Origin of the sequence: Halomonas llamarensis (assembly GCF_023555005.1) — a bacterium.
Lineage (GTDB): Bacteria > Pseudomonadota > Gammaproteobacteria > Pseudomonadales > Halomonadaceae > Vreelandella > Vreelandella llamarensis.
Genome location: NZ_JAMJPJ010000023.1, coordinates 1 through 54,726, shown reverse-complemented (window position 1 = coordinate 54,726; position 54,726 = coordinate 1). Strand labels below are relative to the sequence as shown.

The following is a 54,726-nucleotide window of genomic DNA, read 5'->3' as shown; positions in this document are numbered from 1 at the left end:
GTGTTCATCCGTGAGCATTTGTCGGGGCATCGCAAGCTCGCAGTTTGTTGGCGTGAGAACCTCTATTCTGCGAGCTTGCCCCTATCCTGCCAAATCATCTTCGATCAAACGTCAACACGCCCTAGTATTAGCGGTTAGACCTTAGCCGTAGCCAATGCTTGGTCAATATCGGCAAGTAAGTCATCAACGTGCTCAATGCCAATCGACAAGCGCACCATATCGGGCGTTACCCCGGCCGTTTTAAGCTCATCCTCGTTTAACTGCCGATGCGTCGTTGACGCCGGAATGGAAGAACAGCTTTTGGCATCGCCAATATTCACCAAGCGCAAAATCAACCCCAATGCATCATAGAAACGCTCGCCGGCGGCTTGACCTCCTTCAATGCCAAAACTCAAGATGCCAGAAGCATGCCCCTGCATGTAACGCTTGGCCAAGGCATGATCCGGGTGGCTCTCAAGCCCTGCATAGTGAACCCACTTCACCTGAGGGTGCGCTTCCAGGTGTTTTGCCACTGTTAAGGTATTGGCACAAATACGCTCGATACGCAGCGATAATGTCTCAAGCCCCTGAAGCAAATTCCAGGCGGCTTGCGCCGAAAGTGCCGCCCCCATATTACGCAACGGGACAACACGGGCACGCGCGATAAACGCAGCGTCACCCACATCGCGGGTGTAGCTGACGCCGTGGTAGGAGACATCTGGCTCGGTCAAAAGAGGAAAGCGGTTGGCGTTTTCTGCCCATGGGAAGGTACCTGAATCGATAATAACCCCGCCAACGGTGGTACCGTGACCACCAATATACTTGGTCGCCGACTGCACAACGATATCGGCCCCGTGCTCAATTGGTCGGCACAGGAAAGGTGTCGCCGTGGTGTTATCAACGATGACCGGTACGCCATGGCGGTGAGCGATCTCAGCGAGTTTGGCAATATCCACCACGCCGCCTGATGGGTTACCGATGCTTTCGCAGAAAACGGCTTTCGTGCGCCCATCAATCAAGCCTTCAATACCGTCAAAATCATCCTTATCCGCAAAGCGCACGTTAATGCCTTGACGCGGCAAGGTGTGAGCGAAAAGGTTGTATGTGCCGCCATAGAGCTCGCTAATGGAGACGATATTATCACCCGCCTCGGCAATGGTCTGAATTGCGTAGGTAATCGCCGCCATGCCCGACGCGACAGCTAACCCGGCGATGCCGCCTTCCAGCGCGGCCAAGCGCTGCTCCAGCACTGCACACGTTGGGTTCATAATGCGCGAATAGATATTGCCTTCGACCTTAAGATCAAAAAGATCCGCGGCGTGCTGGGCATTATCAAACGAAAACGAAGTCGTTTGATGAATGGGTACCGCCACGGCGTGCTGATTATCAGGCTCGTAGCCATGATGGAGGGCGAGGGTTTCACGTTTCATAGGTGACTCCTTTATAGGGTTCGAATATCCGCCTGCTTGCATCGATGCTAAACAAGCCTCAACGTTAAGACCAATATCGTTTAATCTGGTCATCATCGCGTTGTCGCGACTTTTTTGCCCCAACTTGCTAAAAGGCTCATGCTCAAACGTTACGTTCCCATTTTGGCCTGGCTACCCCATTATCATCGACGCTTATTGGCAGCCGATGCGTTGGCGGGCCTGATTGTTACCGCCATGGTGATTCCGCAATCGCTTGCCTACGCGCTGCTTGCAGGTCTACCGGCCGTTGTCGGCCTTTACGCGAGTATACTCCCGCAACTATTTTATACGTTGTTTGGCACCAGTCGTACCTTAGCCATTGGCCCTGTGGCCATTATTGCCCTAATGACCGGCGCAGCTCTTTCTAACGTTGCCACTCCAGGTAGCGCGATGTATTTGGAGGCAGCACTTGTACTCGCGCTGCTTTCTGGCGCCATATTGGTCATCATGGGCTTGCTAAAAATGGGCTTTTTTAGCAACTTCTTAAGCCACCCGGTGATTTCAGGTTTTCTCACTGCGTCGGGCATCTTGATTGCCGCCAGTCAACTCAGCGCACTGTTAGGCGTGGAAAGCAGTGGATTTACGCTCGTTGAGCGATTGATGACACTGCTAACCAACCTAGCCGCGTTTAACCTTCCAACGGCGATTATTGGGGCGAGCACGCTAGCGTTTTTGGTGCTGATGCGCCGCTACGGCAAAAGCAGCTTGCAGCGCATCGGCTTTTCGCTTGGGCTGGCGGATCTTATCGCCAAGGCAGGCCCTGTCTTTGCCGTGATAGCCACCACACTGGCAACTTGGTATTGGCAACTTGACAGTGCCGATGTTGCCACCATCGGCAACATCCCGACCGGCTTGCCACCGTTAAGCTTCCCCTGGTCAAATTCTTCGTTATGGTCGGCCCTTTTTATCCCAGCCCTGCTAATTAGTTTGGTCGGGTTTGTGGAATCGGTTTCTATGGGGCAGATGCTGGCGGCTAAACGCCGCCAACGTATTTCTCCTAATCAAGAACTCATCGGCTTAGGCGCTGCCAACTTAGCGGCAGGCGTCACCAGCGGTATGCCGGTCACCGGCGGGCTATCGCGTACGGTCATTAACTTTGATGCCGGTGCGCAGACTCCCGCAGCGGGGGCATTCGCCGCCTTGGGTATTGCGCTGGTCACATTTGCGTTTACCGGCTGGCTTTACTACTTACCCATCGCCACCTTGGCGGCCACCATCACGGTGTCGATCTTAACCCTGGTGGACTTTCCCACGCTACGCCAAACCTGGCGCTATTCACGCAGTGATTTTGCCGCGATGGCGATTACCATCACGCTAACGCTTGTTGAGGGCATTGAAGCAGGGATCATTGGTGGCATCACGCTTTCGATTGCGCTTTTTCTTTACCGCACCAGCCGCCCGCACAGCGCCCTAGTGGGTTGCGTGCCAGGTACCGAGCATTTTCGTAATATCACCCGCCACGATGTTGAAACCGTCGACCACGTCGCGCTGTTGCGCATTGACGAAAGCCTTTATTTTGCCAATGCCCGCTATTTAGAAGACACACTCTATAACTTGGTCGCGAGTCGCCCGGCACTGGAGCACGTCGTGATTGTCTGTTCGGCGGTCAATTTGATCGACGCATCGGCGTTAGAGAGCTTGGAAGCCATCAACGCGCGGCTAAAAGATTCCAACGTCACGCTGCATTTGGCAGAGGTCAAAGGGCCGGTGATGGATAAACTAAAACTAAGCGACTTTCTTGAGGCGTTAACCGGCCGCGTTTTTTTAAGTACATACGCGGCCTGGCGAGAACTAAGTCGCCCAACTGAAATCCCTGAGGAGTGAGATCAGTGGATGATAATGCTTCGTCCCCCGCCCACATCGAAGCTAACGGCGAGCAGCTGGTACTGACCGGCGACTGGACACTTTTACACTTTACCCGTATCCAGCGCCTGCTAGCGAAAATTGACTCCGACCGCTTTGCTACGCTATGCCTTGATAACGTGACACGCCTCGATACCGCCGCGGCGCAGTTACTCATTGAGTGGTATGGACCCACTCGCATACAGGCGCTTACATCGATGTTACCCGTTAAGCGTAAGAGCCTGATAATAAGCGTGACGGAAGCAATCACTACCCAGCAGCGAGACTCACCACTTGAGCCAACTTCGAGTGCGTTAACCCAGGGGCTTGCATTGATTGGCCAGCATATCGAGTCGCTTTTTTTGCAGCAAAAGTATCTGCTTGGCTTTTTGGGTTTGGTGCTTTCAGCGCTGGCACGCACGGCCTGGCGGCCTAACCGATGGCGCGTCACCGCAACGGTTTCTCATATTCAGCAAACCGGACTCAATGCCGTGCCCATCGTGATGTTATTGACGTTCATGGTGGGTGCTGTGGTGGCCTTTTTGGGCGCCACTGTGCTAGAAAGCTTTGGCGCGACGATTTACACCGTAAATTTGGTCGTGTTCTCGTTTCTGCGCGAGTTTGGTGTACTGCTAGCAGCCATTATGCTGGCTGGGCGTACCGCCAGCGCCTTTACCGCGCAGCTAGGCTCCATGAAGTCCAACGAAGAACTCGATGCGCTGCGCACCCAAGGCCTCGACCCGATTGAGCTTTTAGTACTGCCGCGTGTGCTTGCGCTGTGGGTCAGCCTGCCCCTGCTCGCCTTTATTGGTACACTCAGTGGCATGTTAGGTGGTGCCTTAGTCGGCGTTATTGCACTGGATATTCCGCTAGCCCAATTCATTCGCATTGTTGAGCGTGATATTGCCGTCACGCACTTTTTCGCAGGTATCGTAAAGGCCCCGCTATTTGCTCTTGTGATTGCGCTGATTGGCTGCGCGGAAGGATTTAAGGTCAGTGGTAGCGCTCAATCGGTGGGCGAGCACACCACCTCAAGTGTGGTGCAATCGATTTTTATGGTCATTTTGCTGGATGCGCTCGCCGCGCTCTACTTTATGGAGATGGGCTGGTAATGGATGACACCGTTATTGATATTGAGCGTTTGGAAAACCGCTTTGGTACGAATGTAGTGCACCAAGATCTTAACTTAACCTTAAAGCACGGTGAGATTTTAGGTGTAGTGGGCGGTTCGGGTACCGGGAAATCGGTACTCTTGCGCAGCATCGTCGGGCTCAAGCCGATTGACGCCGGGGAGATACGCGTCTTTGGTCAACGGTTAAATACCTTAAGCGCGGCGCAACGTGCCGCCGTTGAACGTCGCTTTGGGGTATTATTTCAGCAAGGCGCACTTTATAGCTCGCTGAACCTGGAGGAAAATATTGCGCTGCCATTGGTGGAGCATACACCGCTATCGCGCCAAGACGCTGAACATATCGCCCGTATGAAGCTAGCGCTTGTGGGGTTAAATCCCAGTGCAGCGCAGCAAATGCCCGCTGCGCTTTCGGGAGGTATGGTAAAGCGTGCAGCGCTTGCCCGGGCACTGGCCCTCGACCCAGACGTGCTTTTTTTGGATGAACCCACCGCTGGACTTGATCCCATCAGCGCCGCCAAGTTTGACCAACTACTTTTAACACTACGCGACGCATTAGGCTTTTGTGTTTTTCTCGTCACTCACGATCTTGATACGCTCTATACCGTTTGCGACCGGGTTGCGGTGATATCGCAAAAACGCGTGCTCGTCGCTGATACCCTTGCCAACGTGGCCGCCACTGATGATGCGTGGATACAAGACTATTTTCACGGTCCGCGTGGACGCGCGGCAACCCATGCGGCCCAGGAGGCAACTTAATGGAAACACGCGCCCACCATGTGGTCATTGGCCTGTTCACACTGCTGACGCTAACGGGCGCTGTGCTGTTTTCGCTATGGATGACGAAAGCCAGCATGGAGCGTGAATACCAGCACTTTGAAGTGGTATTCAATCGCGCGGTTAGTGGCTTGAGTGTCGGTAGCCGAGTGGAGTATAGCGGTATCGACGTGGGTAACGTCGTCAATATGCGTCTAAACCCCAACGACCCCCGTCAGGTATTGGCGTTAATACGCGTTGAGAGCAGCGTCCCGATTAAACAAGATACCCGAGCGCGTTTAGGGCTTGCCAATATCACTGGCAGCATGACCTTACAGCTTTACGGCGGCACCCCCGAAAGCCCTATGCTTGCCTCATCAGACGGCTCGCTGCCACAAATTTTGGCCGAACCCTCACCGCTTGATTCGCTGCTCTCCGACGGTGAAGCGATCGTGGGTAATGTCAGCCAGTTGCTAAGCAACCTCAATACGCTCTTTGAACAAGAAAGCACAGAGCGTATAAGTCAAATTATTGCCAACGTAGAGTCCATCAGCGGAGGGTTAGCCAGTCAGCAGCAACAGTTTGAACTTAGCGTAAGGGAATTCACCGCCCTCACCCAAGAAGCGCGAGAAACACTGGGACAGCTTCGTTTGCTTAGCCAAGAGGCCAACCGGCTTCTTACGCAGGAAGGAAATGAACTTGTGGTTTCCTCTACGCGTGCCGCTGAGTCGATAAACCAAGCGTCTCAGCGCTTAAGTGCTTTAATTGATACCAATGCCCCCGCGCTTAAAACAACGCTAGAAAACTCAGCAGCCAGCTCTCAGTCGCTTGCCCCTGCAATGGAAGAGCTGCGCACGACGCTCAACAACCTCAACCGCGCGGCTCGACGCCTAGAAGAGAATCCGCGAGACTTTCTCTTCGGCGGCGATAGCATTCAGGAGTTTCGGCCATGAGATACCCCAAAATCCTTAAATTTCCTTCGCTTCTCTTGCTGATCGCCTTACTCATCAGCGGCTGTTCGGTACTGCCCGAAACGACGCCAAATCAACTGTACCGACTTCCTGCGCCAGGGATCAAAGCGATTGACGCCCCGCTCCAGCCGGTGGTGCTAAGCGTGCTCCCCCCAGCGGCCGGTAGGCTTTTGGGCAGCGACAGCATTGTCGTTTGGCCGCATGGGAACCAAGTCAGCGTTTACGGCGGTGCACGCTGGTACGAAGACGCGCCTGCCATGTTACAAAGCGCATGGATTGAGGCCATCCAACAAAGCGCGATTGTCAGCCACGTGAGCGCTGACCGCCAAGGCGTTGATTACCAACTCACCAGTGAATTACGGGACTTTCACATCGTCTATACCGACGGCACGCCTCTGGCGGTGATGCGCGTAGACCTTGTGCTACAAGACAGCGCTAGCGGCGAGCGCCTTGCCACTACCCAACTTCAGGCCTCGCAGGCCGCCAATAATGAAAGCGTCGATGCCGTTGTCAACGCCCTTGGCATAGCGGCCGAAAATGTCAATCAAGCTCTAGTTCAATGGCTATACCTCATGCTGGAGCGCTAAGAACTTGCGTGGATCGCGCGGATAAAAACGCTCAGGCTGACGCGCAAGGTGGGTGAACGCGCGAGTATCTTTGTAGGGCATCTTCATATAGCCCGAAACACCGAGACCCTCAATATCGGGCACAGCGGCTAATATTACCGCCAGTTGGCGCTGAAACTCGGCTTCCTGATGGGCATCAAGCAACCGATAGTAGCTATGAATTTTGAGATGCTCCGGTAACGCCTCGAAAATAATCATGCCGGTGTGGTGGATGGCGTTGAGCCGCTCAAGCGCCATGATAATCGGCGATGGCAAGGCAAGATGCTCTTCCGGATCAGGACCGTCTTCGAAGTAACTGTGCTGACGCGAGCTATCCTCCACCTCAGGCATATCGCTCACCTCATAGGGAATCGTCATTGAAGGCTCGGGATAAAACGACTCACTTGCCGAGTTGCGTTCTAGGTGAAGCGTTTTACGCGCATCGAACAGGCAGCTTTTGAAAACACCTTGACGGTGAATGGCGCGCGCAAGATGCACCATATTGTTCACCGCCTGGGTAAAAGCGGGTTTTAGCGCCGGGTCGTGCAGGTTAAGCGACGAATCGATATACACCCCCTCACGCCCCCAGTGTACCGCCAACCCCCCTACCACGGGGTATTTCCCCAACCGACTGACCGAGGCCAAAAACGCTTTTTCGGTTTCACCCATGCCTTGCATGAACTGCTTGTAGTAGCGGTCAAGCTGCACGTCATTGACGTCGTTAAGGGTTTCCACGACGTTGGCTTCACGCAAGAAGGATTTACGCGAGCTATATACCACGGTATCGATCTCACGCTCGCTCGGCCGCGCCCACACAGGAATCAGCGGCAAAGGCTCCGGTGAAGGCAAGTCCAGCATGACAAGGTTGGCCAACCGCGGCATCGCGTCTAGAAAGTGATCCCCGGCGCGACGGCGCACCGCCGGATCGCTATCCAGCATACCATCTAACGTGCGAGCAAATTCCATCGGCAACCCTAGCGACGTGGCGGGGATCGCCCGATAGCCAAAGCGGCAAGATTGTGCCGACGCCAGCGCATACAGCGTACCCGCCGCGCCCTGCTCGTCAAAACGCGGCGAGGACAACGCGCCGTTAAGCTGCTCCTCGCCAATAAAGTAGACATCGCCCAACCGCGCGTTAGTTTGCTGTAGGTCTGACGACATCAACTCCATCACATTGGCGGCGACAAACTGAAGCTTGGCATCAAGCTGGGCAAACACTGACGATCCCCAGTCGATCAATGCAATCGCTTCGCGCGCAGGGTCAAACACCAAATTGGAGGGTTTAATATCGCCATGCACCACGGGGCGCGCTTGGGGACCGGATTCCCGCCGCAGCGCCTTGAGAATATCCGCCAACTGGGCGGCAATCCGCACGATCAAACGCGGGGATAGCCTACCTTCGCGCAGCGAGACTTCTTCTAGGTTCCAACCGGGCGCGCGCTCCATGGCTAAAATCGACTGGCCGTGCACGCGTTGATACGCTTCCAGTGCGGGTATTCGAGGGTGTACGACTTGCTCCAGCATAAACGCCTCCTCCTCAAGGCGTTCCTGCAGGTGAGTAGGCAGCGTGATTCGCGAGAACTTAAACACCAAATCGCGCGGAATCTTTCCCCGCGACGGCGTGGTACGCCCGGCAAACACGAAGCCGTAAGCGCCCTTGCCAATCAGCTCGATATCCCGGTAACCCAGCTGGGATAGCTGGGTTTGGCATAGCGCTACCCACTCTTTTAACTTGCGCGCATCCTGGTGACTGAGTAGGTAGATCGATTGATCTTCCGGGATGTAAAACTGCTGCAAAGGCGCTGCGGTCATGGCTAGCTCCTATTTTTAAAAGCGCCTATTCTTCAAAGCTTTTATCCATTAAATCCCTTATCCATCAAAGCCCATATCGGTCAACGCTAGCGCAATTGCAGCAGCATCGTCTCAGGCGCTTCCAGATACGCTTTCCACTGGTTACAAAAACGCGCAATGGTGCCACCGTCAATAAAGCGGTGATCGCCCGCCCAGGTGACGGTAAGTATTGCCCGGCGCGTCACATTCCCTGCCGAATCAAAGCGCGGCAACCACTGTGTTTTACCGATGGCCACAATCGCCCCTTCCGGTGCGTTGATAATTGGCGATGCGTACGTACCGCCCATCGCACCAATGTTGGAGATGGTGATCGTGCCACCCTTCAGGTCTGCCTGCTCGACACGCCCTTCTCGCGCGGCCTGGGTCAAGCGTCCGACTTCACCGGCAATTTCCATCAGTGAGAGCGCCCCAGCATTTTTCACATTGGGCACCAAAAGTCCTACCTTACTATCCACCGCCATGCCGATATTACACTCGGGGTAATAAGCCAGCTCGGTGGCCTCGGGGTTTAGCTGGGCATTGAGAATCGGGTGCGCCTCTACGGCCAACGCCATTGCTTTCATGAAAAATGGCATCAGCGTCAATCGCGCACCGAGTGTCTCCGCTTGGGGCTTCAAACGCTCACGCAGCGCAAGCAGCTCGGTTACATCAATTTCTTCACCGTACTGAAAGTGCGGGATGGTCGAGGCGGCGGCCACCATCTGTTTAGCCATGGCGGCGCGCATGCCGCGTAGCGGCTCTACCCGTGGCGCTTTTTGCGAGGCGGGGACACCCGTATGCGTTTTCGGTGCATCCAGATACCCCAAGACGTCCTCTTTCAAGACGCGGCCATCCTTGCCTGAACCCGTAATCGCGGCTAAGTCCAGACCGTGTTCACGTACCAACCGGCGCACGGCGGGGCTTGCTGGTGTTTTGCCGTAGGCACCGCCTGCTAGGGCCACTGACGTTTCAGTGCTTTCCTGCTCGGGTACCGTTTTTGGCGCTGGCGTTGCCGTTGGCTGTTGCGTATTTTCCTGCGACGCGGAAACGCTTGCTTTCTCACTCGGTGCGTCAGTGCTATCTGATGACGCCGTCTCACCTTCCGCCTGGTAGGCGTAAAGCGGCGCATGCACTTTGGCGATTTGCCCTTGGTCCACGTAAAGCTTGGTCACCACCCCGGGCTCGGGCGCGGTGATCTCAACCAGCGCCTTGTCGGTCATGACCTCTACAACCGGCTGATCTTCTTCGATGGTGTCGCCTTCGGCTACGCGCCATTCGACCACTTCACACTCAACAATCCCTTCGCCGATATCCGGCAGCATAAAATCGCTCATCACTGTCTCCTCTTATGCACGTCAATCGGCATTAAAAATTAACGCTATGTTGAATCGCTTCGAAAATTTTCAGGTGATCGGGGAAGTACTCCTTTTCCAGCGTCAGCGGGAAAGGCGTATCCAGCCCCGTCACCCGTGCGGTGGGCGACTCTAAATAGAGGAAACAACGCTCTTGAATTGTCGTGGCGATTTCACCGGCAAAGCCACCGGTTAACGGTGCTTCGTGGGTAATGACCAAACGCCCGGTCTTGAGGACCGACTCCGCCACGGTATCCGCATCCCAAGGCAACAGGCTGCGCAGATCGATCACTTCACAGGCAATACCCGCTTCTTCGGCAAGCGCCACGGCTTTTCCGATCACTTCCATCTGTGCGCCCCAGCCCACCACGGTGACATCGGTCCCTTCCTTAGTGATTTCCGCTTCGCCAATTGGCAGTTGGTAATCTTCCTCGGGCACCTCACCGGTGGAAGCGCGGTAAAGACGCTTAGGTTCGAAAAAGATCACCGGGTCGGGATCGCGAATAGCAGCAAGAAGCAAGCCTTTCGCTTGATAGGGGTTGCGCGGCATCACCACTTTCAAGCCGGGCGTATGGGCAAAATATGCCTCAGGCGATTGCGAGTGGTAAAGACCACCGTTGATGCCACCGCCATAGGGGGTGCGAATGGTTAAACCACCAACGTTGAAAAGATCGCCCGAGCGGTAGCGAAATTTCGCGGTCTCGTTCACGATTTGATCAAACGCGGGAAAGATATAATCGGCAAACTGAATCTCGGCGACCGGCACTCCGCCTTGGGCGGCCAAACCATTGGCAAACCCAACAATACCCTGTTCAACCAGCGGGGTATTAAAGCAGCGTGCTTTGCCATACTTTTCTTGCAAGTGGCTCGTCGCACGAAAGACACCGCCGAAGACGCCAACATCTTCGCCAAAGCAGACCACTTTTTCATCTTCCGCCATGGCGATATCCAAGGCGTTATTGATGGCTTGCAGCATGTTCATCGTCGGCATGTTATTTCCCCTCCGGCTGGTTAGCGTCATCGCGCACATCAAGATCAAGCGACTTCGCCCCTAGCGGGTACGCCTCGGGGTAACGACGGATATGCTGCTTAAGGGCATCAAACTGATGCTGCAACGCTGGCGTCACATCGGCGTATACATCGCTAATCAGGGTATCGAGTGACGGAGACGGGCGTTTTTCAGCGCGTTTCATCGTGTCTAACACCTCGCGACGCAAACGCTCCTGCGTTTCTGCCTCTTCGTCATCGCTCCACCAGTCCTTATGGCTTAACCATTTTTGCATGCGCAGGATAGGGTCTTTTAACCGCCACGTTTCCTCTTCACTTTTAGCGCGATAACCAGAAGGGTCATCCGAGGAGGAGTGAGCGGCCAAGCGGTACGTCATTGCTTCGATCAACACCGGTTGGTTTTTCTCCACGGCGATCTGACGTGCCTTGCGAGTCGCTTCGTATATGGCCAACACATCGTTACCGTCCACGCGAATGACGTGCATGTGATAACCAAACGCGCGCGGTGCGATGCCATCAGCAGCAAACTGTTCGTTCGCCGGAGTGGAAATGGCGTAACCGTTATTACGGCAGAAGAAGATCACCGGCACTTTATGTACCGAGGCCATGTTTAGCGCCGCATGAAAATCGCCTTCAGAAGCGGCGCCCTCACCAAAAAACGTCATCGTGCATTGACCTTCTCCGGCCAGTTTCTGCCCATAAGCGTAACCGGTTGCTTGTGGAATCTGGGTCGCGAGCGGAGAGGAAATGGTCATGTAGTGCAGTTTGCGCGAGCCATAGTGCACAGGCATCTGACGCCCTTTGCCGTAATCGAGCTCATTACCAAAGAGTTGGTTCATAAACTCATCGAAGCTAAAGCCTCGATACATCAGCGCACCTTGCTCACGGTATTGCGCCATGATCATGTCGGCATCATCAAGGGCTGCGGTTGCGCCCACGACGGCTGCCTCTTCACCGGTACACTGCATATAGAACGATAGCCGCCCTTGGCGCTGAGCAGCCATCATCCGCTCATCCAGAATGCGGGTCGCCAGCATGGCGTGATAAATGCGGCGGGCATGATCCCGAGTCAACTCGGGGGCTTGCGCTTCATCGTGAAGCTCGCCCTCCGGGTCCAAGACCCTGAAGGTGGGTATCGAAAATTCATCACCGGTCATAAAGTCCGGCGCGTAACTCGTTTGTGTCATGGTTATTGTCCTTGTCTTGCCCCTTTTGAGGGCAGTGTTGTCGGTTTTTTCCTGTTATACCAGGGGATTTCCCTAATATCGGTCAACGCAACATGTCAGACGTGACGGGTCACGTACCACAACACGACACTAACGCAGTCATTTCTTTTAGGGCATTCGACTTAAGCAGTATGCGAGCGCAACCGGCGCTGCAGCACTTCAAAAAAACTGTCAGCGCTTAGCGCCAATAAGGCAATGACCAGTGCTCCCTGTGCCACATACGCCATATTGGTATTAACGATACCGGCGATAATCGGATCGCCTAAGTTACTCGCGCCCACTGTTGAGCCCAGCGCGGCAGTCGCAATATTGATCGTAATTGAGGTGCGTATACCGGCAAGAATCACGGGGGTCGCCAACGGAAGCTCGACCTGGCGAAGAATTTGGCCATCGGTCATACCCATCCCTCGCGCTGACGAAATCGTCGCGGGGTCGACATCTTTAAGGCCGGCAATCGTATTGCGCACAATCGGCAGCAATCCATAAAGCACCAAGGCGACAATAATCGGCAACGTGCCAAAACCCAGTGCTGGCACCGCCAGCGCCAGCACCGCGACCGGCGGAAACGTCTGCCCAAGGGAAGCCACTTGCGTGGCTAGGGGTAAAAAATCACGCCCCCACTGCCGCGTTACTGTGACGCCTGCCAAAAGGCCCACACTAACCGTCACGAGAGCGGCAATGCCAACCACAAATAAATGCCGCCCTAAGAGCGTGATAAAATCCGCACGCTGATAAATCACTTGGCGGGCATCAGGCGCTAGCCAACGAAAGACTGCCTCAGCCGCCGGCATTGCCACAACCGCCAACGCCAACAGCGCTACCCATATCACGGGGAGCAGTAGCTGCGCGGGATGGTAGGCTGAAAGAGAAAGCTGAGGCTTACGACTCACGCGAACTTCCTTGCTCTGATGAGTGGGCTTCCTTGACCAGTTTGCGTAGAGATAACTCGCCAACCGGCATATCGTGCTGATCCACGACGGTAAGTCGCTCGCTATGGTCGCGTAACATCATCGAGAGCGCCTGGCGTAACGTATAGCGGGCGGGAATACGCGACTGCGCCGGAAGCGTCGGCCCAAGGGGCGCCATGTGGTCTTTCACGCGGGTAAGTGACGCCTGCTTCAGCCCCCTCTCCAAACCGCCTAATAGTGAATCGACAAAGGCATCGGCCGGCTTTTGCAAAAGAGACAGCGGCGTGCCCTGCTGAATGATTTTGCCAGCGCGCATCACCACCAAATGATCTGCTAAACGCAGCGCTTCATCCATATCGTGGGTGACAAACACGATAGTTTTGTGCAACCGCGCCTGCAGCTGCATTAGCATCTCTTGAAGTTTTTCGCGGGTAATGGGATCAAGCGCGCCAAAGGGCTCATCCATCAACAAAATATCCGGGTCAGCCGCGAGTGCCCGCGCTACCCCGACCCGTTGGGCCTGCCCACCGGAAAGCTGATGCGGGTACTTATTAGCAAACTCCCCCACCGGTAACCCCAGAAGCTGCATCAACTCTTCAACACGTTGGCGCACTTGGTTTGCCGGCCACTTGAGAAGCCGCGGCACTAAGCCAATATTGCGCGCTACGGTCCAGTGCGGAAAAAGCCCCGTATTTTGAATCACATAGCCAATACGGCGGCGTAAAAGCACCGGGTCGTAGTCAGAAATAGCTTGCTCATCGAGCAAAATTTCGCCTTCACTATGCGTTAGCAAGCGGTTAATCATGCGCAGCGTAGTGGATTTACCACAGCCAGATGTTCCCACTAAGGCACAGAATTTCCCCTTGGGAACACTTAGCGAAACATCGTCAACAGCTATGGTATCGTCAAAATATTTGCAAACGTTACGTAGCTCAATCACACGCCGCTCCCCGGCGAAACTGCGCTGCCAAGGCGCCTATTCCGGCATCTGCAGCGAGCGCCATGACCAAAATAGGCAATGCCCCTAATAACACCATATCCATTGCGGCTTGCCCTAATCCTTGAAAAATAAAGGCGCCCAGACCACCAGCGCCAATTAGCGCGGCCACCGCTGTTAAACCAATGGCTTGAACCATCGTGATGCGCACTCCTTCGAGTAAAATCGGTAGCGCCAGCGGTACGCGCACCTGCCAAAAACGCTGCGAGGCACGCATACCCATGCCGGTGGCTGCATCGAGCACATCGGGGCTTACCGCTTCTAGCGCAACATAGGTATTACGCACGATCGGCAATAGGCTGTAGATAATCAACGCAATCAGAGCGGGCGTCCAACCGATCCCTTTAATGCCTAACTGTGCGGCAAAGGGAACGTTAGCGGAAAGCCATGCCAACGGGGCCAATAACAAACCAAAAAGCGCTAGGCTGGGCACCGTCTGAAAAAAGTTTAACAGCGCAAAACCGCCTCGTTGCAGTCGGTGAAAGCGGCGCATTAAAAGCGCTATCCCCATGCCCAGTACGACACTAACGCTCACGGCAATCGTAACCAGCGCTAGGTGTTGACGTAATGCTTGGTAGAACTGCGCCTCACGGACCTGAAACTCTTGCACGAGCGCTAAGCTATCCAGCCAAAGGGCAGCGCATCCCCACCATACTGCGCCAATCCCTATCAGCAGAAGCGCCATCCAACCCCTCGCTAAAGATAAACGCAAGCGCAGCTCGATCAGCCCCAAAAGGGCTAAGAACATCACCACCCAATAAGCCAGCCCAATACCGAGGCGCGCCTGGGGCTGAGAGGCATCAACCAACCAATAGCTAGCCGCCATTAACCCAAACGGCATCAGTAGCAGTAACAACACCATAGCCGCAAACTGGGCAATATAGCTTAGGCTTGTACGCTCGGGCTGGCTTGCGAGCAGCATAATAGCCAGAATGATTATCGACGCGAGTAGCCCACCTCCCCAACTCAGCGCCTGCCAAACGGGGTAGCCGGTGCCCGATACAATTCGGTTGGCTGCAACACTAACCGTTGGAAGTCCCCATACCGCTGCCAGCATTGCAAGACCCAACGTCAGGATTACCCAGTTGGGGCGCCACTGTGAGAAGCGTCCCTGCGTAGGTAGCGCGTCCTTCAACGGCATGGATTATTGACCCGAGGTATTGCGACGTAAATTGTCCAAATAGTCTTGAGCCACTTGCTCAGCTGCAAGGCCATTGACGGCGACTTCGGCATTCAACCGCTGCAGTGTTTCAAGGTCTAACGAAGTGAAAACCGCTTCCAGCGCGGATTCTATCTGCGAGTACTGCTCAAGTACGTCTTCACGCACCACGGGGGCAGGCTGATAAACCGGCTGCACCCCTTTAGAGTCTTCCAGCACAACAAGCCCTAGCGCACTCAATCCGCCATCGGTGCCATACGTCATTGCCGCATTGGTACCGCTGGTTTGCTGTGCCGCCGCGCGCATGGTCGCCGCGGTATTACCCCCAGAGAGCACAAGCAGCTGATCCTCGCTTAGTTCAAACCCATAAGCCTCTTGAAAGGCTGGCAGAGCCTGCTCGGACTCAACGAACTCAGCGCTCGCCGCGAACTTAAACTCACCGCCTGCGGCCAGGTAGTCGGCTAAGTCTTCCAGCGTTTCTAACCCGTGTTCACGGGCTATGTCCTGACGCACACTCATCGCCCAGGTATTATTAGCGCTGGCGGGCGTGAGCCAAATCAGCCCGTTCTCGGCATCGCGCTCACGTACCGTTTGGTACGCTTTTTCCGCATCATTCCAGACCGCACTATCGGCCATATCGAAAAAGAACGCGCCATTACCGGTGTACTCTGGGTAAAGATCAATTTCCCCTGTTTTTAGCGCTTGTCTTACCACGCTGGTGGCGCCTAACTGCAAACGGTTCTCGGTGGGAATGCCCTCATGCTCAAGCGTTTGAAGAATCAGTTCGCCTAGCACGCCCCCTTCGGTATCGATTTTGGACGACACAACCACAGGGTCGTTTGCCTGGGCCTGAGCCGTTGCCATAACGGTTACCAAGATAACGCTTGTCGCAATAATTGATGTCGTGAGGCGCATAGTCACGTTCCTTTTCAAGCAGAGGCAACGGGCCTCTGTCGCGGATTGAGCAAGTTTAGCGGTTCACGATGGAGTATAAGACCTCAACGCGTTGAAGTCAGACACCCGCAAGCAACTGACGTTACTTAGGGCGTTTCTACCACCCATGTCGTGCCTTCGCGTGAGTCTTTAAGCACAATACCTTGCGTGGTGAGTTCATCGCGAATGGCATCCGCCTTGGCAAAATCTTTGTTAGCTTTTGCCAAGGCACGTTCACTGATTTTCGCCTCGATCTCGGCTTCACTCAGCGAGAGTGCCTGCCCCCCTTTCAAAAAGGCCTCCGGTGACTGCTGCAACAGGCCGAGCATCTCGGCCAGCGCTTTAAGCTCGTGCGCGAATGTCGCCGCTTGCTCGGGTTCACTGTTTCTGACGCGGTTAAGCTCGCGTACCAAATCAAACAGTACCGACAACGCCTCAGGGGTATTGAAGTCATCATCCATCGCGGCAAAGAAACGCTCACGATAAATGCTTTCAGTTGAACCTAGTTCGGCATCCGCATTTGGCGTCGATTCTCCAAGCGCTAGCCCTTCGAGTGACGTATAAAAACGCACCAGCGACTTACGCGCTTCAGCTAATGAGTCCACCGAATAGTTGATTGGGCTGCGATAGTGGCTGGCCACCAGCAGATAGCGCACGACTTCCGCATCGTGCTCGCTTAATACATCACGAATGGTGAAGAAGTTGCCCAGTGACTTGGACATTTTCTCTTGATTCACCCGGACGGCGCCGGCGTGCATCCATGTATTGACGAACGGTTTCTCATTAGCCGCCTCGGACTGAGCAATTTCGTTTTCGTGATGCGGAAAGGTCAAATCCGGCCCACCACCGTGGATATCGAAGGTATCGCCTAAGCAGCATTTTGACATCGCCGAGCATTCGATATGCCAACCGGGGCGACCGTCCCCCCAAGGGGAAGCCCAATGCGCCTCACCGGGTTTGGCGGCTTTCCACAGCACAAAGTCGAGCGGGTCTTCTTTATGTGCATCAATATCGACGCGTGCACCAGAGCGCATATCATCGAGATTGCGGTTATTGAGCTTGCCATAGCCCTCAAACTTGCGCACCCGATAGTAGACATCGCCATTGTCCGCAGCGTAAGCGTATCCTTTCGCGATCAGCGTTTCGATCATGGCGATAATATCGTCGATATGGCGTGTTGCACGCGGCTCTTCATCCGGCGGCAGCACGCTCAAGCGCGCCTCATCTTCGTGCATGGCCGCGATCATGCGCTCGGTCAGCGCCGTGATACTTTCGCCATTTTCCTCAGCACGCTTTAATATCTTGTCGTCGATATCGGTTACGTTGCGCACGTAGGTTACATCATACCCCCGCGCGCGCAGGTAACGGGTGATAACGTCAAACGCGACCATGACCCGGGCGTGCCCCAGATGGCAGTAGTCATAAACGGTCATCCCGCAGACATACATGCGCACCTTCCCTGGCTCAAGCGTTTGGAAAGGTTCTTTGCGACGCGTTAACGTATTGTAAATCTGCATAGCCCCTCCCTTATCCTTTTTGCTTAATTTTCGCCCAGGTATCTTTCAGGCCCACGGTACGGTTGAATACCAAATGTTCTGGCGTTGAAGCGTGACGATCCGCGCAGAAGTAGCCAACGCGCTCAAACTGAAAACGCGACTCTGGTGTGGCATAGGCTAGGCTTGGCTCGCCAATCGCTTGGCAAACGCTGAGCGATTCTGGATTCAGATGCTCTAAAAAGTCGGCGTCTTTATCTTTATCGGGCTGCTCTTCCAAGAAGAGGTTGTCGTATAAACGCACTTCCAATGGCACACCATGGACTGCGCTTACCCAGTGGATGACCCCCTTCACCTTACGACCTTCCGGGTTTTTGCCCAGCGTATCGAAATCCACCGAGCAATGAAGCGCTGTTATTTCGCCACTTTCATCCTTGATGACGTCATCACAGCGGATCACATAAGAATTACGTAGGCGCACTTCTTTGCCCGGCGCTAAGCGGAAAAACTTTTTCGGCGGTTCTTCCATAAAATCGTCGTGATCAATGTAAAGCTCACGGGTAAACGGCACGCGGCGCTCTGGCATGTCATCCCGCGCCGGATGACCAAGCACGTCGTACACTTCCTCATGCCCTTCGGGAACGTTGGTCAGCACGACTTTCAGCGGCTTCAACACGCACATTGAACGCGGTGCGCTGTCTTCAAGATCAGAGCGAATCGCGTGAGTTAGCATGGCGATATCCACCAGGCCGCCGTCAGCGCGAGTCACGCCAATCATGTCGCAGAACTTACGGATCGACGCCGGTGTATAGCCTCGGCGACGCATACCGGCAACAGTGGGCATGCGCGGATCATCCCAACCGTCAACAATCCCGTTATCTACCAGTAGCTTCAATTTACGCTTAGACGTCAGCGTATAGTTAAGGTTGAGTCGGGCAAACTCGATCTGACGTGGCTTACACGGCACGGGCAGGTTATCGAGGAACCATTCGTAAAGCGGTCGATGGTCCTCAAACTCCAAAGTGCAGATTGAGTGCGTCACTCCTTCAATCGCATCCGACTGACCGTGAGTAAAATCGTAGGAGGGATAGATTTTCCATTTATCACCGGTCTGGTGGTGCGTCGCGTGGCGGATACGGTAAAGAATCGGGTCGCGCAGATTAATATTGGGTGACGCCATATCGATCTTCGCTCGTAGCACTTTCTCGCTCTCACCGAATTCACCATCACGCATACGCGCTAACAGGTCGAGATTTTCCTCCGCGTTGCGCTCGCGGTAAGGGCTCGGCGTTCCCGGCTCAGTGAGGGTGCCACGGTACTCGCGAATTTCGTCAGGCGAGAGATCATCAACGTAAGCTTTACCTTCATGGATCAAGTGCCGCGCCCACGCGTAAAGCTGATCAAAGTAGTCTGAGGCAAAGCGCACAGCCCCCGCCCACTCAAAGCCTAGCCAGCTGACATCTTCTTTGATGGCGTCAATATACGCTTGCTCTTCCTTGGCCGGGTTAGTGTCATCAAAGCGCAAATGGCAGTCACCACCCATCTGCTCCGCCAAACCAAAGTTCAAACAGATCGATTTCGCGTGGCCAATGTGCAAAAAGCCGTTTGGTTCAGGCGGAAAGCGCGTCACAATTTTAGTGACCTGGCCGCCCTCAATCTCTTCGCGTACTTGGTTACGAATAAAATTCGGTGCTGGGGTGGTCTCGTTGGTCATGGTGGAGTTGGTAACCTCATGGTGGATGGCGTGCTAGGCTTCGCGATGCCAAGCAAAACCGCTATTATAACGTGACGCCTGAGCATAGCACCAAGGCGAAGGCCTTTATTGAACAGGAATTTACCCATGATCGTATTACAGACTAACCTCGGTGACATCACCATTGCACTTAACCACGAAAAAGCGCCGGTGACGGCGGCTAACTTTGAGCAGTATGTGCGCGATGGATTTTATGACGGCACGCTGTTTCACCGCGTCATTGACGGTTTTATGGTTCAAGGCGGCGGTTTCGACCAAGACTTTAATCAAAAGCCTACTCGCGACCCCATTGAAAATGAAGCCGATAATGGCCTAAAAAACACCCAGGGCACGCTGGCAATGGCGCGCACCCAAGATCCCCATTCCGCAACAGCGCAATTCTTTATTAACATTAACAACAATACCTTCTTAGATCATAGCGGCAAATCGGTGCAGGGCTGGGGCTATGCGGTATTCGGGGAAGTAGTCGATGGGGCGGATGTGGTAGAGAAAATTAAAAACGTCAGCACCACGCGCCGTGGCATGCACGCCGATGTCCCTGCTGAAGACATTATTATTGAGCGCGCCTACGTCAAGGATGCTGACTAAATAAACGGAGAGCCTTATGCGCACTCTGCTGGTAGCCGATTTACACCTTAGCGAGCATACCCCTGAGATAACTCAAGGGTTTCTCGACTACTTAGCCACTACGGCGGTGGATGCGAAAGCCGTTTATATTTTAGGCGATTTGTTTGATGCCTGGATTGGCGATGATCTCCTTGATTACCCACACCCGCTCGCTGATATCGCCAAGCAGGTTGCAGCGGCGTTATCCAAGCTTGGCAAAAACGGTACGCGTATTTTCTTGATGCACGGTAACCGTGACTTTTTTATCGGCCAGCGCTTCGCTGATGTTTGTAGCGCAACCCTCTTATCGGACATTCAAGAAGCCGAACTTCACGGAATTCCGCTCGTACTGCTACACGGCGACAGCCTCTGCACGCTGGATAAGGATTACATGGCGTTTCGTCAGCAATCTCGCGATCCACAGTGGCAAGCACAAATGCTTGATCTGCCACTTGAGCAACGTCTGGCGTTGGCCACAAGCTTGCGCCAACAATCAGGGGACGCCAACGCGACAAAAGCGCAAGCCATTATGGATGTAACACCCTCCGAGGTAGTAAAACTGTTGGAGAAGCGCGGTGTCGCCACGATGATTCATGGCCACACTCATCGACCCAAGGTACATGACCTGACCGCGGATGACGTGCCCGCCAAGCGTTTTGTGCTAGGGGATTGGGATAGCCAACATGGCTGGGATATTGTGATCGATGATGACGCAGAAAGCACAACGGCGCCTCGCCTGCGTCAATTTCCTTTAAACTCATCACCTGTAAGCTAATGCCCCGCAAAAAAATGCCGCCCTTTCTAGGGGCGGCATTTTTCTGCAACACATCACATCTGATTCGCTTTAACGACGCTCGATTTCAGCATTGCTACGTAGGTCATCAATAAGGCCTTGAATAACGGATTGCGCGCGTAACTGCTCAGCCATCTGAGCCACAAAGCGCTCGGCTTGTTCGTCGACATCACCATCTCTCACGTTATCTAGAGCGATGATGGCAACCCCTTCGGGCAATTCGACATAGCGATACGTGCTCTCCCCGCTTTCAGGATGCGGCATGCGAAAAGCCGCCTGTACGACCATACGCGGCACCGTAGAATCGGCCTCACGACTGATGCGATTCGCTTCGACCCACTCAATCGCTTCGCTCTCAGGATCCGCGAGCAGCTCTTTGGCCTCTTCCACCAGCGCCTGCTGCTGTTTACGCGCTCTGACCGCCACTTTAGCTTCTTCACGGACCTGTTCTAAAGGCAGCACGGTCGCGTCGCGATGCTCTGCCACACGCAAGACCATGCGGCGATCATTGTCCAGCTCGATCACTTCGCTGTTATAGCGCTCTTCAAGCACATCTTGGCTAAAAGCTGCTTCCATCACACCGGGTTCTGACAACACACCTCTACCTTCTCCTCTTGCAAGCCAGTCGCTCTCTTGTAGCGTCAGACCAATGTCGTCGGCGACGCTTTGTAGGTCTTCTGCGGCAAAACTCTCGTCGATGAGCTGCTGAACGCGTTGGTTAAATTCGTCGTCAACCTCACGCATCGCAACGTCTTGGCGCAACCTATCGCGCTGCTCTTCAAACGCTGGACGATCAATGTCTTGGACTTGGATAATATGAAAGGCATCATCCATCTCGACCGCCGAGGAGATTTCACCCTCACCTAGGGAAAAAGCCACCTCGTCGAATGCTTCACCAAAGAAACCGCGACTGATCTCGCCTAAATCTCCGCCATCCTCAGCGCTTGCGGTATCATCGGAATAGCGCGCTGCCGTATCAGCAAAACTCTCAACGCTATCGAGTGCGTCTAATGCCTCCTCTGCACGTACCTGCGCTTGCTCACGCGTTCGTTCATCGCCATAGGAAATCATGATGTGGGCGACACGACGATCCGCATTCTGATTCTGCTCGCGCCACGCTTCACGCAGCTCAGCTTCATTCACTTCGACGTCAGCGGCCATCTCTTCACGATCAATGACAACGTATTCAAGGCGCACCTGTTCTAGCCGTTCGAAACGCTCGGCATTTTCGTTGTAGTAACGCTCAAGCTCTTCTTGACTCACGTCTATGCGGCTAGCGCCTTCCGCTGACAAAACATCGTAGCGGAAGCTGCGCTGCTGACGCTGTAGCTCGGCTAAACGCTGCTGTTCGGTTTCCAACGTAAAGTCACTAAATGCAAGCCCCTGTTGAAGCTGACGACGTTTCACATCCGTGCGTAACTCCTGACGAAATGAGAGAGGAGTATATCCAGCTCTGGCCAAGCGGTTACGAAACTGTTCAGCGGAAAAAACGCCCTCTTGATCTTGGAATTCAGGCAAATTGACAATGAGCTGATCTAGCTGGTCATCGGAGACGTAGAAACTGCCTTCTTCTGCGTATTGAGTCAAAAGGCGCTGGGTAATAAGCTGATCAAGCATTTCGCTGCGCAAAGCGCGCTCTTGCTCAGGAGGCACTTGCCCAGAGCGCATCGCACGCTGCACTTCAAGCTCTACTTCTTGACGCACAATGGGCTCGCCGTTTACCGACGCCACCTCGTCAGGATCGCTACCAAACAAGCCAAACAGTGACTCCACGCCAAATAGCGCCATCGCGGCCACCATGACGCCGATAATGATTTTTGCTCCCCAGCTTCTGGAGCCATCGCGAATACTTTGCAGCATGTTAGCCTCAGTTCAAATAGCCAAACGATTCAATTACACAGTGGCCAAAAATAACATGGGCGCATCGCGTTAACGATGCGCCCATGAGACGATTGCTAAAAACTATCCCTGATACATCGGATTAGTTAACGGCGTCTTTCAGTGCCTTACCTGCTTTAAAGCTGGGTACTTTAGCAGCACTGATCTCTATCGGCTGACCGGTTTGCGGATTGCGGCCAGTACGTGCAGCACGCTCTTTAATCGAAAAGGTACCAAAACCTACCAGTGAAACACTCTCGCCTTTCTTGAGGCTATCGGTGACAGACTCCACCATGGCATCCAATGCACGGGTTGCCGCTGCTTTTGGAATATCAGCAGACGCAGCAATGGCTTCAATCAGCTCGGACTTATTCACACTTCACCCCTTGACTGTTTCAAAAAATGGCTCTGAACGGCATGGTCACCGGTTAGCTCGACGATCAAAACGTAGCCGTATTTTATAGCAACGCCTTGAAATCGCTGTCAAGCAACCAAGCCAAATTACACCCGCCCGACAAGGCGTTGAGTGTATGGATTAAATAGCTAAACGTATAGACACGGTTACTTCAATGCGTACTTGCCGCAGCGGTATTAACGAACGATTTATCGCTACTCACGATAGTCTCTTTGTCGTTTGGCTCGGCTAAGGCAACCGCTAATACATCGTCGATCCAACGCACCGGATGAATATCTAACGCATATTTAATATTATCTGGCACTTCTTTTAAGTCTCGACGGTTTTCCTCCGGTATGAGGACGGTATTTATACCACCCCGACGAGCTGCCAGCAATTTCTCCTTTAGGCCTCCGATAGGCAACACTTCACCACGCAGATTCACCTCGCCGGTCATCGCCACGTTGCAGCGTACAGGGCGACGGCTATACGCGGAGACCATGGCCGTTACCATCGCAATGCCGGCACTGGGCCCGTCTTTGGGAGTTGCACCCTCTGGCACGTGAATGTGCAAATCTTCCTTTTCAAAGCGTTCTGGATCAATACCGTAGGCATCGGCACGCGCGCGCACGACGGTATGCGCGGCACTCACCGACTCTTTCATTACGTCGCCTAGTGAACCGGTCTTGTTCACGCGACCTTTACCCGGCGTTACCACCGATTCGATGTTGAGAAGCTCACCACCTACCGATGTCCAGGCCAAACCTGTCACACGACCCACTTGATCTTCTTGATCGGCCAGTCCATAGCTGTACCGGCGAACACCTGCATACGCTTCAATTTGCTCAGCACTAAGCGTTTGACCAGCTTGCGCTTGCTTATTATCGCGCTCATGCTCCAACCGCTCGCGCAGCACCTTGCGTGAGACTTTAGCAATTTGACGTTCAAGCTCACGTACCCCTGCTTCACGCGAGTAGTAGCGAATCAGCTCCAACAGCGCAGAGTCGTCTAGGTCAATTTCATCGACTTTCAAACCGTTAGCTTCACGCTGTTTAGGCAACAAATAACGCTTGGCGATCGCAAGCTTTTCATCTTCTGTGTAGCCCGGCAAACGGATAACTTCCATCCGGTCGAGCAGTGGCCCCGGGATATTCATCGAGTTGGCCGTGCAGATAAACAGTGTCTCGGAGAGGTCATAATCCAACTCCAAGTAATGATCACTAAAGCTGTTATTCTGTTCAGGATCGAGCACTTCCAAGAGAGCCGATGATGGGTCACCACGATGATCCATACCAAGCTTATCTACCTCATCAAGCAAGAAAAGCGGGTTTTTTACCCCGGCACGGCTCATTCGTTGCATCAGCTTACCGGGCAGTGAACCAATATACGTTCGCCGGTGCCCACGAATTTCCGACTCATCGCGCACCCCACCGAGCGCCAAACGCACGTACTTGCGGTTAGTTGCACGCGCAATCGAACGCCCTAGCGAGGTTTTACCCACCCCCGGCGGCCCCACCAAACACAGCACTGGACCTTTCATTTTGCGTACGCGCTTTTGTACCGCGAGGTACTCCAGGATACGAGATTTCACTTCATCAAGGCCGTAGTGGTCTTCATCAAGAACTTGCTGCGCTTTGGCAAGATCATGCTTAACCCGTGTACGCTTTTTCCACGGAACCGCGATTAACCAATCCAAATAAGAGCGCACCACCGTGGCTTCGGCAGAATTAGCGGACATCATCTTGAGCTTATTAAGCTCCTGAGTGGCTTTCTCCATCGCCTCTTTAGGCATGCCTGAATCATTAATGGACTGCTCGTACTTTTCTACCTCATTGGGCACGTTTTCAAGCTCACCCATTTCTTTCTGGATAGCCTTCATCTGCTCGTTGAGGTAATATTCGCGTTGGGTCTTTTCCATCTGCTCTTTAACGCGCGTACGGATGCGCTTTTCTACCTGAAGCAGATCAATCTCGGACTCAATCAACGCCATCAGATGCTCAATACGGTCGCGAACGCGATCCATTTCCAGCAACTCTTGCTTATCGCCAATTTTCAACGATAAATGGGCGCAAATCGTATCCACTAGGCGGCTTGGGTCCTCTATGCCGGACAGAGAGCTAAGCACCTCATTAGGCACTTTTTTCGATAGCTTAACGTACTGCTCAAATTGATTCAGCAACACCCGCACCAACGCTTCTTGCTCGCGTTCGGTCAGCGGCTGGCTATCACGCGGGTCGATATATGCCTGCGTATAACCATCCTCATGCTCTTCTATGCGGCCAACGTCCGCACGGAAACTACCTTCAATCAGTACTTTTACCGTGCCATCAGGAAGTTTTAGCAACTGCATGATCTCTGCCACCGTTCCCATGGCATAAAGATCAGTGTTGTCAGGGTCATCCTGTGAGGCTTCGCGCTGAGCAACCAACAAGACGCGCTTACCCGCTTCCATTGCGGCTTCTAACGCTTGAATCGACTTTTCGCGCCCGACAAATAGCGGAATTACCATCTGCGGATAAACCACAACATCCCGCAGCGGCAATAGTGGGAAACATTGTGTCATTTCGGCGTTCTGCTGCATCGCAGACGTTCCTCGGGAATTCGGGTGAGTAACTAAGATGAAACCGTAACGCGCGAGCCAAGCTTGCGCATTATTCATCCGATAGGCGAGTTAGCCAATTAGCGCAGTGTAAAATGGCACTAAAGAAAGGCAAGGGGTCGCCTGCGGCGACCCCTATGATGGCGCAAATAGGCAGACGCTACACAAGATAAAGCCGCGCCGTCATACCCTTCTTAACCATCTGTGCCGTCAACTCGTGCGTCTTCTTGCTGCGAGTAAATCAGCAATGGATCACTTTCGCCAGCAATAACAGAGGCATCGATGACGACCTGGCTTACACCTTCGAGTGAAGGAATCTCGTACATCGTGTCGAGCAACACAGACTCTAAAATAGAGCGCAGGCCACGTGCACCGGTTTTGCGTTCCATAGCTTTTACCGCCACAGCACGCAATGCGTCTTCACGAAATTCGAGTGCCACATCTTCCATCTCAAACAGTTTAACGTACTGTTTAACCAAGGAATTTTTAGGCTCAGTAAGAATTTCTACTAAGGCGTCTTCGGTTAGCTCGGTGAGCGTTGCAATCACCGGCACTCGCCCGACAAACTCAGGTATCAACCCATACTTCACCAGATCGTCAGGCTCGACATCGGCTAAAAGCTCGCCCACACCACGCGATGAGTCTTTACTCTTAACACTGGCATTAAAGCCAATTCCACCTTTCTCAGCACGATCACGGATAACTTTATCCAGGCCCGCGAAAGCACCACCAACAATAAACAAAATATTCGCCGTGTGCACTTGCACGAACTCTTGTTGCGGATGCTTACGCCCTCCTTGCGGGGGTACCGAAGCCGTCGTGCCTTCGATTAATTTCAGAAGCGCCTGTTGCACCCCTTCACCCGATACGTCACGCGTGATGGAAGGGTTATCCGATTTGCGCGAAATTTTATCGATTTCGTCAATATAGACAATACCACGCTCGGCTTTCTCTACGTCGTATTCACACTTTTGCAGCAGCTTTTGAATGATGTTTTCGACATCTTCACCCACATAACCAGCCTCGGTCAGTGTAGTTGCATCTGCAATCGTGAAAGGCACGTTCAACAGGCGAGCCATGGTCTCCGCAAGCAGGGTCTTACCGCTACCCGTTGGACCAATCAGCAGGATGTTGGATTTACCCAGCTCAACATCGCCTTCGCGAACACCAGATTTTAGTCGCTTGTAGTGGTTATACACCGCTACGGATAGCACCATTTTGGCGCGATCTTGCCCGATGACGTAATCGTCGAGGGTATAACGAATCTCACGAGGCGTCGGCAGACGCTCCTCATCGCTCTCGGCATCGGCTTCGAGAACTTCCTCGCGAATGATGTCATTACACAGATCGACACACTCATCGCAGATATAGACGGACGGGCCAGCAATTAACTTACGTACTTCGTTTTGGTTCTTACCGCAAAACGAACAATAAAGCAGTTTGCCACCTTCGTCTTTGCCTTTGCCGTCGGCCATTCGCGTACCTCTATCACTGCGGCGGCAATTGCCGCCGGAAAGCTCGTTTAAAAAGCGCAGACCTACCTTATAAAGCGCATATCCGTCACGCTATCAGGATGTAGGTCGCTTATCCAGCACTGCGTCAATCAAGCCATACTCTTTAGCCTGATTTGCGCTCATAAAATTATCACGGTCGGTATCTTGTGACACTGTAGCAATTTCCTGACCGGTATGGTGTGCCAGGATTTGATTCAAGCGCTCACGAATACCTAAAATCTCACGAGTATGAATTTCAATATCAGAAGCTTGACCCTGGTAGCCACCTAGCGGCTGATGAATCATCATCCGTGAATTAGGTAAGCAGAAACGTTTATCTGCTGCACCGCCAGCAAGCAAGAGAGCCCCCATGCTTGCTGCTTGGCCGATACAAACGGTTGAGATATCCGGTTTTACGAACTGCATCGTATCGTAAATTGACATGCCCGATGTAACGGAGCCTCCTGGGGAATTAATATAGAGATGGATGTCTTTATCCGGGTTCTCCGACTCCAGGAAGAGCAGCTGAGCAACCACCAAGTTAGCGGTGTAGTCTTCCACAGGGCCAACCAAAAAGATGACGCGCTCTTTTAAAAGCCGTGAGTATATATCGTAAGATCTTTCCCCTTTGGCGCTTTGTTCAACCACCATGGGCACCAAACCGCCGGCGTTTTGAATATCAAATTCACTCATCAGTGATTCCTTGCGTCCGATGGGGGAAGATGCGCCGCCAAGCAGCGCACCTTACTAAAGGTGGTCAGAATGAGATGATTAGGCACTTGCCTGATCACCTTCATCTTCACCTTGCTCAGCCTGCTTTGCCGCAGCCAATACTTGCTGATACGACATTTCTACGTCATTTACGTTCGCTTGCTCAAGCAGTTTATCGACCGCTTTTTCTTCCAAAATCGCAGACTTGACCTGCGTTTTGAGCTGGTCGTTGCTCATATAGTGGTCAACGACTTGCTGCGGATCTTGATACTGTTCCGCCAGCTCTTCCACTTTGGCTTTAATTTCATCGTCGCTGGCGTCAAGCTCATTTGACTTGATCACCTCAGCTAACAGCAGGCCAACCTGCACGCGGCCTTTAGCTTGTTCGGCAAACAGCTCATCAGGAAGCTGACTCACATCGAAATCTTCGCCAAGGCCAAACTGTTGGGCGGCTTGACGCTTCATGCCATCAGTTTCTTGCTTGACGAGCGCGCTAGGTACTGGAATCTCGTTCATCTTTTTCAGCGCATCAAGCACTTGCTGTTTGACACGGTTATCAACCGCTTGCTCTGCCTCACGGCTCATGTTCTTTTTGATTTCAGCGCGAAATTTCTCCTCATCGCCGTCTTCAACACCAAAGCGCTCAATGAAAGCCGCGTCAACTTCCGGAAGTTTCTGACCACTTACACTGTGTACCTTGACATTAAACGTGGCGTCTTTCCCCGCTAGGTGCTCTGCTTGGTACTCATCCGGGAATGTGACATTAATTGTCTTTTCATCACCGGCTTTCGCACCAATGAGTTGCTCTTCGAAGCCTGGAATAAAGCTATTGGACCCCAGCACTAGCGAATGATCTTCAGCACTACCGCCTTCAAACGCTTCGTCGCCTAGGTAACCCTGGAAGTCGATTTTGACCTGATCACCCTCTTCTGCCGGACGATCTGCTTCTTCCCAATCTGCGTTTTGCTTGCGCAGGGTCTCAATCATTTCGTCCACATCAGCATCCGTCACTTCAACGACGGGACGCTCAACGTCAGTCCCTTCGATGGAGGTAAGTTCAACTTGCGGATACACCTCCATCTTTGCTACGAATTCCAGATCTTTACCTGATTCGTTAACTGTGGCTTCAATCTCTGGGTAGCCTGCCGGATTCAGCTCTTCATCCGTAATTGCACGTACGTAGTGTTCACGCATCGACTCGCCCACAACATCGTTGCGAACATCTTGACCATAGCGCTGTTGAACCACAGCCATTGGCACCCGGCCTTTACGGAATCCGTTCAAGCGAACGTTTTTCGCGGTGTCTTTCAAGCGAGTGCTGACGGCCTCATCAATTTCAGCGGCCGGCACTTGAATGGTGAGGCGGCGTTCGATTGGGGAGGTCGTCTCGACGGAAACTTGCATGAATTGTCCTCTAGCGGCTGGGCGTTATGTTAGTTGCGAAATTATGTTCAGAGGGTCGATTTTAAGAACCCTGGCGCATGGTGGCAAGCGCCTTGCACGCTACATTGGGCCAGCATAGGTAATTACAAGGGGCTTACCACGTTGCTAGGGACCTTTCTCACCCTTTTATACTCAATTTATCAAACCTGATGATGAGAATTGCTTTGCAGTTAGCACCAACGTGTTAATCTGAGCATTATATCTATTATCTTATGCCACGTGTTGTCGTTTCTTATGAGTCAAGATTTATCTATTTCGCGGGTCATGCAAACCGGCATTCTTCAGTGCGCTCCTGATACGCCACTTTGCGAGGCTGCAAAACGCATGGCGGAGCGCCATTGTAGCTCAATTCTTGTGATGGAAAATGAACGCGCTGTAGGCATTTGGACAGAACACGACGCGATAAATATCGACTTTGGCGATTTCGATGCAGTACGCCAACCTATCTCCCAGCGTATGAGCCATCCAGTTGCTAGCATTTATGCTCACCTGACCCTTGGTGAAGCAGCGCTACAACTTCAGTCACTTCGCCGGCGCCACTTGCTGGTAATCGACACCGATGATTTACCAGTCGGTATTTTATCGCAAACCGACGTTGCCCTAAACCAAGGCCTTGAACCCTACTTACGTCTACGTGAAGTACACGCCGCAATGCGCTCTGCACCTCTTGTGCTCTCAGGCGACATACTGCTTGCTACGGCAGCCCGAAAAATGCACCTTCAAGAGCATGATGCGGCTGTCGTGCTACTTGATAATTCATTAGGCATATTAACCGAACGTGACTTAGTACGCTTCATTGCCCGCCATCCGGGCAACACACCAATTGCGGAACTCGCCAGCCAACCATTGCTTACCATCGATGAAAAAGCAGCGTTAATCCATGCCCGCGATCTTCTGATTAATCACCAAATTCGCCATCTCGCGGTTCTTAACCCACAAGGTAATGTCAGCGGATTACTTGGCTTTCGTGACATGCTGGCAGGTGCTGAACATCTATACCTTCAAGATTTACGTCAGGCATTAGAGCAACGTGATTCTGCATTGGCGACCTCACGACAACACCTGCAACTGGCTGAACGCGTAATCGACTCCTCACTTGAGGGTATTGTCATCACTGACGCTGCGACACGTATTGAGTTTATCAACTCTGCGTTTACGCATGTGACGGGGTATTCGCTAGAAGAAGTGGTGGGTAAAACGCCTCGCGTTCTCTCCTCCGGTCGGCAAGACGATGCCTTCTACCAACAGATGTGGAACACCCTTAAAGCGCATGGCTATTGGCGCGGAGAAGTATGGAATCGCAAGAAAACGGGTGAGCTCTACCTTGAGCTATTAACCATTACCGCGATTACCAATGATGACGGTGAAACACAGCATTACGCAGGGTTATTTACCGATATCACCCATATTCGCGAAAACGAACAACAAATTCGCCATCTTGCCTACTACGATGCTTTAACGCGACTCCCTAACCGCCGACTACTTGAAGACCGCATTACCTTGGCGATTCGACACGCACATCGTTCAAGCGAGCCGCTAGCCGTTATTTTTATCGACCTTGATCATTTCAAACAAGTCAATGACACGCTGGGGCATGCCATTGGCGATGAATTGCTACTTCAAGCATCTGAACGAATGCAAGAAAAACTGCGTGAGGACGACACGCTTGCGCGTTTAGGTGGCGATGAGTTTATTGCCCTACTACCCGGTATTGGCGATTTCTCCGAAGCAACTCGAATCGCTCAGCGCTTGATCGATACCGTCAGTGCTCCCTATTGTATTAACAATAATACATTCCGTATTGGGTGCAGCTTAGGGGTAAGCCTCTACCCAGATGATGGTGATAACTCAGAAACCTTAATTCAAAATGCCGATGCTGCCATGTATCGTGCCAAAAAAGAGGGCCGAAACACCTATCGCCTCTACCGCAGCGAAATGGACCTCGCCATGCAGCACCACCTTACGCTTGAAACCGAGTTGCGGACTATCCTCGATACAGGCGAAGGGCTTTTCATGGCGTATCAACCACTTGTGAGCCGCGAGACAAGGCTTACTGTCAGCGCGGAAGCACTGGTCCGTTGGCAACACCCTACACGTGGCGTCATACCGCCCGGCGATTTCATCCCTTTAGCAGAACGGTCGGGGTTAATTTTGTTACTGGGTGAGCGCGTACTCGACAACGTCATTAGCGATATATGCCAGTGGCAGCAGCAAGGCTTTGAGGTGATGCCAGTCGCTATCAACTTATCGGCGGCACAATTTTGGCAAAGCAGCTTTGTTCAACACGTGGAACAAAAACTCGCGGATGCTGGCATCCCACCTAAATTGATTACTTTTGAGCTTACCGAGAGCCTACTGCTCAACAAACAAGCACAAGGCATTGAGATCCTAACCAATTTGAGCGAGTTAGGTTGTCGTATCGCACTCGACGACTTTGGCACTGGTTACTCATCGCTAAGCTACTTGCAGCATATTCCCGCCCACAGCTTGAAAATCGACCGCAGTTTTATCGAAGCCCTTGACGACCCAAACCAAAGCAGCCGGCCCATCATCGCCGCAATTGCTAGCATGGCGCAGGAGCTAGGGCTTAGCGTCGTTGCCGAAGGTGTCGAAAGCGAAAAACAATGGGCGATACTGGGTAATTATGCTATCGATACGATCCAAGGTTTTTATACCGGTTACCCCGTGGACGCCGATACCTTTATTATGAACCTTAAGCAGTACCCACTTAAACGATCATGAAGCTTAGAGAACGCTAATAACCATGCTTACCTACTGCCCTCTTATCCGTCCCACATGCTTATAAAGCATGTAAATTAGTTTGGAAAAGCCTTTAAGAAGTAATACCTTAGCTTTTTACGCTACGCCACAGACTCAATGAATGGATTAAAAGCCCTAATGTCGTCCCATGAGACAGTAGTAATTCCCAGCTAAACCAATCGCTCATCAAGCTGTGCCATAACGCCATAATGGCTATTCCTAGCAGCAGCCAGAGCGCAAGCTTGCCTAGCAATAAAGGTAAGCGCTGACGTGCTGCAGAGGTTAAAAAGCGCCATTGAATGACCACTAAAGCCAGCACGGCAGCACTCGCCATTAGCAAAAGTGACTGATGAGTATCATGCCCTCCGGCTATGTAGCGCGGCAATGTGGCTAACATCACAACACAAAGGCCAAGTGCCACACTCATGCGTTCAGGAGTAAACATTGTAGCAGGCGTCATGCTTAAGCTACCTTTAGCTTTTGTACTTCTATCCATTCTTCAACCCACGGCACCGCTGCATCATCTGCCATAAACGTCTCCATGGCATCAATTTCTAGCCTTTCACCCAAACGCACTGCACCGCGGTCTTCTAACAACGCGTCAAGCGCACGCCCCGCACCGCAAAAAGTTTCACCATAGGAGCTGTCGCCGAGCGCAATCAAGCCATAACGTAGTGTGGTAAGAGATGGGCTTTGCTCCGTTAGCTGACGTGTAAAGTTGACGAAATTCCCAGGAAAATCACCGCTACCAGTAGTTGAAACACAAAAAAGCGTCAAGCTTTCTGCCGACTGAGTAAGATCATTCAGTGTGGGCTGTTCGATGATTTCAACGCCATAACCTGCCTCTACAAACTGCGGCTTCACTTGTTCTGCCACATCTAAAGCACCGCCATACATCGTACCTACCAAAATATTGACATTTGGCATTATCACCCCCTCTGTCAAAATGTCACAGTGCCAACTAATAAGTCGACAAATACCTGATTGATTTGGTCAAATATTAACACGACCCTGCAAAAAGACGCACGCCTTCAACCAGAAACATTCCAAGGAAAACGTATGCAACAAACGTTTGAAACGTGGATAACGCCGATCATGATCGGCGGTTTAATCTTGTTTATGTGCTTTATTATCTGGGATTTAGCCAAAAAGTCGAACGCTGGGCGTTTCGGCACCTTCATGCTTTTTATTGTACTCGGCGCCGGTATGTTAGGGTACGTATTTAAAGTCGTCATTACGTGGCTAATAGAAGGCAATGCTGGCGGGTAATCATGTAATGCCATAGCAAAAAAAGCCGCCAAAAAGAGTGCCAGCAAGGCACTCTTTGAAAATCACTAACCCTTGACCTTCGCTAACATTAGCGCGGACCTCATAAACCCTAATCAATCGCTATAATGCTCGACTTGCTGCCTGAGCTTTTGCCCTGGTCGGAAGGTCACCACCCGGCGAGCAGAAATCGGAATCTCCTCGCCCGTTTTTGGATTGCGCCCTGGCCGCTCACGTTTATCACGCAGATCAAAATTACCAAAACCGGATAATTTAACCTGCTCGTTCTCACGTAGGCAGGCGCGGATTTCGTCAAAGAAAGCTTCAACCATGGCTTTCGCTTCTCGCTTTGAGAGTGACAGCTCTGCGTGTAAATGCTCCGCGAGCTCCGCTTTGGTCAACGCACCCATAAGGCTTCTCCTTGTAACAAATGCTCGGTCAAAGGCAGAAGGCACCGCACTTATTTCATTAACAGCCTTAGCTGAAGATGCCTAACTGCGCAACTCTGCATTGAATTCACTGCGCACCTGCGCGACGATAGCAATTACCAACTGATTGATTTCATCATCATTTAGCGTGCGCGATGGATGCTGCCAGGTCAAGCCTAATGCAATACTCTTATGCCCTTCGACCACACCTTTCCCGGCGTAAACATCAAATAGATTCACCTGCTTGACATGCTCACCCGCTTGCTGTGTCGCCACATCAAGCAACACCTGGACGGGGACCGTTTCATCGACAATGAAAGCAAGATCTCGGCGCACTTCTGGTTGACGCGAAAGCGGCTCAAAAGCCGGAATCGCTCCTTCGCTTAATGCATCAAGGCGGACTTCAAACATTAACGCGTCGACTTTAAGTCCTAATCTCGCACGAATTTGCGGGTGCAAGGTCCCAATCCAACCAACCTCACGATCATTGTGCATTACTTTGGCACACTGTCCTGGATGAAGCGAAGGATGGTCTGACGACTCAAAACGCCACGCTTGTGTATCTCCTCCTAACGCGATCAAACTTTCTAAGTCACTTTTAAGATCATAGAAATCGATTTCATCACGCCCACCAGCCCACCCTTCCGGATAGCGGGTACCACAAGCAATAGCGCCAAGCATCGGCGTTTGACTTAAGCTATCAAGGTCGCCGTTAAACACCAGTCCGGTTTCAAATAGACGTACCCGCATCTGTTGCCGGTTAAGGTTGTGCTCTAATGCACGCACCAAGCCAGGAAACAAACTTGCTCGCATCACAGAGAGGTCGGCTGAAATGGGGTTAGCAAGCTTTGGTGAGACTGCCTCAGGCAGCAGTGTAGCTTGCAATTCCGGGGCAACAAAGCTGTAGGTCACCGCTTCTTGATAACCACGGGCCACCATTTGATGGCGTAGCTGAGGTTGTGTAACACGCGCTTCATCGTTGGCACGAAGCGCTAAGCGCGCTGCTGGTCGACGAATCGGAAGGTTGTTGTAACCATGAATACGCGCAACTTCTTCTATCAAATCTTCTTCAATGGCGATATCAAAACGCCAACTCGGCACCTCAACATCCCAGCCCTTTTCCGTGACATCAACCTTTAGCCCAAGGCGTTGTAAAATATCGGTGACTTCTTGCTGAGGGAGGGATTTACTCAACGCGTCACACAGCCGCTCTGCTCGAAAATTGATACACCGCTCTTCAGGCAAGTGCGTATCGCTTTTCACTTCGTTTAGCGGCCCCGCCTCCCCGCCGCAAATATCCAGCAGAAGGCGTGTTGCCCGCTCAATGGCCTCAGCGGTTAAATCAGGATCCACACCACGTTCAAAACGGTGCGAGGCATCCGTGTGCAAGCCGTAAGAGCGAGCCTGTCCTGCAATCGCTAATGGGGTAAAAAATGCGGACTCTAAGAAAATTGTCTGAGTGTCAGAGCTAACACCAGAGTTTTCGCCCCCCATCACTCCGGCCATCGCTAACGGGCCGTTCTGGTCAGCAATCAGCAGCGTCTCCGGGCGCAGTGCGACATTCTGTCCATCCAACAATGTTATACTCTCACCGTCCTTGGCTAGGCGCACCACCACTCCACCGTGAAGATTGTCACGGTCATACGCATGAAGCGGTTGCCCCAGTTCCAACATCACATAGTTGGTGACATCCACAACGGGATCAATCGAGCGAATACCGCTACGACGCAAGCGCTCAACCATCCACAGAGGCGTCACCACATTAACGTTGACATTGCGGATTAACCGACCGATGTAACGTGGGCAATGCTCTGGAGCTTCAATGGTCACCGGGAAAGTGTCACCGAAGGCGACGGAGACGCTCTCACATACTGGCCCATTCACTGCTAAACGGTTAAGCACCCCCACCTCACGTGCCAAACCTTTAAGGCTTAAGCAATCACCGCGGTTAGGCGTCAAATCAACGTCAATGGTGCTATCATCAAGCCCCATATAGACGCGAAAGTCCTCTCCCGTGAGTGCATTGGAGGGTAGTACAAAAATACCGGGGGAGGTGTCACCCACAAGTCCCAACTCTGATTCAGAACAGATCATGCCGCGCGATTCAACGCCACGAAGTTTGGCTTTTTTAATTTTGAAGTCACCGGGAAGAACACCACCAACTTGCGCGAAAGGTACTTTTTGGCCAATCACTACATTAGGAGCACCACATACTACCTGAACCGGTTCGGCTGAACCATCATTGACCGTGCAGATACTGAGTTTATCCGCATCGGGATGCTGCTCTTTCGTAAGCACTTCAGCGACTACTACGCCATTAAATGCAGCAGCAACAGGCTCAACAGCATCGACCTCCAGACCTGCCATGGTAATTTGGTCAGCAACGGCTTGCGTATCCAGCTGCGGAGACACCCACTCGCGCAGCCACTGTTCAGAAAATTTCATAGAAGTTCCTGTATTGGCAGCGGATTTAGGTAAACTGGCGCAAAAAGCGCAAGTCATTTTCAAAAAAGAGACGCAGGTCGTTAACCCCGTACCGCAACATCGCTAACCGCTCCGCCCCCATACCAAAAGCAAATCCGGTAAAACGTTCGGTATCAATGCCGGAATGGCGGAAAACTTCCGGATGCACCATTCCACACCCCATCACTTCCAACCAACCGCTATGAGAGCACACACGACATCCATCTCCGCCACACATAACACATTGAATATCGACTTCAGCAGATGGCTCGGTAAAGGGAAAGTATGATGGTCTGAAGCGCACAGAGAGTTCGTCGCGTTCGAAAAATGCTTGCAAAAAATCTTCAATCGTTCCTTTCAGGTCAGCAAAACTCACGTCTTCATCGACCAATAAGCCCTCAACCTGATGGAACATGGGCGTGTGCGTTAAATCCGAATCACTACGATAAACGCGCCCGGGGCACACAATTCTAATCGGAGGCTCGTTGGTTTTCATTGTGCGCACTTGCACAGGTGACGTGTGCGTGCGAAGCAGACGCGTAGCATCAAAATAAAAGGTATCGGCCATTCCACGGGCAGGATGGTGTGCAGGTATATTGAGCGCTTCGAAATTATGGTAGTCATCTTCAATCTCAGGCCCTACCTCGACATCATAACCGATGCGAGTAAAAAGCCCTTCGATTCGCTCAAGTGTGCGCGTAATCGGATGCAAACCACCACTTGGCTGACCACGACCAGGTAAAGTGACATCAATGCGCTCTGCTGCTAAACGGGCATTAAGTGCCGCTTTCTCTAACATTTCCTTTTTGCGATCAATCTCACCAGCGAGCGTCTGCTTAGCTTGGTTAATCCGCTCACCTGCTGCAGGCCTCTCTTCGGGCGACAATTTACCCAAACCTTTAAGCAAGGCGGTGACCTCACCTTTTTTACCCAGATAACGTACACGTATTTCATCTAGTGCCGCGATATTTTGTGCAGACTGAATAGCATCGCGGGCTTCAGATACCAGAGTAGGAAGGTAATCCATCCCATTGACTCCGAATTAAGCCTTTTCCCCAATAAACAACCAGGGAGTAGCAAGTTACTTGTGGCGAGTTAACCGCCATATATTACCCTTTAAAAAAACAGGGGAAGAGCGGCTGCTCTTCCCCTGGATGGGTCATATTTCATGACCAAGCTTTTATCATGCGCCTATCAGCGCAGATATAGCCTTACTGGGCAGCCTTAGCCTTCTCAACAATGACAGCAAATGCTGCTTTCTCATTGACGGCGAGGTCCGCCAGGACTTTACGGTCAATTTCAATGCCGGCTTTCTTCAAACCGCCAACAAATCGGCTATAGGACATGCCGTGCTGACGCGCGCCCGCATTGATACGCTGAATCCACAGCGCACGGAATTGACGCTTACGGTTGCGACGGTCACGGTAAGCATACTGGCCTGCTTTAATCACCGCCTGTTTGGCTACACGGAAAACACGCGAGCGCGCTCCGTAATACCCTTTGGCTTGCTTTAAGATCTTTTTATGACGACGACGAGCAACGACGCCACGTTTAACACGAGTCATAACACACTCCTGACAAAATGACTGAGACAGCGTTTAAAGTGCTCCCTCAGATAAAGAAAACCCGATTTAGAGGTTCGGCAGCATACGCTGGATGAGCGCTTTATCAGCGTCGTGGATCTGCTTCATACCACGCAATTGACGTTTACGCTTAGTCGATTTCTTAGTCAGAATGTGGCTACGAAAAGACTGCTTGTGCTTAAAGCCATTAGCCGTCTTCTTGAAGCGCTTGGCAGCGCCACTGTTACTTTTGATTTTCGGCATGAGAATAACTCCGCTCGATATTTTTTAGAAAACCCAAGGCCAACCGCGGCAACTACCGCGGTCCGTTAACTTAGCCGTTGGATCACTTCTTCTTCGGTGCAAGAATCATGATCATCTGGCGGCCTTCCATTTTAGGGAAAGCTTCAACCGTTCCGATCTCTTCCAGGTCTGACGCAATCCGTTCCATCAGTTTGCGGCCGATGTCTTGGTGTGCCATCTCGCGCCCCCGGAAGCGCAGCGTGACCTTGCCCTTGTCACCACTTTCGAGGAACCGAGTTAGGTTTTTCAACTTAACTTGGTAGTCACCCTCGTCAGTGCCAGGACGGAATTTAACTTCCTTGACCTGAATTTGCTTTTGCTTCTTCTTTTGAGCTGCTTTCTGCTTTTTTTGCTCAAAAACAAATTTGCCATAATCCATGATCTTACAAACGATCGGATCGGCGTTGGATATTTGCACAAGGTCCAAACCGGCTTCTTGAGCGCGCTCAAGAGCGTCGGCAGTGGATACAACACCCATCTGCTCGCCATCTTGATCAATAAGGCGCACTTCAGATTCGGTAATTCTCTCGTTCATTGGTGGGCGTTTGTCTTGTGGACGCCCGCGCTGATTGCTTCGCTTGATCGCTCCGTCTCCTTAGGCAATTGACGATGTCGCCAGGGCCGCTCTTTCAACCTCTAGGCGTTTGATGAGTGCATCAACCGTCATGGTACCGAGGTTTTCGCCGCTGCGTGTTCGCACAGCGACTGAGTCAGCTTCGACTTCCTTATCTCCTACCACCAGGAGATAGGGAACCTTCTGCAACGTGTGCTCACGGATTTTAAAGCCGATTTTCTCGTTCCTCAAGTCCGCCTTGACTCGTAAGCCACTTTTTTGCAAACGCTGCTCTAACTCTAGGGCATAATCCCGTTGAGCATCGGTAATCGTCATAATTACCGCTTGCTGCGGTGCTAACCAAAGAGGCAAAGCACCAGCATAATGCTCAATCAGTATCCCTAGAAAACGCTCAAAAGACCCCAGAATGGCTCTATGCAACATCACAGGCGTCTTTCTAACACCATCTTCATCAACATACTGGGCACCTAAGCGCCCTGGCAGATTAAAATCTAATTGTAGCGTACCACATTGCCACACGCGATTCAGGCAATCTCGCAAAGCAAATTCAATTTTTGGCCCATAAAAAGCCCCTTCACCGGGCTGCAGCTCCCAATCAAGTCCTGTCGCGTTGAGCGCAGCTTCTAACCCTTGTTCAGCTTGGTCCCAAAGTTCAGCTTCACCAAGAAAATCTCCAGGACGTGTTGAGAGCTTAAGTTCGACCTCTTCAAAGCCAAGCGTCTTATAAACTTCTAGCGTCAGCGCAATAAACGCTTCTGCTTCCGCTTGAATTTGACTCTCAGTGCAGAAAATATGCGCATCATCTTGTGTAAACCCACGAACGCGCATTAGGCCATGTAGCGAACCTGATGGTTCATTGCGGTGGCAGCTACCAAACTCGGCAAGACGCAAAGGTAAATCCCGATAGCTCTTTAACCCTTGATTAAACACCTGCACGTGGCAAGGGCAATTCATGGGCTTTACCGCATACTCGCGCTTCTCGGACTCAGTGGTAAACATCAATTCACTGTAGTGCCCCCAGTGCCCTGACTTTTTCCACAACGAGAGATCGACTACTTGTGGTGTTTTAATTTCTTGGTAACCGTGCTCGCGTTGAATCTTGCGCATATAGTCTTCAAGCGCTTGATACATCGTCCAGCCATTAGGGTGCCAAAACACCATTCCCGGCGCCTCTTCCTGGAGGTGAAAAAGATCCATTTTACGCGCAAGCTTGCGGTGATCGCGCTTTTCTGCTTCCTCTAAGCGCTTAAGGTATGCCTTTAATTGTTTTTTATCTCCCCACGCTGTGCCGTAAATACGTGTCAGCATGGTATTGTCAGCATCACCTCGCCAGTAAGCACCAGCCAGCTTGGTCAACTTAAAGGCTTTTAAATGACGCGTGTTGGGCACGTGAGGACCACGACACATGTCCGTATATTCTTCGTGATGATACAGACGAATCATGGCGCCTTCTGGAATATCCCGCACAATCTCCTGCTTGTACGGTTCGTCACAATGCAAAAAGGTAAGCATCGCTTTATCACGATCGACGTATTCACGAACCACATCATATTCACGATCGATTAGCACCTTCATCCGCGCTTCGATCACTTCTAAATCTTCTGGTGTAACTGAGCGACCAAATTCAATGTCATAGTAAAAGCCGTCGTCAATCACCGGGCCAATGGCCATTTTGGCATCCGGATACAGCTGCTTCACCGCATGGCCGATAAGGTGTGCACAAGAGTGTCGAACAATTTCTAACCCTTCCGGGTCTTGAGCCGTAATAATCGACACATCCGCGTCGTTTTCAATATTGTCAGCAGCATCGACTAATTCACCATTAATTTTGCCAGCGACGCATGCTTTGGCCAAACCAGGGCCAATAGATTCTGCCAACTGCATGATGCTTAACGACTCTGAGAACTTACGTTGGCTGCCATCCGGCAGTGTTACTGTAGGCATTTGGTTATTTCCTTGAGCGCAGTGGTGATCCACACCAAGGGTCACATATCGCTATCAATGGTCGTCTAGGTGAAGCGAACGAAAAAACGCTATCGGCGTGCAGATAGCCTAGCAAAAGTTGTCAGCAGTATAAACAAGGCGCGGAAGGGTATTCCCTTCCGCGCCTAAACAATTACATGTTTTGTCAGATATAGAGAGAAAGCTTAGTTCCACTCATCCAGTTCTACACGACGGTTTTCAGCACGACCCTCGTCGGTATCATTGGTGGCTACCGGACGCTCTTCGCCATACCCAATGGCCCTCATACGACCTGCCTCAACACCGTTTTGCTGCAAGTAGCTCGCAACAGACTCTGCACGTTGCTGCGACAGCTCTTTGTTATAAACTGCGCTACCAACCGAGTCCGTGTGCCCTCCAATACTGACACGAACACCAGAGTTATTGGCAAGACGCTCGGCTACAGTATGCAGCTCTTGGCGTGCTTCGGATGTCAACTGAGCAGAATCAAATTCAAAATTAACACCGTCAAGGACCAAGCTTTCTGGGCAACCCAGTGCGTTCACTACAGCACCAGCAGGCGTGTTGGGGCACTGATCGCGATAATCCGGCACCCCATCAACGTCTGAATCTAGAGGGCAACCTTTAGCATCCACCGCGACCCCTGCAGGCGTTCCTGGGCACTGGTCACGATAATCTGGCACACCATCTGCGTCTGAATCCAGCGGACAGCCCTCTGCATCGACAGCTACACCAGCAGGCACTTCACCGTAGCTCGGGCACTGCGGTTCGGCTTTAGGTGTTTCATCTGCGCAAAGAAGAGCAGCAATGGTAGCGCCTGCCGTTGCGCCAATTGCAGCGCCAGTATCTTCGTCCGAGTCACTGCTGGTGGCGTAACCTAGGCTACCCCCAATGACACTACCGGCTAAACCACAGACAGCAGGATGCTGATACCAGCTACTCCCCTTATCAACACTAGTCGATTGACCTGATGATTGAGAAGCTGAGCTAGCACAGCCAGAAAGGCCTACCGCCAGAGCAGACCCAATAAGCAAGCCAGTTGTAGATGTTTTCATGCAAGACTCCTTCTTGATACAAAAATGGAAAGCGAAAATACTAGGCTGCTTCCTTCCAATGCCGCCACAGCTGTGCATCATTTCCTATGCATGTGCATCTTCAATGCAATGCGACTATCAATGTGGGACAAAAATTACGCTTTTGGCATTGAAATTAAAAAAACTCCTTGCTCTTTATGTCCCCATATAGAGCGGTATAGCAGAACGCTATGGTTAGCATCACATCATACGCACCGCATAAGTTATAGTTTACACTATTATCCTAGCAGTTAATGGAGAGCATTTTTTCCCTTACCTCGCCAAGCCACCACTTCTTTGGCAGCAGCCATCACATCCCCGCGCATCTCATCCTCAGCGGCTAGGCGCTCTTTATCCTCTCGCATCCGCTCGCGAGGTGTAAGATGGTTACGTTCCGAGTGTGTTTTAAGATGCCGCGTGCGGTCATAAAGTTCTGCAAATGCTTTAAACTCTTCGCGTTCGACTAACGAGGGATCAATAATTTCAAGTAGCACCTTGCAGCGCCAACTTGCCTCTGTAATGTTCACTTGTCCCTGCAATAAGGCCCCTACAATATAATCAAGGTTCTCTAAACTATTCTGTTGAGCTCGTTGCTCCTCTTCAATTCGAAACGCCTCTCGGCGCTTTACCTCGCCGCGCAACGTAAAGGCATAAGCCGCAAGACCTACAATAATGATCATACCCACGCCAAACAGTAATACCGCAGCTGTGAAACTCATATATATTCTCACTAAATAAATTCTACTACAATTATACACCCTCTCGGCCAGCCACCCAAATTGTTGCAAAAAATTGCGACATTAGCCGTTTTGTTGACAACCTCATCAGGCGGTTACCATGGAGTAGTGATCCAGCAAAAGTGCACCAAAAACGCCTAGTAAATAACGGATAGAAAACCAGAATGCAGCTAACGGCGCTTGAGGATCTTTTCCTCGCCATACTTTTCCATTCCAGTACATAAAACGAGCATTTAACAACACGGCCACCACCAAGTATACACCGCCACTCATGCCAATCATGAACGGCATAAGCGTTGCTATGACGGTTAGCCAGCCATAAAGCCATATTTGCAATCGGGTAAATGCTAAACCATGTGTCACCGGTAGCATGGGTATACCAGCTTTGGCATATTCATCACATTTATGTATTGCCAATGCCCAGAAATGAGGAGGCGTCCAGGCAAAAATAATCAGCATTAACAGCAGTGGCTCTGGGGTAATTTGCCCTGTAACTGCGACCCATCCCAGTAGTGGAGGAGCAGCGCCAGCAACGCCACCAATAACGATATTTTGCGGCGTTGCCCGCTTAAGAAACGCGGTATAAATCAACGCATAGCCAATCAAAGATGCACACGTCAATCCGGCCACTAAGATATTGACTTGCCAAGCCAATAATACAACACCCGCAAAGGATAATAGGCTTGCCCAAACCAGTGCTACCGCAACAGGTAAGCGTTTGCTAGCAACAGGTCGATGCGAAGTACGGCTCATCATCGCATCCAGACGCCGGTCAATTACGTGATTAAAGGCGGCAGCACCACAAGAAGCCAAACCAACTCCCACTAGACCAAAAAATACGCTGCTAAACAACGGCAGGCCTGGTGTTGCTAGCGCCATACCAACGGCTGTACATACCAACATGACAGCCACCACTTTGATTTTGCAAAGGCTAAGTAGCTCTTTCCACCCCCACATGATGGAAGGCAATGCAGCTGGCAATATCATTGTCGTATTTCGCATGGCAATGCTACCCCTTATATGCTTTTCCTAGGGAACTCCTAGTTTATTATTGGTAGTATTTAGGTGCCGCAGATATTGTTTTGGAGCCGCCAATAATAGGATTAGTTTGCTTGTTTCCCTAGTGAGGAACGATGTCTGCAGCGGGCCTAAGCGTACTCGACAGCTTCGAGCTTGCCTCTCCATGACGCCATTGCCACCACGCCCAAACCAAGCCTACAGACAAGCCGATAGCCCCTGCCGTGTGTAATAATGCTAACCATAAAGGTAGCCAAAACAAGACATTCGCCACCCCAATAGCAACTTGCAGCGCATACAACACTAACACTACCACTAGAGGCTTATTCATGCCTGGCTGATCACGATAGCACCTCCATAGCAGCAATAATGCGACGCCTAGTAAAATTGCGCCCAAGCGATGGGTCACCTGGATGGCGGTACGTGCATCAGCATGTAATTGACCCTGTAAATAATTAGGCCCTACCGTTTGTGTCAGATGGAAGCCTTCAGAAAAATCCATCTCAGGCCACCACTGTGAATTACAGGTCGGAAATCCTTGACAGGCAATACCAGCGTAATTGCTTGACACCCAACCACCTAGCGCCAACTGAAGCACCAAGATAAAACTCGCTAGCACCCACCAAAAATTTATTTTTCGGCCCTTGATATCACCCCCTTTCCAATCGTGGCGCAAACGAAGATGGAGCCATAAAAAGAGTAGCAACACACACAGACCACCCATCAAATGCAGAGTGACCACTTGAGGCCATAACTTAAGTGTAACGGTGAAAGCGCCAAACGCACCTTGCAATAAAATAATGACCAATAGGCCTAGGCTTAATCGCCATGGGTATTGGCTATGCTTACGCAGTGGCCAGCCCACGACCACAATGCTCACAACCACCAGCCCAAGCAAGCTAGCGATATAGCGATGGATCATTTCAACCCATGCTTTAAAAGGCTCAAGAGGGGCATCAGGATGGCGTAAGAAAAAATGCTCATTGTCAGGAACCAACAAGCGCCCATAGCAACCAGGCCAGTCTGGGCAGCCTAAGCCAGCATCGACCAAACGCGTCCAAGCGCCCACGATCATGACAAAAGCGGTGAATAAAGTACCCGCCAATGTTAACCAAACTAGCCAATGTAAGCGGCGTTCAAATGGTTGCTGCATCGTACTTCCTTATGGCCGATCAACACCGACGAAACTTAAATGGGATTCACTTTAAACAAATGCCTAATATCATTAAGTATGTCCGCCGCGGGGACACTAGCATCAAATAACAGTGCGGGCCTGCCAAATGGATCGAATAACCACGCATTGTTATCTTCTTGCCAATCGGGCTCCTGGCGCCACTGACTGGTGACTTCTCCTGGCAGTGCTTGTGAATCTCCACCAATACGTAACCGCGTCAACCGTGGAGCTTCGCGTCCTAATGCACGATGCAAACGCCAAAATTCATCCATGCGTTGCTCGCACAGCTGAGTACAATCAAACGCCAGGGTCCAGGTGTCTTCGCTGCTTTCAGTATTGACAGTCAGGGGCCACTCATTAAGCGATGGAAGCTGCACCCCCACCTCCCCATGAGCCATATGACGATCAGGAATACCCACTTCCCACTGCACCATGCCCCATGCGGCCACCATCGGTAAACTAAAAACCGCAAATATCATCACCAACTTAATACGCTGCCGCTGATTATGTCGACGGCTGTGCATACTCAAACTCCCTTCATTGTTTTTGAGAATGTTTTTGCGTATCGCTGCGTAGCCGGTAACCGCCAATTAGCATGACCAGAAGCGCCGCTAACGCTAAGCCCCACCACTGAAAAGCGTAGCCTAAATGTCGACTTGGCGGCACAATATTGGCTTCCCACCATGGCATTAAGACACCGTCGCCTTCACTCGCGTGCAGCCATCCAGAATAGCTGAATGAACCAAGCACTGGCTCCCAAGGAATAAGGCTAAGCTGTTGTAACCGCACTCCTTCTACATTATCCCCATAGAGTGGCCCACCGGTTTGACTGGCTTGCCATTCACCACTTATCTCCACTTCTCCTTTTGGCGCTGTCGCGGAAGGCGGGGCACGACTCGGCCCTGTTTCTAAAAAACCACGCTGTATTAACCATAATTGTCCTTGGTTGTCGCGCAGTGGCGTTAAAACGGCGACGCCCAGGCGGCCAGCCAAAATACGGTTATCCAAATAGAGGGTTTGATCCGAAAGATACTCGCCTCTCACTGTGACACGAGCACCTGGCTCTGGGGGCACCACGGGTTCAATCAAATCAACTGCAGATTCACGTGCTTCGATGGCTACCCGCTTGTCAACTGCCCGCTCCCACTGCCATAGTCCCAAATACATGCCCAATGCCACTATTGCTATCCAAAACACATACCAACTGTAAAAGCGCCCTTGTTGACGAGAGGTTTTCATCATGTTTTTACAACTACTCATTGCCGCCGTTTTTTTAGCCATGGTCATTAGCTTAGCTGCAGGTGCCGGTTTTATGCTGCGCGATAAATCTTCATCCCGCCGACTACTAATCTCGCTCAAATGGCGGATTAGCCTAGCTTGCTTACTAATGGCTCTCATTATTTTCGGTTTTTGGTCAGGCGAACTTGGTTAGTTCCACAGCTTACTAGCTTCCTTTAAAGCACATAGACAAAAATAAAGAGCCCGACCCAAACCACATCGACAAAGTGCCAATACCAGCAAGAGGCTTCAAAACCGAAGTGGTTTTCATGAGCAAAGTGTCCTTTCTGAATACGCACTAATATGGTAGCTAATATTAAAGTACCCACGATCACGTGCACGCCATGAAAACCCGTAAGAATGAAAAACGTGGCACCGAAAATACCTGCTTCTAAGGTAATGCCATAGTGGGCATAGGCTTCGTAGTACTCAACACCCTGAATAATTATGAAACAAACACCAAGAAGTACCGTTCCAGTCAGCCAATTTCGACACGCCTTGCGATAGCCCTCTTTTAACGCCTCATGGGCAATCGTCAACGTAATACTCGAAGTGATTAAAATTAGTGTATTAACAAGAGGCAACTGCCATGGACTGAAGACTTGTTGCGGACCCGAAATAGAAGAATCAGGCGGATTTATTAGCGGCCAATGAGCCACAAAATCAGGCCATAATAACGCGGCAACACCTTTTGAACCTTCGCCCCCTAACCACGGGATGGCAAACATACGGACGTAAAACAGCGCTCCAAAAAAAGCTGCAAAAAACATCACTTCCGAAAAAACAAACCAGCCCATGCCCCACCTAAATGAGCGATCCATTTGCGCGTCGTATAGCCCTCCCTGGGACTCAATGACCACATCACGGAACCATAGCCACATAACAGCGACAATGCCTATAACGCCGATGAATGCAAGGTGTAACCCGGTGTCATAAACCAGCTTAATGCCAAGGCCAATCATCATAACACCCAGCGCCAAAGAGCATAATACCGGCCACCGGCTCGTCGCAGGAACGTAATAGCTACCACCACTCATATTGATCCCCTCGTCGCTTTGTTGTTATTACGGGTGCCATTAAGCGATGCATGGCGAAGGTTTTCCTGGACTGGATACAGCGATACACCAGCGGAATTCTTAAACGTTCATCGCCTTGCAATTGCTGTTCTTCAAAACAAAAACAGCTTACTTTGCGCAAATAGCGAGTAGCAATTGATGGCGACACGCTTGACACCGCGCGTCCCCAGCTTATATTAGAAATATTATTGGTAAAGGTAAAGTCAATTACTGTTTGCCCAGGACGCACACGCATTTGTTGCATTTCAACGCTCACTTGCATTGGCAGGCTTGCGCTACCACGGGTAATAAACTGAACGTTCACGTAACGTGACGTATCCACTTCCTCATGAACAATACTTTGAGCAGCTGCATTGACCTTACCTTTGATGCCCTTTATACGACAGAAAACGTCGTACATGAGCACTAATGCAAAAGCAAATATCCCCAACAGCGCAGCAAGTAATCTTATAACTGCTCGCCTTATACCTGCTGCCTGCATATGCTGAAGATTTTGCATAACAACCTCATCTTATTTATTCGAGCGTTACCTCATCAATGCGAAGAACGATGAAAATTTGGTGGAGTTTCAAAGGTATGCAATGGTGCTGGACTCGGCACTGTCCACTCTAGATCTTCAGCCCCTTCCCATGCTTTAGCTGGCGCTTTTTTACCACCGCGAACGCACAGCACAACGACAAGCACAAACAATAACTGTGACGCACCAAAGAAGAAAGCGCCAATGCTTGAGATAAAATTGAAATCTGCGAATTGAAGTGCATAGTCAGGAATACGTCTTGGCATGCCCGCCAAACCAGCAAAATGCATCGGAAAGAAAGTCAAGTTCACGCCAACGATTGAAAACCAGAAATGCCACTGAGCCAGTCGTTCATTGGGGTAGTGGCCGGTCCATTTAGGCAGCCAATAATAAACCCCCGCCATGATGGCAAAAACTGCACCAGGTACTAATACATAGTGAAAATGAGCCACCACAAAATAGGTATCATGATATTGAAAATCAGCAGGCGCGATTGCCAGCATCAATCCTGAAAACCCACCAATGGTAAACAACACTACAAAGGCAAGAGAAAATAACATCGGTGATTCAAAGCTAATCGAACCACGGAACAATGTAGTCACCCAGTTGAATACTTTCACGCCTGTAGGCACCGCTATCAGCATGGTGGAGTACATGAAAAAAAGCTCTGCAACCAAGGGTAACCCCACCACGAACATATGGTGAGCCCAAACTAAAAACGATAGCAGTGCAATGGATGCTGTAGCGTAAACCATTGAGGCGTAACCAAACAAAGGCTTACGGGCAAAAGTAGGTATGATTGCCGAGACAATACCAAAGGCAGGCAAAATCATAATATATACTTCAGGATGACCGAAGAACCAAAAGAGATGCTGGAACAGTACTGGGTCTCCACCGCCCGCCGCATTAAAGAAATTGGTACCAAAATTAATATCCATTAGCATCATGGTGATCACACCGGCTAACACCGGCATCACGGCAATTAGCAGGAACGCTGTAATAAGCCATGTCCACACAAATAGCGGCATATCCATCAACCGCATGCCAGGTGCACGCATATTGAGAATCGTCGCAATAATATTAATTGCACCTAAAATAGAACTTATACCAGCGATATGTATAGCTAAGATAAAAAAAGTTGTCGAGGGAGGGGCATAAGTGGTAGATAGTGGCGCATAAAATGTCCAGCCAAAGTTTGGACCACCTCCCGGCATCAGTAAGGTAGAAAGCAACAGGGTAAACGCCACAGGAAGCAGCCAAAAACTAAAATTATTGAGTCTTGGTAACGCCATATCTGGCGCACCAATTTGCAATGGGATCATCCAGTTAGCCAAGCCAGTAAAAGCTGGCATCACCGCAGCAAACACCATGATCAAACCATGCATGGTCGTCATTTGGTTAAAGAATTCTGGATTAACCAACTGCAAACCCGGTTGAAAAAGCTCAGCACGCACCACCAGTGCAAATATGCCGCCAATGAAAAACATTGTCAGCGAAAAAATTAAATAGAGTGAGCCGATTTCTTTATGATTAGTGGTTAGCAACCATCGCAATATGCCACGGGGCTGCGCAGGGTGGCCATGATGAACTTGGCTATCTGCTGTAATCGTCGAGCTATGCTGCAAGTTATGTTGGGGAGGTAGTTTGAGCGCCATTCGACTCTCCAAAGATGTTATTGTTATTAACAATTAATTGGTTGATCACTGGGCGATAAGTTCTTGAACTGTTAGTGGCTGTACGACATCACCCGCATCATTCCCCCATGCGTTACGCGTGTAAGTAACTACAGCAGCAAGCTCAACGGGATTTAGCGTATTTCGGAAAGCAGGCATGGCAGCTCCCGAGACACCATTAAGCACTCTATCTAAATGCCACGCTTGATCAGCAATAAGTTGTTCATTTCCTGCTAGCGCTGGGAATGCGGGCGGCGATCCACCACCATCAGGCTGATGACATGAAGCACAAATCGCCTCGTAAGTTGCTTGTCCACGCTCCATGAGTTCTGCAAGCTTCCAGTCTCGGTCAATGCCACTGATTTCTTTTTCAGCAGCCGCTTTACGTTCAGCAAACCACTTGTCAAACGCCTCTTGCTCCATCGCATGAACCACTACCGGCATAAACCCATGATCCATCCCACAGAGCTCAGCGCACTGCCCCCGATAAATACCGGGTTCGTTGATACGTACCCAGTTTTCATTAATAAAACCAGGCACCGCATCTTGCTTTACTGCCAATTCCGGCACCCACCAAGAATGAATCACGTCGTCCGATGTCATCAAAAAACGTACCTTACGATTAACGGGGAGAACTAATGGGTTATCAACATCGAGTAGATATGTCTCGCCTCGTGCTTCCTCCCCGTTAATTTGTACTTGCGGTGTACTTAAGCTTGAAATGAAGGCCACATTTTCGCCCATATACTCATAACGCCAACGCCACTGCTGACCAGTAATCATGACATCTAAATCTGCATCAGAGGGATTATACATCTGTTTCAATGTCGCCGTGGCAGGCACTGCCATTGCGATCAGAATCAGTACCGGAATAGCTGTCCAAAGCACCTCTACCAGTGTGTTTTCGTGAAAGTGAGCCGCTTTCGCGCCCTTTGCATGCCGATAGCGAAAAAGAGAGTAAAACATCGCACCGAACACCAAGAGACCAATCGCGACGCAGATCCAAAATATGGTCATATGTAAACGGTAAATGTCGCCGCTTACATCGGTAACCCCAACCGGCATATTCCACGCATAGGAAGCCGTTGGTACTAGGAAAGATACAACCGACCAATGCTTCAATGATCGCATAGGTCCCTCCACGGTTATTATTGTTTAGCGTTTTACGTCAGGATAAACGAAGGTATATGCAGTATAGGTAAGAATGACGCTACGTCACGGAGAACCGCCATTAAATTTGTATCAGACTTTTGCAGCGAGTAGAGCTACGCCGATTAGCAACAAAACGAAAAGGAGTGCTACGAAGATCGCAGCTATCACAAAAGCGAGTGGCTTGTCACTACTAAAATCTTCTTCTCGCTGCTGGTTTTTCTGCACCCCGATTAACGCTGCTAGGACAGATTTAATGACCCGCCACATACTCTCTCCTGATGGTCGATGCTTGATCCCTTGACTTGCGACAAAGGTTGACGCCACCGTTCACCCCATATTTGACTATACTGATTATGGAATGTCCTTCCGTGATCGGATTCAACGCAAACACATTTGGAGGTCACCATGGCCACACTGTCTCGTACCTCTTCATTCAAGCCTTTACCCTCAGACTCACTCCCCCCCTGGCTCTCCATTAGCCAGCCTTTATTACAGTGGTGGATGGAACAAAGCGTGAAGGGGGTACAGCCGTTAATGAATGTGCAGCTAGCCTGGTTGGAAAGTGTATCGAGTGCAATGCAGATGGAAATGGAGTTCTGTCAAGCTATCGCAGAAAGCCACGAAAAAATCTCACATTGCTTACTGATTCATCAGAAATCGCCAAAATCAACCGAAAAAATCACAGACTGCTACCAACAAGCAATGCAAGATTTGTCAAATGCTCACTTAAACAGGCTTAAAAAGGTAACAGAACTGAGTCATGATTTTCGCAGTGCGATATGGGAAGAAATTTGACGCATATAAGCTTTTAAAATTATTAATTTTTTAGCAATTTCTGAGGATCAAATTTGGCTAAATTTAATGTGAAAGCTTCATTAACCATTGCGGCCATAGGGTTATTTCTTACCCTCATTGGATGTACAACGTATACGTGGCCTGATGGAACGCAACAAACCGTGCTTGGCGTTCCTGCGCAAGCAGAAAATAAAAGTCACGAGGAACGTCAGGCCGAACCGATCATATACCGGATCCCAGGACAAGTTTTTCCAGGTTCTCGGCAGTCAGAAGATGAATAATTCATGCTTCGACTAATGACGCTGGTAAATTTTATCGTTTACGGGCATTCAATGGCTAGGCCAACCATTATGCCCATTTGTCTTTACTTATACCGTAGCGACCTGGTCAATTTTCACCGCTGAAATGGTCGGCAACATAACCAACATACTCTTCAGCAAAGCAAGGATTGTCTCAAGACACCTGTGCCACCTTACAGACAGGTTAACCTCTTGGCGTTATGCTCCCTTCCCTTGCACTCTAATGCTGCGGTGCAGCATGATAATGTTCTAAAATGATTATACGTTCATCACAGGGAGTTCAAGGATGGAAAATCGCCACCCCCTCACCGGGTCTCACCCAACTTGGCATAGCATCACTGGTGAAGAAGCCCTTGAGCAGCAAGAATCTACTCTCGAGGGGTTATCGACGCAAGAGTCTCAGGAGCGTCTACAAAAGCATGGGCCAAATCGTATTCAACAGGGACAAGGGCGACCTTGGTACCGCCGCTTGCTGGATCAATTCAATAATATTTTGATGATGATTTTACTTGTGGCAGCCTTAGCGAGTTTCTTGCTCGGTCACGCTATTGATGCTGCCGCCATTGTCAGTGTAGTCGTAATCATTACCTTAATAGGTTTCATTCAGGAGGGCAAGGCCGAGCAAGCGTTAGAAAGTATCCGCAATATGCTATCGCCGCAGGCTAATGTCCTCCGTGATGGCAAGCGTACTACTATTGCTGCCGAAGAAGTAGTGCCCGGTGATATTGTTCTCATTGAGAGCGGTGATCGCGTACCTGCCGACCTACGTCTTATTGAAGCACACCGCTTCCGTACCGAAGAAGCGGCGTTAACCGGTGAGTCGGTGCCAGTTGAGAAGCACATTGACGCGGTAGAAAGCAGTGCTGACCTAGCAGAACGACACAGTATGGCGTTCGCGAGCACCATAGTAGTGCAAGGCAATGCGCACGGCTTAGTCGTCGAAACTGGGCAACATACTGAGATCGGAAAAATTTCTGAGCTGCTACGCAGGGTCGAACCCATCAAAACACCTCTGGTAAAGCAGCTAGACCGTGCTGGTCGTGTGCTCGCGATTTTTATTTTGGGGGCAGCCGCGTTTACGGCATTATTCGGCGTCATCATTCACGGACGCCCTCCTTCTGAAATGTTTATGGCTGCGGTGGGGCTTGCTGTTGCCGCTATCCCAGAAGGCCTGCCGGCAATTGTTACTATCGGTTTAGCTCTTGGTGTGCAGAGTATGGCACGGCATAATGCTATTGTGCGTCGCCTACCTGCGGTAGAAACTTTAGGCTCCATATCGACCATCTTTTCTGATAAGACCGGCACACTAACTCGAAACGAAATGACTGCTCAGGCGCTCTGGCTTGGTAATAAACAGTACCGAGTTGAAGGTATCGACTTCGTTCCCGATGGCGACTTCCACCCTATGCAAAGAGACGGTAAACGAGACACTCATAGTATTGATATCGAAAAAGATCAAATACTACGCGATTTTCTTGAGGTTGGTGTTCTTTGCAATGATTCAGAGCTCACCAAAGAGGAAGGACATTACTATATCCAAGGCGATCCAACCGAAGGAGCTTTGGTAGTGGCAGCAGCCAAAGGGGGAATCGACGCTCGCGAACTGCGAAAACACTACAAACGCCTAGATGCCATCCCGTTTGAGTCTGAACACAAATACATGGCCACGCTACACCCAAGTGGTGACCAGCATCGCATACTGGTCAAGGGTGCGCCGGATCGTCTGTTGGAAATGTGCGCGACGGAGAGCACTTTGGATGGCGATGTGGAAATAGATTATAACCAGTGGGAGGAACGCATTCACGACTTGTCATCGCAAGGGCTGCGTGTACTAGCTATTGCCGACAAGCTCACCAGCAACGTTGACAAATTAGAGCATCACCATGTTGAGAGTGGTTTGCGCTTTCTGGGTATTATTGGCCTCTTAGACCCACCACGAGATGAAGCCATCAAAGCCGTGAAACTTTGCCAACAAGCTGGCATTCGCCCAGTCATGATTACTGGCGACCACGCCTCCACCGCCCTTGCCATCGCCAAACAGCTCGGTTTTTCCCAGACCGAAAAAGCATTCACCGGACGAGAACTTGAGAGCATGTCGGACAAAGAACTTGAGGGTATTATTCTCGATACCGATGTCTTTGCGCGTGTCTCTCCTGAGCACAAACTGCGCCTCGTGCAGGCCGTGCAGGCCTGTGGTGGCGTTTGTGCAATGACCGGTGACGGTGTCAACGACGGTCCTGCACTCAAGCGTGCCGATGTCGGCGTCGCCATGGGCATTCAGGGAACAGAAGCTGCTAAGGACGCCTCTGAGATGGTGCTAGCAGACGACAACTTTGCCACTATCGTCCGCGCTGTCGAAGAGGGTCGCAAGGTATATGACAATATCCGCAAGACGATCACCTTTATCCTCCCGACTAACGGGGCACAGGGCCTCGCGATTATGCTCGCTGTGCTATCGGGCTCTATTCTACCCATCACACCGTTGCAAGCATTGTGGGTTAACATGGTCGTTGCTATTACCTTAGGCCTAGCACTGGCGTTTGAAGAGGGTGAAAATGACTTAATGCAACGTAGCCCAAGAAACCCTAAGGCACCGCTACTCGATCTGTTTTTGCTTTGGCGTGTTGTGTTCGTGTCACTATTACTGCTGGCGGGCGTATTTAGTATTTTCACTTGGTTACTTAACCAAGGTGGAAGCGAGGAGCTAGCTCGAGCTGGTGCTGTCAATATGCTAGTTACCGGCAGTGCTGCCTACTTGATCAATAGCCGCTTTTTGATAAATAGCACATTATCCATCTCGGGTATATTCGGCAGTCGACCCGTTTGGATTTCTATTGCATTGATCATGCTGCTACAGTTCGCCTTCACATACTTCCCTTTCATGCAGTTTATTTTTGGCAGCGAAGCGCTATCGTTAACTCATTGGCTAGCGATCTTACTTGGCAGCATTTTTATCTATCTTATTATTGAAGCAGAAAAATTTTTATGGAGTCGGCATGAGTCACACAAAAAATATTAATACTCTTAATCGAATCAGCTAAGAGTCACGTTGTTTTATCTCCACTTTAGAACAAAAAAATCCCCCCGGGCCTGAGCCCGGGGGGATTTTTCGGATAAGTGCCTGACGATGACCTACTCTCGCATGGGGAGGCCCCACACTACTATCGGCGCTGAGCGGTTTCACTACTGAGTTCGGCAAGGGATCAGGTGGTTCCCGCTCGCTATGGTCGTCAGGCGTAACTGGCGATCTATCATGCTGTGTTTTGTGCGTCTCTTTTACGTAGCCGTGG

Annotated in this window: 49 protein-coding genes and 1 rRNA gene; 12 read left to right on the top strand and 38 right to left on the bottom strand. The window is 51.2% G+C overall.

The window, feature by feature from the left end:
* Positions 1-134: 134 nt before the first annotated feature.
* A complete protein-coding gene (locus M8006_RS12930; protein WP_250082841.1) occupies positions 135-1,409 on the bottom strand; it encodes an O-acetylhomoserine aminocarboxypropyltransferase/cysteine synthase family protein in 1,275 nt (424 codons plus the stop codon).
* Between the two features lie 138 nt (positions 1,410-1,547).
* Between M8006_RS12930 and M8006_RS12925 the strand changes: the two genes are divergently transcribed.
* From M8006_RS12925 to M8006_RS12905, 5 genes are read left to right on the top strand one after another with little or no spacing between them, the layout of a single operon-like run.
* On the top strand, positions 1,548-3,272 hold the full coding sequence (locus tag M8006_RS12925) for a SulP family inorganic anion transporter (protein ID WP_250082838.1): 1,725 nt from the start codon (positions 1,548-1,550) through the stop codon (positions 3,270-3,272).
* A gap of 5 nt (positions 3,273-3,277) precedes the next feature.
* Positions 3,278-4,402, top strand: coding sequence for an MlaE family ABC transporter permease (locus tag M8006_RS12920; protein WP_250082836.1), 1,125 nt, complete (start codon positions 3,278-3,280; stop codon positions 4,400-4,402).
* Positions 4,402-5,178: an ABC transporter ATP-binding protein gene (locus tag M8006_RS12915; RefSeq protein WP_250082834.1), complete on the top strand. Its 777-nt coding sequence runs from the start codon at positions 4,402-4,404 to the stop codon at positions 5,176-5,178. Before M8006_RS12920 ends, M8006_RS12915 begins: the two co-directional genes overlap by 1 nt.
* Positions 5,178-6,128, top strand: coding sequence for an MlaD family protein (locus tag M8006_RS12910; protein ID WP_250082832.1), 951 nt, complete (start codon positions 5,178-5,180; stop codon positions 6,126-6,128). Before M8006_RS12915 ends, M8006_RS12910 begins: the two co-directional genes overlap by 1 nt.
* On the top strand, positions 6,125-6,733 hold the full coding sequence (locus M8006_RS12905) for an ABC-type transport auxiliary lipoprotein family protein (protein ID WP_250082830.1): 609 nt from the start codon (positions 6,125-6,127) through the stop codon (positions 6,731-6,733). The genes M8006_RS12910 and M8006_RS12905 overlap by 4 nt, the downstream gene beginning before the upstream one ends.
* Here the strand turns inward: M8006_RS12905 and M8006_RS12900 are convergent.
* The 10 genes from M8006_RS12900 to M8006_RS12855 form a co-directional block, all read right to left on the bottom strand.
* Positions 6,710-8,563, bottom strand: a complete 1,854-nt coding sequence (locus tag M8006_RS12900; RefSeq protein ID WP_250082828.1) for a protein kinase domain-containing protein — start codon at positions 8,561-8,563, stop codon at positions 6,710-6,712. The genes M8006_RS12905 and M8006_RS12900 overlap by 24 nt on opposite strands.
* A gap of 86 nt (positions 8,564-8,649) precedes the next feature.
* Positions 8,650-9,915: a 2-oxo acid dehydrogenase subunit E2 gene (locus M8006_RS12895; RefSeq protein ID WP_250082825.1), complete on the bottom strand. Its 1,266-nt coding sequence runs from the start codon at positions 9,913-9,915 to the stop codon at positions 8,650-8,652.
* Positions 9,916-9,946: 31 nt separating this feature from the next.
* Entirely contained in the window at positions 9,947-10,924 is a 978-nt protein-coding gene (locus M8006_RS12890) for an alpha-ketoacid dehydrogenase subunit beta (RefSeq protein WP_250082823.1), read from the bottom strand.
* Between the two features lies 1 nt (position 10,925).
* On the bottom strand, positions 10,926-12,128 hold the full coding sequence (locus M8006_RS12885; protein WP_250082821.1) for a thiamine pyrophosphate-dependent dehydrogenase E1 component subunit alpha: 1,203 nt from the start codon (positions 12,126-12,128) through the stop codon (positions 10,926-10,928).
* A 161-nt stretch (positions 12,129-12,289) separates the two neighbouring features.
* Positions 12,290-13,057 (bottom strand): ABC transporter permease, encoded by a 768-nt coding sequence (locus tag M8006_RS12880; protein ID WP_250082819.1) that lies wholly within the window; start codon positions 13,055-13,057, stop codon positions 12,290-12,292.
* Positions 13,047-14,015 carry an ABC transporter ATP-binding protein gene (locus tag M8006_RS12875; RefSeq protein WP_250082818.1) on the bottom strand — a complete coding sequence of 323 codons (969 nt, stop codon included), beginning with the start codon at positions 14,013-14,015 and terminating at the stop codon, positions 13,047-13,049. Before M8006_RS12875 ends, M8006_RS12880 begins: the two co-directional genes overlap by 11 nt.
* Positions 14,008-15,213, bottom strand: coding sequence for an ABC transporter permease (locus M8006_RS12870; RefSeq protein WP_250082816.1), 1,206 nt, complete (start codon positions 15,211-15,213; stop codon positions 14,008-14,010). Before M8006_RS12870 ends, M8006_RS12875 begins: the two co-directional genes overlap by 8 nt.
* A gap of 3 nt (positions 15,214-15,216) precedes the next feature.
* Positions 15,217-16,146 carry a glycine betaine ABC transporter substrate-binding protein OsmF gene (osmF, locus tag M8006_RS12865; RefSeq protein ID WP_284047053.1) on the bottom strand — a complete coding sequence of 310 codons (930 nt, stop codon included), beginning with the start codon at positions 16,144-16,146 and terminating at the stop codon, positions 15,217-15,219.
* A 125-nt stretch (positions 16,147-16,271) separates the two neighbouring features.
* Complete coding sequence (cysS, locus tag M8006_RS12860) at positions 16,272-17,681, bottom strand: cysteine--tRNA ligase (RefSeq protein ID WP_250082815.1); 1,410 nt, start codon at positions 17,679-17,681, stop codon at positions 16,272-16,274.
* Between the two features lie 10 nt (positions 17,682-17,691).
* Positions 17,692-19,371 carry a glutamine--tRNA ligase/YqeY domain fusion protein gene (locus M8006_RS12855; RefSeq protein ID WP_250082812.1) on the bottom strand — a complete coding sequence of 560 codons (1,680 nt, stop codon included), beginning with the start codon at positions 19,369-19,371 and terminating at the stop codon, positions 17,692-17,694.
* Positions 19,372-19,497: 126 nt separating this feature from the next.
* Between M8006_RS12855 and M8006_RS12850 the strand changes: the two genes are divergently transcribed.
* The gene (locus M8006_RS12850) at positions 19,498-19,998 is read left to right on the top strand and encodes a peptidylprolyl isomerase (RefSeq protein ID WP_250082810.1); all 501 of its coding nucleotides are present in this window, start codon (positions 19,498-19,500) and stop codon (positions 19,996-19,998) included.
* A 16-nt stretch (positions 19,999-20,014) separates the two neighbouring features.
* A complete protein-coding gene (locus M8006_RS12845) occupies positions 20,015-20,791 on the top strand; it encodes a UDP-2,3-diacylglucosamine diphosphatase (protein ID WP_250082809.1) in 777 nt (258 codons plus the stop codon).
* A gap of 69 nt (positions 20,792-20,860) precedes the next feature.
* Here M8006_RS12845 and M8006_RS12840 read toward each other — a convergent pair whose 3' ends face one another.
* The 6 genes from M8006_RS12840 to tig form a co-directional block, all read right to left on the bottom strand.
* The gene (locus M8006_RS12840) at positions 20,861-22,669 is read right to left on the bottom strand and encodes a SurA N-terminal domain-containing protein (protein WP_250082807.1); all 1,809 of its coding nucleotides are present in this window, start codon (positions 22,667-22,669) and stop codon (positions 20,861-20,863) included.
* A gap of 121 nt (positions 22,670-22,790) precedes the next feature.
* Entirely contained in the window at positions 22,791-23,063 is a 273-nt protein-coding gene (locus M8006_RS12835; protein WP_075879410.1) for an HU family DNA-binding protein, read from the bottom strand.
* Between the two features lie 190 nt (positions 23,064-23,253).
* Positions 23,254-25,662, bottom strand: a complete 2,409-nt coding sequence (lon, locus tag M8006_RS12830) for an endopeptidase La (protein ID WP_250082805.1) — start codon at positions 25,660-25,662, stop codon at positions 23,254-23,256.
* Between the two features lie 212 nt (positions 25,663-25,874).
* Positions 25,875-27,155, bottom strand: a complete 1,281-nt coding sequence (gene clpX / locus M8006_RS12825) for an ATP-dependent Clp protease ATP-binding subunit ClpX (protein ID WP_250082803.1) — start codon at positions 27,153-27,155, stop codon at positions 25,875-25,877.
* A 93-nt stretch (positions 27,156-27,248) separates the two neighbouring features.
* Positions 27,249-27,866 (bottom strand): ATP-dependent Clp endopeptidase proteolytic subunit ClpP, encoded by a 618-nt coding sequence (gene clpP, locus M8006_RS12820; RefSeq protein WP_250082801.1) that lies wholly within the window; start codon positions 27,864-27,866, stop codon positions 27,249-27,251.
* 78 nt (positions 27,867-27,944) lie between these two features.
* Positions 27,945-29,288, bottom strand: a complete 1,344-nt coding sequence (gene tig / locus M8006_RS12815) for a trigger factor (protein WP_250082800.1) — start codon at positions 29,286-29,288, stop codon at positions 27,945-27,947.
* Positions 29,289-29,561: 273 nt separating this feature from the next.
* On the opposite strand from tig, the gene M8006_RS12810 reads away from it, so the two are divergent.
* A complete protein-coding gene (locus M8006_RS12810) occupies positions 29,562-32,069 on the top strand; it encodes an EAL domain-containing protein (protein ID WP_250082798.1) in 2,508 nt (835 codons plus the stop codon).
* A 106-nt stretch (positions 32,070-32,175) separates the two neighbouring features.
* Here M8006_RS12810 and M8006_RS12805 read toward each other — a convergent pair whose 3' ends face one another.
* Together M8006_RS12805 and M8006_RS12800 are read right to left on the bottom strand one after the other, a co-directional pair.
* Complete coding sequence (locus tag M8006_RS12805; protein WP_250082796.1) at positions 32,176-32,547, bottom strand: hypothetical protein; 372 nt, start codon at positions 32,545-32,547, stop codon at positions 32,176-32,178.
* A gap of 2 nt (positions 32,548-32,549) precedes the next feature.
* The gene (locus tag M8006_RS12800) at positions 32,550-33,014 is read right to left on the bottom strand and encodes a flavodoxin (RefSeq protein ID WP_250082794.1); all 465 of its coding nucleotides are present in this window, start codon (positions 33,012-33,014) and stop codon (positions 32,550-32,552) included.
* A 132-nt stretch (positions 33,015-33,146) separates the two neighbouring features.
* On the opposite strand from M8006_RS12800, the gene M8006_RS12795 reads away from it, so the two are divergent.
* Positions 33,147-33,356: a DUF2788 domain-containing protein gene (locus M8006_RS12795; protein ID WP_250082792.1), complete on the top strand. Its 210-nt coding sequence runs from the start codon at positions 33,147-33,149 to the stop codon at positions 33,354-33,356.
* A gap of 113 nt (positions 33,357-33,469) precedes the next feature.
* On the opposite strand, the gene M8006_RS12790 is transcribed toward M8006_RS12795, so the two are convergent.
* The 13 genes from M8006_RS12790 to M8006_RS12730 form a co-directional block, all read right to left on the bottom strand.
* A complete protein-coding gene (locus M8006_RS12790; RefSeq protein ID WP_347709766.1) occupies positions 33,470-33,808 on the bottom strand; it encodes an integration host factor subunit alpha in 339 nt (112 codons plus the stop codon).
* Between the two features lie 36 nt (positions 33,809-33,844).
* Positions 33,845-36,226, bottom strand: coding sequence for a phenylalanine--tRNA ligase subunit beta (gene pheT, locus M8006_RS12785; protein WP_250082786.1), 2,382 nt, complete (start codon positions 36,224-36,226; stop codon positions 33,845-33,847).
* Between the two features lie 25 nt (positions 36,227-36,251).
* Positions 36,252-37,271, bottom strand: a complete 1,020-nt coding sequence (pheS, locus tag M8006_RS12780; RefSeq protein ID WP_250082783.1) for a phenylalanine--tRNA ligase subunit alpha — start codon at positions 37,269-37,271, stop codon at positions 36,252-36,254.
* Between the two features lie 184 nt (positions 37,272-37,455).
* Positions 37,456-37,809, bottom strand: coding sequence for a 50S ribosomal protein L20 (gene rplT, locus M8006_RS12775; protein WP_250082781.1), 354 nt, complete (start codon positions 37,807-37,809; stop codon positions 37,456-37,458).
* A 66-nt stretch (positions 37,810-37,875) separates the two neighbouring features.
* A complete protein-coding gene (rpmI, locus tag M8006_RS12770; protein ID WP_089725334.1) occupies positions 37,876-38,070 on the bottom strand; it encodes a 50S ribosomal protein L35 in 195 nt (64 codons plus the stop codon).
* A gap of 82 nt (positions 38,071-38,152) precedes the next feature.
* Positions 38,153-38,692, bottom strand: coding sequence for a translation initiation factor IF-3 (gene infC / locus M8006_RS12765; RefSeq protein WP_347709767.1), 540 nt, complete (start codon positions 38,690-38,692; stop codon positions 38,153-38,155).
* 12 nt (positions 38,693-38,704) lie between these two features.
* Positions 38,705-40,627 (bottom strand): threonine--tRNA ligase, encoded by a 1,923-nt coding sequence (gene thrS / locus M8006_RS12760; RefSeq protein ID WP_250082777.1) that lies wholly within the window; start codon positions 40,625-40,627, stop codon positions 38,705-38,707.
* Between the two features lie 203 nt (positions 40,628-40,830).
* On the bottom strand, positions 40,831-41,700 hold the full coding sequence (locus M8006_RS12755) for an OmpA family protein (RefSeq protein ID WP_250082775.1): 870 nt from the start codon (positions 41,698-41,700) through the stop codon (positions 40,831-40,833).
* Positions 41,701-41,969: 269 nt separating this feature from the next.
* Positions 41,970-42,437 (bottom strand): DUF2489 domain-containing protein, encoded by a 468-nt coding sequence (locus M8006_RS12750; protein ID WP_250082774.1) that lies wholly within the window; start codon positions 42,435-42,437, stop codon positions 41,970-41,972.
* 105 nt (positions 42,438-42,542) lie between these two features.
* Positions 42,543-43,457 (bottom strand): heme o synthase, encoded by a 915-nt coding sequence (gene cyoE / locus M8006_RS12745; protein ID WP_250082772.1) that lies wholly within the window; start codon positions 43,455-43,457, stop codon positions 42,543-42,545.
* A gap of 118 nt (positions 43,458-43,575) precedes the next feature.
* Positions 43,576-44,625: a COX15/CtaA family protein gene (locus M8006_RS12740; protein ID WP_250082770.1), complete on the bottom strand. Its 1,050-nt coding sequence runs from the start codon at positions 44,623-44,625 to the stop codon at positions 43,576-43,578.
* Between the two features lie 35 nt (positions 44,626-44,660).
* Complete coding sequence (locus M8006_RS12735) at positions 44,661-45,170, bottom strand: hypothetical protein (RefSeq protein WP_250082768.1); 510 nt, start codon at positions 45,168-45,170, stop codon at positions 44,661-44,663.
* A gap of 13 nt (positions 45,171-45,183) precedes the next feature.
* Positions 45,184-45,888: an SURF1 family protein gene (locus tag M8006_RS12730; protein WP_250082765.1), complete on the bottom strand. Its 705-nt coding sequence runs from the start codon at positions 45,886-45,888 to the stop codon at positions 45,184-45,186.
* On the opposite strand from M8006_RS12730, the gene M8006_RS12725 reads away from it, so the two are divergent.
* Positions 45,887-46,078 (top strand): DUF2909 domain-containing protein, encoded by a 192-nt coding sequence (locus M8006_RS12725; RefSeq protein WP_250082764.1) that lies wholly within the window; start codon positions 45,887-45,889, stop codon positions 46,076-46,078. The genes M8006_RS12730 and M8006_RS12725 overlap by 2 nt on opposite strands.
* Positions 46,079-46,100: 22 nt before the next feature.
* Here M8006_RS12725 and M8006_RS12720 read toward each other — a convergent pair whose 3' ends face one another.
* From M8006_RS12720 to M8006_RS12700, 5 genes are all read right to left on the bottom strand, one after another.
* Entirely contained in the window at positions 46,101-46,961 is an 861-nt protein-coding gene (locus M8006_RS12720; RefSeq protein ID WP_250082762.1) for a cytochrome c oxidase subunit 3, read from the bottom strand.
* On the bottom strand, positions 46,948-47,499 hold the full coding sequence (locus tag M8006_RS12715) for a cytochrome c oxidase assembly protein (protein WP_250082760.1): 552 nt from the start codon (positions 47,497-47,499) through the stop codon (positions 46,948-46,950). The genes M8006_RS12720 and M8006_RS12715 overlap by 14 nt, the downstream gene beginning before the upstream one ends.
* Positions 47,500-47,534: 35 nt before the next feature.
* Positions 47,535-49,172 carry a cytochrome c oxidase subunit I gene (gene ctaD / locus M8006_RS12710; protein ID WP_250082758.1) on the bottom strand — a complete coding sequence of 546 codons (1,638 nt, stop codon included), beginning with the start codon at positions 49,170-49,172 and terminating at the stop codon, positions 47,535-47,537.
* Positions 49,173-49,217: 45 nt separating this feature from the next.
* Complete coding sequence (coxB, locus tag M8006_RS12705) at positions 49,218-50,321, bottom strand: cytochrome c oxidase subunit II (protein WP_250082756.1); 1,104 nt, start codon at positions 50,319-50,321, stop codon at positions 49,218-49,220.
* Between the two features lie 111 nt (positions 50,322-50,432).
* Positions 50,433-50,609, bottom strand: coding sequence for a DUF2970 domain-containing protein (locus M8006_RS12700; protein ID WP_250082754.1), 177 nt, complete (start codon positions 50,607-50,609; stop codon positions 50,433-50,435).
* Between the two features lie 138 nt (positions 50,610-50,747).
* Between M8006_RS12700 and M8006_RS12695 the strand changes: the two genes are divergently transcribed.
* Complete coding sequence (locus M8006_RS12695) at positions 50,748-51,137, top strand: hypothetical protein (RefSeq protein ID WP_250082752.1); 390 nt, start codon at positions 50,748-50,750, stop codon at positions 51,135-51,137.
* A 585-nt stretch (positions 51,138-51,722) separates the two neighbouring features.
* Positions 51,723-54,455: a cation-translocating P-type ATPase gene (locus tag M8006_RS12685; RefSeq protein WP_250082751.1), complete on the top strand. Its 2,733-nt coding sequence runs from the start codon at positions 51,723-51,725 to the stop codon at positions 54,453-54,455.
* 100 nt (positions 54,456-54,555) lie between these two features.
* On the opposite strand, the gene rrf is transcribed toward M8006_RS12685, so the two are convergent.
* Positions 54,556-54,671: ribosomal RNA gene (gene rrf / locus M8006_RS12680) — 5S ribosomal RNA — on the bottom strand.
* Positions 54,672-54,726 lie beyond the last annotated feature (55 nt).

Bases quoted from the DNA above. Each gene is read 5' to 3' on its own strand.
- M8006_RS12930 (WP_250082841.1), bottom strand. From the start codon at position 1,409: ATGAAACGTGAAACCCTCGCCCTCCATCATGGCTACGAGCCTGATAAT.
- M8006_RS12925 (WP_250082838.1), top strand. From the start codon at position 1,548: ATGCTCAAACGTTACGTTCCCATTTTGGCCTGGCTACCCCATTATCAT.
- M8006_RS12915 (WP_250082834.1), top strand. From the start codon at position 4,402: ATGGATGACACCGTTATTGATATTGAGCGTTTGGAAAACCGCTTTGGT.
- M8006_RS12910 (WP_250082832.1), top strand. From the start codon at position 5,178: ATGGAAACACGCGCCCACCATGTGGTCATTGGCCTGTTCACACTGCTG.
- M8006_RS12905 (WP_250082830.1), top strand. From the start codon at position 6,125: ATGAGATACCCCAAAATCCTTAAATTTCCTTCGCTTCTCTTGCTGATC.
- M8006_RS12900 (WP_250082828.1), bottom strand. From the start codon at position 8,563: ATGACCGCAGCGCCTTTGCAGCAGTTTTACATCCCGGAAGATCAATCG.
- M8006_RS12895 (WP_250082825.1), bottom strand. From the start codon at position 9,915: ATGAGCGATTTTATGCTGCCGGATATCGGCGAAGGGATTGTTGAGTGT.
- M8006_RS12890 (WP_250082823.1), bottom strand. From the start codon at position 10,924: ATGCCGACGATGAACATGCTGCAAGCCATCAATAACGCCTTGGATATC.
- M8006_RS12885 (WP_250082821.1), bottom strand. From the start codon at position 12,128: ATGACACAAACGAGTTACGCGCCGGACTTTATGACCGGTGATGAATTT.
- M8006_RS12870 (WP_250082816.1), bottom strand. From the start codon at position 15,213: ATGCCGTTGAAGGACGCGCTACCTACGCAGGGACGCTTCTCACAGTGG.
- osmF (WP_284047053.1), bottom strand. From the start codon at position 16,146: ATGCGCCTCACGACATCAATTATTGCGACAAGCGTTATCTTGGTAACC.
- cysS (WP_250082815.1), bottom strand. From the start codon at position 17,681: ATGCAGATTTACAATACGTTAACGCGTCGCAAAGAACCTTTCCAAACG.
- M8006_RS12855 (WP_250082812.1), bottom strand. From the start codon at position 19,371: ATGACCAACGAGACCACCCCAGCACCGAATTTTATTCGTAACCAAGTA.
- M8006_RS12850 (WP_250082810.1), top strand. From the start codon at position 19,498: ATGATCGTATTACAGACTAACCTCGGTGACATCACCATTGCACTTAAC.
- M8006_RS12845 (WP_250082809.1), top strand. From the start codon at position 20,015: ATGCGCACTCTGCTGGTAGCCGATTTACACCTTAGCGAGCATACCCCT.
- M8006_RS12840 (WP_250082807.1), bottom strand. From the start codon at position 22,669: ATGCTGCAAAGTATTCGCGATGGCTCCAGAAGCTGGGGAGCAAAAATC.
- lon (WP_250082805.1), bottom strand. From the start codon at position 25,662: ATGCAGCAGAACGCCGAAATGACACAATGTTTCCCACTATTGCCGCTG.
- clpX (WP_250082803.1), bottom strand. From the start codon at position 27,155: ATGGCCGACGGCAAAGGCAAAGACGAAGGTGGCAAACTGCTTTATTGT.
- clpP (WP_250082801.1), bottom strand. From the start codon at position 27,866: ATGAGTGAATTTGATATTCAAAACGCCGGCGGTTTGGTGCCCATGGTG.
- tig (WP_250082800.1), bottom strand. From the start codon at position 29,288: ATGCAAGTTTCCGTCGAGACGACCTCCCCAATCGAACGCCGCCTCACC.
- M8006_RS12810 (WP_250082798.1), top strand. From the start codon at position 29,562: ATGAGTCAAGATTTATCTATTTCGCGGGTCATGCAAACCGGCATTCTT.
- M8006_RS12805 (WP_250082796.1), bottom strand. From the start codon at position 32,547: ATGACGCCTGCTACAATGTTTACTCCTGAACGCATGAGTGTGGCACTT.
- M8006_RS12800 (WP_250082794.1), bottom strand. From the start codon at position 33,014: ATGCCAAATGTCAATATTTTGGTAGGTACGATGTATGGCGGTGCTTTA.
- M8006_RS12795 (WP_250082792.1), top strand. From the start codon at position 33,147: ATGCAACAAACGTTTGAAACGTGGATAACGCCGATCATGATCGGCGGT.
- pheT (WP_250082786.1), bottom strand. From the start codon at position 36,226: ATGAAATTTTCTGAACAGTGGCTGCGCGAGTGGGTGTCTCCGCAGCTG.
- pheS (WP_250082783.1), bottom strand. From the start codon at position 37,271: ATGGATTACCTTCCTACTCTGGTATCTGAAGCCCGCGATGCTATTCAG.
- rplT (WP_250082781.1), bottom strand. From the start codon at position 37,809: ATGACTCGTGTTAAACGTGGCGTCGTTGCTCGTCGTCGTCATAAAAAG.
- rpmI (WP_089725334.1), bottom strand. From the start codon at position 38,070: ATGCCGAAAATCAAAAGTAACAGTGGCGCTGCCAAGCGCTTCAAGAAG.
- thrS (WP_250082777.1), bottom strand. From the start codon at position 40,627: ATGCCTACAGTAACACTGCCGGATGGCAGCCAACGTAAGTTCTCAGAG.
- M8006_RS12755 (WP_250082775.1), bottom strand. From the start codon at position 41,700: ATGAAAACATCTACAACTGGCTTGCTTATTGGGTCTGCTCTGGCGGTA.
- M8006_RS12750 (WP_250082774.1), bottom strand. From the start codon at position 42,437: ATGAGTTTCACAGCTGCGGTATTACTGTTTGGCGTGGGTATGATCATT.
- cyoE (WP_250082772.1), bottom strand. From the start codon at position 43,457: ATGCGAAATACGACAATGATATTGCCAGCTGCATTGCCTTCCATCATG.
- M8006_RS12740 (WP_250082770.1), bottom strand. From the start codon at position 44,625: ATGCAGCAACCATTTGAACGCCGCTTACATTGGCTAGTTTGGTTAACA.
- M8006_RS12735 (WP_250082768.1), bottom strand. From the start codon at position 45,170: ATGCACAGCCGTCGACATAATCAGCGGCAGCGTATTAAGTTGGTGATG.
- M8006_RS12725 (WP_250082764.1), top strand. From the start codon at position 45,887: ATGTTTTTACAACTACTCATTGCCGCCGTTTTTTTAGCCATGGTCATT.
- M8006_RS12730 (WP_250082765.1), bottom strand. From the start codon at position 45,888: ATGATGAAAACCTCTCGTCAACAAGGGCGCTTTTACAGTTGGTATGTG.
- M8006_RS12720 (WP_250082762.1), bottom strand. From the start codon at position 46,961: ATGAGTGGTGGTAGCTATTACGTTCCTGCGACGAGCCGGTGGCCGGTA.
- M8006_RS12715 (WP_250082760.1), bottom strand. From the start codon at position 47,499: ATGCAAAATCTTCAGCATATGCAGGCAGCAGGTATAAGGCGAGCAGTT.
- ctaD (WP_250082758.1), bottom strand. From the start codon at position 49,172: ATGGCGCTCAAACTACCTCCCCAACATAACTTGCAGCATAGCTCGACG.
- coxB (WP_250082756.1), bottom strand. From the start codon at position 50,321: ATGCGATCATTGAAGCATTGGTCGGTTGTATCTTTCCTAGTACCAACG.
- M8006_RS12700 (WP_250082754.1), bottom strand. From the start codon at position 50,609: ATGTGGCGGGTCATTAAATCTGTCCTAGCAGCGTTAATCGGGGTGCAG.
- M8006_RS12695 (WP_250082752.1), top strand. From the start codon at position 50,748: ATGGCCACACTGTCTCGTACCTCTTCATTCAAGCCTTTACCCTCAGAC.
- M8006_RS12685 (WP_250082751.1), top strand. From the start codon at position 51,723: ATGGAAAATCGCCACCCCCTCACCGGGTCTCACCCAACTTGGCATAGC.